Origin of the sequence: Marinobacter antarcticus (assembly GCF_011049865.1) — a bacterium.
Classification (GTDB): Bacteria; Pseudomonadota; Gammaproteobacteria; order Pseudomonadales; family Oleiphilaceae; genus Marinobacter; species Marinobacter antarcticus_A.
In genome coordinates this window covers 1-57100 of the sequence record NZ_DRGY01000100.1, presented here as the reverse complement: position 1 = coordinate 57100, position 57100 = coordinate 1, and the positions used below count along the sequence as shown (strand labels likewise).

62 protein-coding genes and 1 pseudogene (1 of these 63 cut by a window edge) are annotated in these 57100 nt (G+C 53.4%); 30 read left to right on the top strand and 33 right to left on the bottom strand.

The features are described 5' to 3' along the window. From ENI00_RS12730 to ENI00_RS12720, 3 genes are all read left to right on the top strand, one after another. On the top strand, positions 1 to 870 hold the final stretch of the coding sequence (locus ENI00_RS12730) for an efflux RND transporter permease subunit (protein WP_304102912.1). Its footprint begins 2277 nt before the window's first position; 870 of the gene's 3147 nt are visible here — the last part of the coding sequence; its start codon lies off the left edge, out of view; it ends in the stop codon at positions 868 to 870. After that, positions 867 to 2126: a TolC family protein gene (locus ENI00_RS12725; protein WP_304102909.1), complete on the top strand. Its 1260-nt coding sequence runs from the start codon at positions 867 to 869 to the stop codon at positions 2124 to 2126. Before ENI00_RS12730 ends, ENI00_RS12725 begins: the two co-directional genes overlap by 4 nt. A gap of 102 nt (positions 2127 to 2228) precedes the next feature. Beyond that, positions 2229 to 2924 carry an MBL fold metallo-hydrolase gene (locus ENI00_RS12720; protein ID WP_304102906.1) on the top strand — a complete coding sequence of 232 codons (696 nt, stop codon included), beginning with the start codon at positions 2229 to 2231 and terminating at the stop codon, positions 2922 to 2924. 247 nt (positions 2925 to 3171) lie between these two features. On the opposite strand, the gene ENI00_RS12715 is transcribed toward ENI00_RS12720, so the two are convergent. From ENI00_RS12715 to ENI00_RS12690, 6 genes are all read right to left on the bottom strand, one after another. After that, complete coding sequence (locus ENI00_RS12715; protein ID WP_304102903.1) at positions 3172 to 3480, bottom strand: P-II family nitrogen regulator; 309 nt, start codon at positions 3478 to 3480, stop codon at positions 3172 to 3174. Then, a complete protein-coding gene (locus ENI00_RS12710) occupies positions 3477 to 6566 on the bottom strand; it encodes an efflux RND transporter permease subunit (protein ID WP_304102900.1) in 3090 nt (1029 codons plus the stop codon). The genes ENI00_RS12715 and ENI00_RS12710 overlap by 4 nt, the downstream gene beginning before the upstream one ends. A 3-nt stretch (positions 6567 to 6569) precedes the next feature. Further along, positions 6570 to 7679, bottom strand: coding sequence for an efflux RND transporter periplasmic adaptor subunit (locus ENI00_RS12705; RefSeq protein ID WP_304102897.1), 1110 nt, complete (start codon positions 7677 to 7679; stop codon positions 6570 to 6572). Between the two features lie 2 nt (positions 7680 to 7681). Next, the gene (locus ENI00_RS12700) at positions 7682 to 8968 is read right to left on the bottom strand and encodes a TolC family protein (protein ID WP_304102895.1); all 1287 of its coding nucleotides are present in this window, start codon (positions 8966 to 8968) and stop codon (positions 7682 to 7684) included. Positions 8969 to 9277: 309 nt separating this feature from the next. Then, positions 9278 to 10231, bottom strand: coding sequence for a M56 family metallopeptidase (locus ENI00_RS12695; RefSeq protein ID WP_292275068.1), 954 nt, complete (start codon positions 10229 to 10231; stop codon positions 9278 to 9280). Then, entirely contained in the window at positions 10228 to 10644 is a 417-nt protein-coding gene (locus ENI00_RS12690; RefSeq protein WP_304102890.1) for a BlaI/MecI/CopY family transcriptional regulator, read from the bottom strand. The genes ENI00_RS12695 and ENI00_RS12690 overlap by 4 nt, the downstream gene beginning before the upstream one ends. 88 nt (positions 10645 to 10732) lie before the next feature. Between ENI00_RS12690 and ENI00_RS18785 the strand changes: the two genes are divergently transcribed. The 4 genes from ENI00_RS18785 to ENI00_RS12680 all read left to right on the top strand — a co-directional run bounded on the left by ENI00_RS18785 (position 10733) and on the right by ENI00_RS12680 (position 13187). Continuing rightward, positions 10733 to 10912: a helix-turn-helix domain-containing protein gene (locus ENI00_RS18785; RefSeq protein WP_367273086.1), complete on the top strand. Its 180-nt coding sequence runs from the start codon at positions 10733 to 10735 to the stop codon at positions 10910 to 10912. Further along, positions 10909 to 11187, top strand: a complete 279-nt coding sequence (locus ENI00_RS18780) for an IS30 family transposase (RefSeq protein ID WP_414674256.1) — start codon at positions 10909 to 10911, stop codon at positions 11185 to 11187. The genes ENI00_RS18785 and ENI00_RS18780 overlap by 4 nt, the downstream gene beginning before the upstream one ends. A gap of 153 nt (positions 11188 to 11340) precedes the next feature. After that, the gene (locus ENI00_RS12685; RefSeq protein WP_304102887.1) at positions 11341 to 11778 is read left to right on the top strand and encodes a TIGR01244 family sulfur transferase; all 438 of its coding nucleotides are present in this window, start codon (positions 11341 to 11343) and stop codon (positions 11776 to 11778) included. A gap of 38 nt (positions 11779 to 11816) precedes the next feature. Then, positions 11817 to 13187 carry an MFS transporter gene (locus ENI00_RS12680; RefSeq protein WP_414674258.1) on the top strand — a complete coding sequence of 457 codons (1371 nt, stop codon included), beginning with the start codon at positions 11817 to 11819 and terminating at the stop codon, positions 13185 to 13187. A gap of 51 nt (positions 13188 to 13238) precedes the next feature. Here the strand turns inward: ENI00_RS12680 and ENI00_RS12675 are convergent, their stop codons facing one another. The 4 genes from ENI00_RS12675 to ENI00_RS12660 form a co-directional block, all read right to left on the bottom strand. After that, a complete protein-coding gene (locus tag ENI00_RS12675) occupies positions 13239 to 13586 on the bottom strand; it encodes a DUF6488 family protein (protein ID WP_071262976.1) in 348 nt (115 codons plus the stop codon). Between the two features lie 29 nt (positions 13587 to 13615). Next, positions 13616 to 14212: a hypothetical protein gene (locus ENI00_RS12670; protein ID WP_304102884.1), complete on the bottom strand. Its 597-nt coding sequence runs from the start codon at positions 14210 to 14212 to the stop codon at positions 13616 to 13618. Positions 14213 to 14223: 11 nt separating this feature from the next. Next, a complete protein-coding gene (locus ENI00_RS12665; RefSeq protein WP_071262978.1) occupies positions 14224 to 14949 on the bottom strand; it encodes a HupE/UreJ family protein in 726 nt (241 codons plus the stop codon). Positions 14950 to 15022: 73 nt separating this feature from the next. Further along, positions 15023 to 15349, bottom strand: coding sequence for a hypothetical protein (locus ENI00_RS12660; RefSeq protein WP_304102880.1), 327 nt, complete (start codon positions 15347 to 15349; stop codon positions 15023 to 15025). A 272-nt stretch (positions 15350 to 15621) separates the two neighbouring features. On the opposite strand from ENI00_RS12660, the gene ENI00_RS12655 reads away from it, so the two are divergent. The 5 genes from ENI00_RS12655 (at position 15622) to ENI00_RS12635 (ending at position 19944) form a co-directional block, all read left to right on the top strand. Further along, entirely contained in the window at positions 15622 to 15900 is a 279-nt protein-coding gene (locus ENI00_RS12655) for a metal/formaldehyde-sensitive transcriptional repressor (RefSeq protein ID WP_304102877.1), read from the top strand. 37 nt (positions 15901 to 15937) lie between these two features. Next, positions 15938 to 16885, top strand: coding sequence for a CDF family Co(II)/Ni(II) efflux transporter DmeF (gene dmeF / locus ENI00_RS12650; protein ID WP_304102874.1), 948 nt, complete (start codon positions 15938 to 15940; stop codon positions 16883 to 16885). Positions 16886 to 17044: 159 nt separating this feature from the next. After that, complete coding sequence (locus tag ENI00_RS12645) at positions 17045 to 18583, top strand: porin (protein WP_304102871.1); 1539 nt, start codon at positions 17045 to 17047, stop codon at positions 18581 to 18583. A gap of 69 nt (positions 18584 to 18652) precedes the next feature. Next, entirely contained in the window at positions 18653 to 19183 is a 531-nt protein-coding gene (locus tag ENI00_RS12640; protein WP_083394596.1) for an FMN-binding protein, read from the top strand. Between the two features lie 89 nt (positions 19184 to 19272). After that, positions 19273 to 19944 (top strand): hypothetical protein, encoded by a 672-nt coding sequence (locus ENI00_RS12635; protein ID WP_304102866.1) that lies wholly within the window; start codon positions 19273 to 19275, stop codon positions 19942 to 19944. Between the two features lie 30 nt (positions 19945 to 19974). Here ENI00_RS12635 and ENI00_RS12630 read toward each other — a convergent pair whose 3' ends face one another. Beyond that, positions 19975 to 21324 carry a sensor histidine kinase gene (locus tag ENI00_RS12630; RefSeq protein ID WP_071262991.1) on the bottom strand — a complete coding sequence of 450 codons (1350 nt, stop codon included), beginning with the start codon at positions 21322 to 21324 and terminating at the stop codon, positions 19975 to 19977. 118 nt (positions 21325 to 21442) lie between these two features. Between ENI00_RS12630 and ENI00_RS12625 the strand changes: the two genes are divergently transcribed. The 6 genes from ENI00_RS12625 to ENI00_RS12600 all read left to right on the top strand — a co-directional run bounded on the left by ENI00_RS12625 (position 21443) and on the right by ENI00_RS12600 (position 29478). After that, positions 21443 to 22123 (top strand): response regulator transcription factor, encoded by a 681-nt coding sequence (locus tag ENI00_RS12625; RefSeq protein ID WP_071262992.1) that lies wholly within the window; start codon positions 21443 to 21445, stop codon positions 22121 to 22123. A gap of 134 nt (positions 22124 to 22257) precedes the next feature. Further along, on the top strand, positions 22258 to 23565 hold the full coding sequence (locus tag ENI00_RS12620; RefSeq protein ID WP_071262994.1) for a TolC family protein: 1308 nt from the start codon (positions 22258 to 22260) through the stop codon (positions 23563 to 23565). Between the two features lie 72 nt (positions 23566 to 23637). Then, positions 23638 to 24861 carry an efflux RND transporter periplasmic adaptor subunit gene (locus ENI00_RS12615; protein WP_071262996.1) on the top strand — a complete coding sequence of 408 codons (1224 nt, stop codon included), beginning with the start codon at positions 23638 to 23640 and terminating at the stop codon, positions 24859 to 24861. An 11-nt stretch (positions 24862 to 24872) separates the two neighbouring features. Further along, positions 24873 to 27977: an efflux RND transporter permease subunit gene (locus ENI00_RS12610; protein ID WP_304102857.1), complete on the top strand. Its 3105-nt coding sequence runs from the start codon at positions 24873 to 24875 to the stop codon at positions 27975 to 27977. 14 nt (positions 27978 to 27991) lie between these two features. Next, positions 27992 to 28339 (top strand): P-II family nitrogen regulator, encoded by a 348-nt coding sequence (locus ENI00_RS12605; protein ID WP_304102854.1) that lies wholly within the window; start codon positions 27992 to 27994, stop codon positions 28337 to 28339. 230 nt (positions 28340 to 28569) lie between these two features. Continuing rightward, positions 28570 to 29478 carry a cation diffusion facilitator family transporter gene (locus ENI00_RS12600; protein WP_414674255.1) on the top strand — a complete coding sequence of 303 codons (909 nt, stop codon included), beginning with the start codon at positions 28570 to 28572 and terminating at the stop codon, positions 29476 to 29478. Positions 29479 to 29531: 53 nt separating this feature from the next. On the opposite strand, the gene ENI00_RS12595 is transcribed toward ENI00_RS12600, so the two are convergent. From ENI00_RS12595 to ENI00_RS12565, 7 genes are all read right to left on the bottom strand, one after another. Next, positions 29532 to 29849, bottom strand: coding sequence for a c-type cytochrome (locus tag ENI00_RS12595; RefSeq protein ID WP_304102851.1), 318 nt, complete (start codon positions 29847 to 29849; stop codon positions 29532 to 29534). 97 nt (positions 29850 to 29946) lie between these two features. Then, positions 29947 to 31176, bottom strand: a complete 1230-nt coding sequence (locus tag ENI00_RS12590; protein ID WP_304102848.1) for a sulfite oxidase — start codon at positions 31174 to 31176, stop codon at positions 29947 to 29949. 107 nt (positions 31177 to 31283) lie between these two features. Next, a complete protein-coding gene (locus ENI00_RS12585) occupies positions 31284 to 32099 on the bottom strand; it encodes an anti-sigma factor family protein (protein ID WP_304102846.1) in 816 nt (271 codons plus the stop codon). Beyond that, positions 32096 to 32674 (bottom strand): RNA polymerase sigma factor, encoded by a 579-nt coding sequence (locus ENI00_RS12580; RefSeq protein WP_304102844.1) that lies wholly within the window; start codon positions 32672 to 32674, stop codon positions 32096 to 32098. The genes ENI00_RS12585 and ENI00_RS12580 overlap by 4 nt, the downstream gene beginning before the upstream one ends. A 91-nt stretch (positions 32675 to 32765) precedes the next feature. Continuing rightward, positions 32766 to 34253 carry a c-type cytochrome gene (locus tag ENI00_RS12575; protein ID WP_304102841.1) on the bottom strand — a complete coding sequence of 496 codons (1488 nt, stop codon included), beginning with the start codon at positions 34251 to 34253 and terminating at the stop codon, positions 32766 to 32768. A gap of 254 nt (positions 34254 to 34507) precedes the next feature. Further along, complete coding sequence (locus ENI00_RS12570) at positions 34508 to 34930, bottom strand: DUF7282 domain-containing protein (RefSeq protein WP_304102838.1); 423 nt, start codon at positions 34928 to 34930, stop codon at positions 34508 to 34510. 197 nt (positions 34931 to 35127) lie between these two features. After that, positions 35128 to 36192: a YeiH family protein gene (locus ENI00_RS12565; RefSeq protein ID WP_304102835.1), complete on the bottom strand. Its 1065-nt coding sequence runs from the start codon at positions 36190 to 36192 to the stop codon at positions 35128 to 35130. Positions 36193 to 36295: 103 nt separating this feature from the next. Between ENI00_RS12565 and ENI00_RS12560 the strand changes: the two genes are divergently transcribed. The 10 genes from ENI00_RS12560 to ENI00_RS12515 all read left to right on the top strand — a co-directional run bounded on the left by ENI00_RS12560 (position 36296) and on the right by ENI00_RS12515 (position 46218). Then, positions 36296 to 37189: a LysR family transcriptional regulator gene (locus ENI00_RS12560; protein ID WP_304102834.1), complete on the top strand. Its 894-nt coding sequence runs from the start codon at positions 36296 to 36298 to the stop codon at positions 37187 to 37189. Positions 37190 to 37248: 59 nt separating this feature from the next. Further along, positions 37249 to 37371, top strand: coding sequence for a DUF2933 domain-containing protein (locus ENI00_RS12555; protein ID WP_304102831.1), 123 nt, complete (start codon positions 37249 to 37251; stop codon positions 37369 to 37371). A 198-nt stretch (positions 37372 to 37569) separates the two neighbouring features. Further along, on the top strand, positions 37570 to 37926 hold the full coding sequence (locus ENI00_RS12550; protein ID WP_304102828.1) for an NADH-quinone oxidoreductase subunit A: 357 nt from the start codon (positions 37570 to 37572) through the stop codon (positions 37924 to 37926). Positions 37927 to 38340: 414 nt separating this feature from the next. Next, positions 38341 to 39831: a heavy metal-binding domain-containing protein gene (locus ENI00_RS18650; RefSeq protein WP_414674257.1), complete on the top strand. Its 1491-nt coding sequence runs from the start codon at positions 38341 to 38343 to the stop codon at positions 39829 to 39831. Further along, positions 39828 to 40724, top strand: a complete 897-nt coding sequence (locus tag ENI00_RS12540) for a complex I subunit 1/NuoH family protein (protein ID WP_304102822.1) — start codon at positions 39828 to 39830, stop codon at positions 40722 to 40724. Before ENI00_RS18650 ends, ENI00_RS12540 begins: the two co-directional genes overlap by 4 nt. Further along, positions 40715 to 41239, top strand: coding sequence for an NADH-quinone oxidoreductase subunit J (locus ENI00_RS12535; protein WP_304102819.1), 525 nt, complete (start codon positions 40715 to 40717; stop codon positions 41237 to 41239). Before ENI00_RS12540 ends, ENI00_RS12535 begins: the two co-directional genes overlap by 10 nt. After that, positions 41239 to 41550, top strand: a complete 312-nt coding sequence (nuoK, locus tag ENI00_RS12530) for an NADH-quinone oxidoreductase subunit NuoK (protein WP_304102817.1) — start codon at positions 41239 to 41241, stop codon at positions 41548 to 41550. Before ENI00_RS12535 ends, nuoK begins: the two co-directional genes overlap by 1 nt. After that, positions 41547 to 43364 carry an NADH-quinone oxidoreductase subunit L gene (locus tag ENI00_RS12525; protein WP_304102813.1) on the top strand — a complete coding sequence of 606 codons (1818 nt, stop codon included), beginning with the start codon at positions 41547 to 41549 and terminating at the stop codon, positions 43362 to 43364. The genes nuoK and ENI00_RS12525 overlap by 4 nt, the downstream gene beginning before the upstream one ends. A gap of 14 nt (positions 43365 to 43378) precedes the next feature. Beyond that, a complete protein-coding gene (locus tag ENI00_RS12520) occupies positions 43379 to 44848 on the top strand; it encodes a complex I subunit 4 family protein (RefSeq protein ID WP_304102811.1) in 1470 nt (489 codons plus the stop codon). Further along, complete coding sequence (locus tag ENI00_RS12515) at positions 44848 to 46218, top strand: NADH-quinone oxidoreductase subunit N (protein WP_304102809.1); 1371 nt, start codon at positions 44848 to 44850, stop codon at positions 46216 to 46218. Before ENI00_RS12520 ends, ENI00_RS12515 begins: the two co-directional genes overlap by 1 nt. A gap of 198 nt (positions 46219 to 46416) precedes the next feature. Here the strand turns inward: ENI00_RS12515 and ENI00_RS12510 are convergent, their stop codons facing one another. The 11 genes and pseudogenes from ENI00_RS12510 to ENI00_RS12465 all read right to left on the bottom strand — a co-directional run bounded on the left by ENI00_RS12510 (position 46417) and on the right by ENI00_RS12465 (position 53791). Further along, positions 46417 to 47325 carry a DMT family transporter gene (locus tag ENI00_RS12510; RefSeq protein ID WP_304102806.1) on the bottom strand — a complete coding sequence of 303 codons (909 nt, stop codon included), beginning with the start codon at positions 47323 to 47325 and terminating at the stop codon, positions 46417 to 46419. A 415-nt stretch (positions 47326 to 47740) separates the two neighbouring features. Next, entirely contained in the window at positions 47741 to 48097 is a 357-nt protein-coding gene (locus ENI00_RS12505; protein ID WP_304102976.1) for a BCCT family transporter, read from the bottom strand. A 31-nt stretch (positions 48098 to 48128) separates the two neighbouring features. Continuing rightward, positions 48129 to 48647: a c-type cytochrome gene (locus tag ENI00_RS12500; RefSeq protein WP_304102804.1), complete on the bottom strand. Its 519-nt coding sequence runs from the start codon at positions 48645 to 48647 to the stop codon at positions 48129 to 48131. A 374-nt stretch (positions 48648 to 49021) separates the two neighbouring features. After that, positions 49022 to 49186: a lycopene cyclase domain-containing protein gene (locus ENI00_RS18775; protein WP_414674254.1), complete on the bottom strand. Its 165-nt coding sequence runs from the start codon at positions 49184 to 49186 to the stop codon at positions 49022 to 49024. A gap of 82 nt (positions 49187 to 49268) precedes the next feature. Further along, the gene (locus tag ENI00_RS12495; RefSeq protein ID WP_304102802.1) at positions 49269 to 49394 is read right to left on the bottom strand and encodes a hypothetical protein; all 126 of its coding nucleotides are present in this window, start codon (positions 49392 to 49394) and stop codon (positions 49269 to 49271) included. After that, a complete protein-coding gene (locus ENI00_RS12490; RefSeq protein ID WP_304102799.1) occupies positions 49391 to 49561 on the bottom strand; it encodes a hypothetical protein in 171 nt (56 codons plus the stop codon). The genes ENI00_RS12495 and ENI00_RS12490 overlap by 4 nt, the downstream gene beginning before the upstream one ends. Before the next feature lie 8 nt (positions 49562 to 49569). Beyond that, positions 49570 to 51681 (bottom strand): annotated as a pseudogene (locus ENI00_RS12485) (copper-transporting P-type ATPase); the annotation flags it as partial. 167 nt (positions 51682 to 51848) lie between these two features. Continuing rightward, on the bottom strand, positions 51849 to 52307 hold the full coding sequence (locus tag ENI00_RS12480) for an ATPase (protein ID WP_304102797.1): 459 nt from the start codon (positions 52305 to 52307) through the stop codon (positions 51849 to 51851). A 330-nt stretch (positions 52308 to 52637) separates the two neighbouring features. Continuing rightward, a complete protein-coding gene (locus tag ENI00_RS12475; protein ID WP_304102794.1) occupies positions 52638 to 53306 on the bottom strand; it encodes a methyltransferase family protein in 669 nt (222 codons plus the stop codon). Between the two features lie 42 nt (positions 53307 to 53348). Continuing rightward, complete coding sequence (locus ENI00_RS12470) at positions 53349 to 53543, bottom strand: YHS domain-containing protein (RefSeq protein ID WP_304102974.1); 195 nt, start codon at positions 53541 to 53543, stop codon at positions 53349 to 53351. 95 nt (positions 53544 to 53638) lie between these two features. Beyond that, a complete protein-coding gene (locus ENI00_RS12465) occupies positions 53639 to 53791 on the bottom strand; it encodes a hypothetical protein (RefSeq protein ID WP_304102791.1) in 153 nt (50 codons plus the stop codon). Between ENI00_RS12465 and ENI00_RS12460 the strand changes: the two genes are divergently transcribed. Further along, complete coding sequence (locus tag ENI00_RS12460) at positions 53772 to 54026, top strand: hypothetical protein (protein ID WP_304102788.1); 255 nt, start codon at positions 53772 to 53774, stop codon at positions 54024 to 54026. The genes ENI00_RS12465 and ENI00_RS12460 overlap by 20 nt on opposite strands. Positions 54027 to 54059: 33 nt before the next feature. Here the strand turns inward: ENI00_RS12460 and ENI00_RS12455 are convergent, their stop codons facing one another. Further along, positions 54060 to 54320 carry a DUF5676 family membrane protein gene (locus tag ENI00_RS12455; protein ID WP_304102785.1) on the bottom strand — a complete coding sequence of 87 codons (261 nt, stop codon included), beginning with the start codon at positions 54318 to 54320 and terminating at the stop codon, positions 54060 to 54062. A 114-nt stretch (positions 54321 to 54434) separates the two neighbouring features. Then, complete coding sequence (locus ENI00_RS12450; protein ID WP_304102782.1) at positions 54435 to 54611, bottom strand: DUF2933 domain-containing protein; 177 nt, start codon at positions 54609 to 54611, stop codon at positions 54435 to 54437. Between the two features lie 277 nt (positions 54612 to 54888). Here ENI00_RS12450 and ENI00_RS12445 point away from each other — a divergent pair, with 277 nt between their 5' ends. Beyond that, positions 54889 to 56124, top strand: a complete 1236-nt coding sequence (locus ENI00_RS12445) for an SAM-dependent methyltransferase (RefSeq protein WP_304102779.1) — start codon at positions 54889 to 54891, stop codon at positions 56122 to 56124. A gap of 88 nt (positions 56125 to 56212) precedes the next feature. Here the strand turns inward: ENI00_RS12445 and ENI00_RS12440 are convergent, their stop codons facing one another. Both ENI00_RS12440 and ENI00_RS12435 read right to left on the bottom strand, forming a co-directional pair. Beyond that, positions 56213 to 56791, bottom strand: coding sequence for an RNA polymerase sigma factor (locus ENI00_RS12440; protein WP_304102775.1), 579 nt, complete (start codon positions 56789 to 56791; stop codon positions 56213 to 56215). Positions 56792 to 56855: 64 nt separating this feature from the next. Beyond that, positions 56856 to 57100 (bottom strand): hypothetical protein (locus ENI00_RS12435; protein ID WP_304102773.1); only part of this gene is annotated, 245 nt, incomplete at its 5' end.

The window sequence follows — 57100 nt, the reverse complement described above, 5'->3', positions numbered from 1 at the left end:
CCCATCAATATGCGCTACCCCCAGCAATATCGGGACTCAGTAGCGCAAATGCGGCTACTGCCGATAGTGACCCCCGACGGGCAGCGCATTGCCCTCGCCGATGTCGCCGATGTCCGTATAGATAACGGGCCACCGATGATCAAATCCGAAAATGGTCGCATCAACGGCTGGACCCTCGTGGATATTGCAGACCGGGATCTGGGAACCTGGATTGAAGACGCGCAGGCACGGGTTCGGGAAGAGCTTGATTTACCTGCAGGTTATTCCGTCACCTGGTCCGGTCAGTATGAATACATGCAGCGGGCCAAAGAACGGCTGACGGTGGTCGTTCCGTTGACGCTCGCCATTATCCTGATACTGCTATACCTGAACTTCCGTAATCTCATTGAGGTGGGCATCATCTTTGGCACCCTGCCCTTCGCCATGATCGGCGGTATCTGGTTGATGTATCTGCTGGGCTACAACTTGTCAGTAGCGGTGGCGGTCGGGTTTATTGCCCTCGCCGGTGTTGCCGTTGAAATCGGCGTGTTGATGCTGGTTTACCTGAACCAGGCCTTGCGCGAGGCGGTGGAATCCGTCGACCACCAGATGTCCAGGCTCACCCCGGAGTTGCTCGGCGAGGCCGTTTCCCGTGGCGCTGCCCAGCGAGTGCGTCCCATCATGATGACATTTTCTGCCATCGTCGCGGGTCTCGTGCCCATCATGTTTGGCAGTGGTACCGGTTCCGAAGTGATGCAGCGCATTGCCGGCCCCATGATCGGCGGCATGGTCACTACGCTTATTCTTACCCTGCTACTGATTCCTGTGATTTTCTATTTATGGCAGCTTCATCGCCTGAAGCGCTTTGTACGTGAAGGAGCTCAATCATGACATTCGCTCTAACTCGATTCCTGATCCGTCCTATTCTCGTCGGTTCCATCCTGACGATTGCAGTTTCCGTCAGCTATGTCCGGGCTGAGGTACAACCCGGACGGCCGGCGGATATTAATGACTGGATTGAAAAGGCACTCGACACCAATGCGTCGCTGGCTGGCACGCGAGAAACGATCTCCGCGGCCCGCGCCGCCGGCGAAGCCAGCGGCACCTGGGATGACCCGGTGGCGAAATACGCGTTAGCGCCACAAACCCTGGAAGGCGGAAGCACGGTAGGCCACCGCTTTGAAATCTCCCAGAAACTGCCCTGGCCTGATCAGTTGGAGGCCTCTGAAAACGCGGCGGCTGCCCAGATAAGAGGTGCCCGTGCCGACGCCCAGTGGGCGGAGCGACAATTAACAGCGCAGGTAAAAGCGGCTTACGCGAATTGGTGGTATATCGATCAAGCCATTCAACTGCACCATCAAACCCGCAACCATGTCTCGCAGCTTATTGAGATCACCGAGCAGCGGCTGGCCTATGGCAAGGCTCCGCAAAGCCAGTTGCTGCGGCTCACAACGGAACTTGATGCGCTGGATGCCCAGTTTATTGGCCTGGGAGAGGAACAGGACAAGCTGCGTGCCAGCCTGTTACCGCTGTTGGGTGCTGAGCCCGATTCGCAGCCTGTTTCATTGCGGGTTCCTCCGCTCTCAGCTTTACCACGGACAACCGACATGACTGACGCGCACCCGTTGCTGTTGTCTGTCAAAGCCCGAAAAGAAGCCGCCGCCGCCAGGCTAAAAGAAAAAGAGGCCGGTCAGCGCCCTTCTTTTACGGCAAATGCGGGCTACAACAGTCTCTGGGCCGACGAAGACAAGCGCTGGACCATCGGCGTTGGTGTTCAGATACCCTTCACCGGACGCCGCCAGAGCAGCGCCGTACAACAGGCAAAATCCCAACTGGCACAACAGGAGTGGAATCTGCTCCAGACTCGCCGGGAATGGAAGGCCGCGACCGCCCAGGCGATTGCGGCGATCCGCGCCAGCTATTCGCGACTGGATATTCTTAAGGACCGGCAGGTGCCGAACCAGACCGCACACTGGCAGGCGATGCTGGACGAAATCGGCAGCGGGCGTGGCGATATCGAAGCCGCCATCGACAGTGCCCGGAAACTGACGGCTCTCAAACTGGAGAAAGCAAGACTTCAAAGGCAACTGTTCGCCGCGTTGGGTCAACTTGAAAGCTGGTTGCCAGAGGCCGCTGCTGTTCGATAAGAGGCATGGAGGTCACTTCTTTGTGATTGACAGGTGCCTCCCTTGTTATTACGTTAAGTTACAAGCTTAGATTATTTTACATTTCTCGCGAGGATGAACTTTATGCTGTTCCGTCAGCTTTTCGACAAAACGTCCAGCACCTATACCTACCTCATCGCCTCAGGCCGCGGGCGGGAAGCGGTGATTATCGACCCCGTAAAAGAATCTACGGAGGCCTATCTTGGATTGATTGATCAACTTGGCCTCAAACTTGTCAGGGCGATCGACACCCACACGCACGCTGATCACGTCACCGCCCTGGGCGCTCTGCGTGACGCCACTCAGTGCGTCACCATCATGGGTGAATTTACCAAGGCGGAATGCGTGTCAGAGCATGTGTCGGAAGGCGACCGGATCGACATCGACGGCATCCGCCTGGAGGCCATATACACCCCTGGCCACACGGATGAGTCCTTCAGTTTTTACTGGAATCAGGGCAGCCAGCAGGCCGTCTTCACGGGCGATGTACTGTTGATTCGCGGCAGTGGCCGGACGGATTTCCAGGGCGGCGATCCGCGCAAAAGCTACGATTCCATCGTCAACAAGCTGTTCTGCTTGCCAGACGATACGTTGGTGTATCCCGCCCATGACTACAAAGGAATGCTGAGCTCTTCCATCTACGAGGAAAAACATTACAACCCACGTTTGGCGGGCAAATCGGAAGCCGAGTACGCCCAGATTATGAATAATCTGGATTTGCCCAACCCCAAGCTGATGGATATTGCCGTACCGGCTAATCTGGCCTGTGGCAAGCAATAGTGGCACTTGTGAGCATGAATTTTCGCCCAGGAACACATTATTCGAATCGATGAGAATCTCTATGGACAGCTCTGGATGACGAAACACACGAGAGTTAGGATTGAACCCACATGGGAAGAATTCAATGAACTGGACTGCAAATATTCAAGGCCTGATTGGAGGCATCGGCACTGGCGTCGGCAGCGGCTGTCTTTTGTGCGGCCCCCTCTGCCGCCAGTGAAACCTTAATTCGCCCATTTTGTTAGCCCTATAGCCGCCCACTGTTTTGCACATTGGTTACCCAAAAGACACCCAGTTCGTTACCACCGCTGGACATTGCGCGCACTGAGTCAAGCACGGTATCAACGTGGCTATCATCAAGTAGAATATCCACACGGATTCGGGGAACGTAACCCACCACCATATCGCGAGCCGAGAGGAAAGGATCGTGTACCTCCTTTGCCCCATGTCCCTCAACATGACTGAAAGTAAAACCCTCTATTTGCGTTAAACTACGCAATAAGTCAGATAAATTCTGCTGACTATTGCTGTGCACAATCATAATAAGAACTTTCATACCATCACCTCTTTGTCAGTGTGCAACCTGGCTTCGGCCCGGCCTTCAAGCCACGCGTAGAGTGTTGGCAGCAATACTAAAGTAAGTACCGTTGAGGAGAACAAACCACCGATAACCACAACAGCTAATGGTCGTTGTAACTCAGACCCGGGGCCAGTGGCGAACAACAGTGGCATGAGCCCGAAACTTGCGATCAAGGCAGTCATAAGTACTGGCATCAAACGACGTTCGGCACCTTCCTGTACGGCTTGAATAATACTACGCCCAGACTCACGTAACTGGTTAAAATAAGTAACCATCACCACACCGTTAAGAACAGCGACACCAAACAAGGTTATAAAACCAACCGAGGCAGGGACGGAAAGATACAGACCAGACACAAAGAGACTGACAACGCCACCGATCATTGCGAAGGGGATATTTAAGATTATCAAGCTTGCCTGCCCCAACGAACGGAACGTAATAAATAGCATCAAAAATATTAACGCGATTGCAATAGGGACTACGAGGACCAAGCGAGCAGAAGCGCGTTGTTGGTTTTCAAACTGTCCGCCGAAGGTAACGTAGTAACCTGGTGGTAGTGTTATATTGCGCTCAATAGATTCACGAACCTCATCGACAAAACTGACCACATCGCGTCCATCAACATTGGACTGTATGACCACCTGTCGTTTAGCCGACTCGCGTGTAATAGCCACAGGTCCATCTACTTCTTGAATATCCGCCAGGCTACTCAATGGTATTTTGTTACCGTTGGGCGATTCCACAAACAAGCTTCCGATAGCCACCGGAGAAAACCGCGCTTCTTCAGGGTAGCGAAGTAATACACCGATGCGCTGATTGCCTTCGATTACCTCGGTGACAACACGGCCCCCGACAGCCACTTCTATCAGCTGATTAATATCTTCGTTATTGATGCCAAAACGGGCGATAGCCTGAGGGCGAATGTTAATTTCCAAATAACTCTGCCCTGACAGCTGTCCACGAAACACGTCCACGGCGCCGGGAACGTTATTGACCAAGGCTTTGATTTGTTTAGATTTTTCTTCCAGAACAGAAAGATCGTCGCCGTAGAGTTTAATCGCCATAGCGGCACGCACGCCCGTCAACATCTCAGATACGCGCATGTCAATGGGTTGGGTAAACGCATAGTCAATGCCAATAAATTGATCCAATTTTTTACGCAGATTTTCCTGGTGTTCTTCGAGGCTCACCGTCCACTCACTTCGCGGCTTGGTGATCAGAATGTTATCCGTTTGGTAAAGCCCCATCGGATCCAGGCGTAATTCATCGGCACCCGTTCGTGACACAACACCAGTGACCTCCGGTAGTTCCATCATGGCCTTTTGGAAAGGGGCATCCAACTCTAGTGAGCGTTCCAGTGAAACACTGGGTAGCTTTTCAATGATGACCACGGTGGTACCTTCATCCATTACCGGCATAAATTCTTTTCCGATAAAGGGGTACATAATCATAGCCACAACCAAAGCCCCAAGGGCAACGGCAATGGCGAGCTTTCGTTGGCTAAGTGCCCAATTCATTACGGGTAAGTAGGCATGCTTCAAGGCGCCTGATACGCGCCCTTCTTTTTCTGCGCCTCCTTTCATCAATAAGCTCGCTAGTACCGGTATCACGGTTAACGATAGAAGAAGGGAGGCCACGAGCGCAAAGGAAATGGTCACGGCAAGCGGCGTGAACATCTTCCCCTCAAGTCCCGAGAGACTGAAGAGCGGAAGAAAAACGACAATAATGATCAAGATGCCTGAAATAACGGGAGTTGCCACTTCCAAGGTCGCACGATAAACCAAATGTAGACGACTCACGCCTTTAGGTGCGCGGTTAAGTTGAGAGTGAATGTTTTCCACCACAACGACCGCGGCATCTACCAGAATCCCAATGGCAATAGCCAACCCTCCTAGCGACATAAGATTGGCAGGTACACCGAAAAGACGCATCATAATAAATGTAAATAAAACAGATAACGGCAGGATCAATGCGACCGTCAATGCCGCACGCAAATTTCCAAGCATTACAATCAATACCAATAACACCAGAATCACAGCTTCGCCTAAGGCCTTTTCAACGGTCCACACCGCTGCTGAAACCAAATCGGTTCGATCATAGAACGGGACTAATTCCACACCTTGAGGCAACGCTGACTGCATTGCGTCTATTTCTTTTTTAACGCCGTCTATTGTGCTGCGACTGTTAGCGCCTTTACGCAACAGCACTAAACCAGTGACAACCTCACCTTGCGCGTCAGCGGTCACCGCTCCATAGCGTGTCAACGAGTTGATACGCACGTCGGCAATATCATCCACATGCACGGGTGTGCCGTTGCGGCTGGTCACGGTAATACTGCGAATATCCTTCAGGCCAGAAAGCTGACCTTCAGTGCGTACCAACAGCACCTCGTTATTGCGATTAATACGACCACCACCGGCATTGCGGTTATTGTTTTCCAGTGTGGCTTGTAAATCGTTGATGCTGAGCCCATAGGCCATTAAGGCGTCCTGATTGGCAACCACTTCGAATACTTTTACATCGCCACCCAGTGAATTGACTTCTGCCACACCGGCAACTGAACGCAAGCGCGGACGAATGACCCAGTCTTGAATGCGGCGCAATTCTTGATTACTATAGCCAACGCCCTGAACGCGATACATATAGCCTTCGCCCAAGGGGGTTGTAACCGGCCCCAGGCCTCCTTCAACGCCATCGGGCAGTTCACTCCAGACTTGATTCAAACGCTCCGTTACCTGCTGACGCGCCCAATAAATATCGACACCATCCTCGAAGTCGATAGTGACAATGCTGAGCGCGTTCTTCGTCATCGAACGTAACACGACCTGGCGCGGCAACCCTTGCATTCCCATTTCAATCGGGAAAGTAATTCGGCTTTCTACTTCCGTAGGTGCCAAGCCCGGGGCCTTAATAATAATTGACACTTGCGGCGATGCGATATCGGGAAAGGCATCGATAGGAAGAGTGCGAAAAGCCCACAGGCCTGCAACGCTAAGGGCACCTGCTAACAGCAGGATCATTAACCGTTGTATCAAGGCAAAACGAATCAGGGAAGCAATCATAAGCTACTCGCCTCCCTGATATTGCCAATGAGATTTCAACTCTGCCACACCCTGGGTTACAACTGTGGCTCCTGTTTCCAGGCCGCTTTGGATCGGTATCAACCCATCTGCTCCAGACCCAATATCCACTTGTGTGGGCTCAAATCGGCCCCCGCCCAAGGCCTGGAATACGTACGCCTGATCGCCCACCCTGAACACCGCACTCGCAGGCACCGTCAAGCTTTGATTGACGACACCTGATATGCTCACTTCAGCGTACATACCCGGGTAGAGTAAGCCTTCCGAATTTGCCACCACGATTCGGCCCTCTAGTGTTTGGCTTTGGCGGTTAACTTCTGTGCCGAGCGATTGCAGCTTGCCGTGAAAGGGACGGTCAGGAGTGGATTGGACTTGAATCAAAGCCTCAGCGCCTACTTTGACAAGCGGTAAACTCGCGACTGGAATCTGAACTTCAAGCCAAAGACTCGAGAGATCATCGACGTGAAAAGCTGCCTCACCGGCCGGTAACAATTGACCGGATTCGATCGTTGAGACTGACACAATTCCGTCAATGGGGCTGGTCAATTCAAATTCGGCCAGTAGGTCGGGTTTATCTTCTAATGCCTGGATTTGCTGATCGGAAAGTCCAGTCAAAGACAAAAGCCGTCGCCGTTGTTTCAGGTTGGCACGGGCCGTTTTATAGTCACTGTTCACCTTGAGCAAGCGACTCTCCGAGACGATCCCTTCTCGCCTTAAGCCAGCAATCCTGGTTTTTTCGGTCTGTGTGAGCTGGAATAGAAAGAGGGCTTCCAGGTAATCGGCTTGGGCCTGGCCCAAGGTGTTACTGCGCAACTTGGCCAGTACCTGCCCCTCGCGTACACGATCGTGCGCAACGACCTTTAGCTCAGTCACGATGCCTTCCACGACTGACGCGATGCGATTGCTCTTACGCTGATCAGACGTCAAAATCCCCGTCAACTTTACGCGTGAAGCATACTCACGAGAAGCGACAGTAATCGTAGTCAAACCGGCTGTCTTGAGTTGCTCAGTACTCAACTCAAGCTCGGCGCCGTGCACCAGAACCGAAAAGAGTGGGAGTGCAATGATCAGTAGACTTTTAATGAAGATATTCATGGTTATTTTTCCTGTTCTGCATTCAAGGAGGATCGCCCAGCGGTCAGTTGAAGCTCAGCCCTCTCGGTCCATGCCAATTGAAGTAATCCCAGGTAGCGGGTATGTGCATTAAAATACGTGCTGTTAGCATCAATTAAAGACAAAATCTCCACTTCACCCGACAAGTAGGCTTTGTTGGTGAGATCCAGGACTTCTCGTGCAGGTTCAAATACACGAGCGCGATAATGCGTGGCCTGTTGCACCAGGTGCTTAAGATGAATATAACTTTGTCTTACCCGACTGGTGATATCCCGTCGTAAAGAATTCAGATCTGACTGGGCTTCCCTTACCTCGGCAAGGGACTGACTTCGTTGCCCGCTTTTTCTGTCCCAAAGCGGTACCGTAATACTGAGGCCAATGCCGATAGATTTTTGACGGCGCCCACCTAAAAAATCTTCCGCTTGAAACACACTGAGAACCGGATCAGGCCAGCGACTCGCCTGAGACAGCTTTACGTTAGACTGTGAAGCGCCTATGCGATGCTGCGCAACCACGAACAATGGTTGGTCGGCCAAATTCATTTCAAAGGTGGCTAATGGTGGCACTGACTCCAGGGGCCTCAACGGTGTTAGAGTTAAGTTGACGGTTGAGGGTAACCCTAAATAAGCGCGATATTGACTCAACGCCTCGTGGTATTCACCTTCAGCCTTGTCCAGAATCTGCTGCGCCTCTTCACGGACAAGACCCAGACGAAGGCGTTCGAGTTTGGATAATTCTCCGGCTTGTTCGCGCCGTAAAGTAGCCGCTTTCAGTTCGTCAGCCAGTTTTAAGCGTTGCTCCGCGAGTTCTAAATTGGCCGTCGTCAATTGTAACTGCCGAAATCGCATTGCCGTCTGTTGCTCAAGCACTAATCGCTGATAGCGACGGTTAGCCTTCGCACCCTGTAGTGCTTCGCTCGCTATCGCTTTTTGGTGAGAGAGGCGACCACTTAGTGGCAAGGGTAGGCTGAATGCATACTGGGTTATATCGTTGCCCCCCGAGCCATCTTCAATACCCAGCTTGTCATCACTTTGAACCGAAATCGTTGGATTGGGCCACGCCCCCGCCTGCTGCAATGCGCCTTGCCGGGCATTGACTTTTGCCTCGGCCGTTTTTATTTCCGGAGCAATGTCGAGTACACGCTGTATGCTATTTTCAAGTGTCCATAGGTCAGGCAGGGTGGTCTCTTCTTGTTGCGCTAGTGTGGTTATGGGCAACAATAATATTGCCACGAGCACGAACCTGGGTTGCGGTTGAGCCAAACTAAACATGAACTGCTCCTGTAACGGTGTGAGCCATTGGACTCGAAAAGTAAATTGGCGATTCATAACAGTGCGTCAGGGATAGAGTCATCAGCCCAACCTAAAATGTAAGTCACAAGGATGCTAAAACAGCGAAAAATATTATATTTTGTAACCGCCTTATGTTTTTAATGTCACAACAATCGGCAATACGTTTTTATTCTTCCAATACCAGCCGTTCGATTAACTAAAGAGTTGACGCATAAAAACCGACTGGCAATCGGTATTTTGTGCGTCGTTTTATATTTAAAATAAACTCCATTGATCATTTTTATTCGGTTAAGCTCTTAATATGGCTTCTAGAGCGTTGTGTATCGGTGCGGCGCCGCTAGTAATGATGACAATAGCGGTTATTAAACAAAGAGCCGCTGAACATTTAGGAAGATCACGACTTGGCGACTGAGCTAATAAATACTGCACACGTCGCTCCAAAGCCGAGCCCACAAATTGACACACTGGCTCGCTAGTTTTGAGCGGCTTTATGAGTCGCTGCATGACAACGATTGTCTCGGCGACAGCAATAGGATCTTCGGTGTGTTGTGCCACGTGCTGATCCGCCCGAAGCTCCAAGGTAACGGCATGTTCTGATAAAATGGCTCGTTTAACCCGTGGCCAATGAAAGGCACATAACAAACGTAACGCCCATTTATAGCCATTATCATAATGACGCAAATGTACTTGTTCATGATTACAGATAATGTCCAACTGTTGAGGTGTTAATAATCGTATAAGTTCGGTGGACAGGGCTGCGACCGGCTTAAAGAGACCCACTGAGAACGCCAGGGGCTGCGTTGCCTCCACTACATGGATATCCGGTGCCAGCGTTGCATAGGTGTTGGTTTCGATCGAATCAGCTAGTGCGTAAGCGCGACGCCACTGTAATAACGCGTTGATAGTAGCCCAGAAGAGAAGCCCCAATAGCCCAATGAAAAGCGTGAATTCCCCGATAGAGAGCATATGTGATGCGGGTTGCATTACGCAGCCACCGGGATTGTGACAATGATCGAATGGCAATTTAGAGTCATGATAGATTGACGGGAGTGAAACCATGACTCCAATTACCAAGCCACCTAATAGCGGCCAAGCAGCAAATAGGCGCAGTAAAAATAATCGTGAGCGAGGATTAAACTGATTAGACCATCGCAAAAATGCATGGGCTATGAGCGCACTGGCAACACTGAAGCTTAAGACCGCGACTGAAATAAGAAATAAACTATGCATCACCAAGTTCATACTGGCTTTCTTTGTTTTTGGTTTTTCTTGCGCTCCGCCTTTTTGCTGGCGATTAAATGCTCTAGGCGCTGTAAACTTTCTTCATCAATATTGACAGAAATATCCACGAAGGCTTCCAGCACCGCGTCGGCATCATTTTTGGCCAGCTCTTCTGTAATGGTTTGAATGAGAGAGCCCAACAGCGCTTTGCGTTCGACAGAAGGTGAGTAATTAAACGCATGGCCGCTTTTTACACGCGTCAACAGGCCCTTTTTATATAGACGATCCAACGTGGATTGAATGGTATTTAAGGTGCCACCACGGCGTGGCTCAAAGTGGCTATGTACCTGTTTCGCATCCGCTATGTGCTCGCGCCACAGATAATTAAGCACTAATTTTTCAAGCTCACCCAGTTGCATGGATTTTGTTACCATCGGTCAATACCGTTGCGTTGAACTATCAATTTGCACCCAAATAAACATAGAGGCATAAAAACCGATAGTCAATAGGTTTTATGTCTCTATGTTTTCGTTTGCTCTAGGACTAGCGTCTCTACTGTGCCCAAACCCGCAGCCCCTTTTGACCCGAGGGTCACGATATCAGGTTTTAGCGTGGATGAATGCGGGACGAAGCTTGCGCCAAATAGCCCAAACACTGGGTTGTCACAGCTCAACGGTTAGCTGTGAGTTGAAGCGCAGTTGAGCAGCGACTGTAGATCGGAGACTGGGAGGGCGGGCCCGACGGCGGATGCCATGATCCGGATGCTGCGGCCTCTCAGAGGCGCTGTGAAGACACTGACACTGGATAATGGCTCAGAGTTTGCGGAGCACCGGTGCGTTGGGATGACGGTCACAGCCAGCACGTATTTCTGTGATCCGTGCCGTTCAAGTCAACGCGGCATTAATGAGAATACCAACGGCCTGATCCTGCAATATTTCCCGAAGGGAACGGACTTCAGGAATGTCACAGAAGCCTAGCTAAAGCGGGTGGTGGATAAGCTTAACAATCGGCCCAGAAAGCGACTTGGACATCACACTCCGGCAGAGATATTCTGGGATGAGCATTCAGGCACTCTGAAAACAGGTGGTGCTGCACTTATTCTATGAATCCAAGATTAAAGGAGATCTTCGATGGATATCAAACAAGTTGATGAGCGATTCAGCGTAATGGCGCAACCTGGTATTGACGACATTGAACAACTGGCAAACGCGGGTTTCCGCACGATTATTGCCAGCCGACCCAGAAATGAAACGGACGACCAGCCTGATACCGAAACCCTGAAAAACAAGGCAGAGTCGCTCGGCATCACCTGGTACGAAATTCCGGTCGAACCGGGAAAGTACGCCCCAGAGGACATCGAGGCTTTTGCCAGCGCGTTGCAATCATCCACGGACCCGGTTCTGGGCTATTGTCGCACCGGTAAGCGCGCCATCCACTTGTGGGCCTATGCCAATGCGGCTCACCATCCGGTCACGGACCTGCTTGGCAAAGCCAGTGCAGTCGGCTATGACCTGGAGCCGCTGCGAGCCGATCTTGAGACGTATCGGAATCGGACGGTGAAAAACTGATCGGAAGATATGAGGTTAATAAGGTGTACCGACTGGGTATCTTCTCCCCACTTAGAATTCGTACCTACAAGCGCCTTTTCAGTGCTCAGGTAATCGCGCTGGCGGGGACCGGCCTGACGACGGTTGCGCTGGCGCTCCTGGCCTATGATCTGGCGGGCGGCAATGCGGGCCAGGTGCTCGGCATTGCGCTGGCGCTTAAAATGATCGCCTATGTGGTCATCGCGCCGCTGTTTGGCGCTGTTGCCCAGAAACTTCCGCGCCGCTCTCTGCTGGTAACGCTGGATATCCTGCGAGCCTGCGTGGTGGCGGTTCTGCCTTTCGTCACTGAGGTTTGGCAGATCTATACGCTGGTGTTTGTTCTCAACGTTTTTTCGGCCGGCTTCACGCCGGTTTTCCAGGCAACCATCCCTGATATCGTGACGGATCAAGCTGAGTACACCAAGGCGCTGTCGCTGTCCCGTCTGGCTTACGATCTGGAGAACCTGCTGAGTCCGATGCTAGCGGCGGCTCTGATTACCATCATGACGTTTGATGTACTGTTTCTGATGAATGGTTTTGCCTTTGTCCTTTCCGCCGCTTTCGTCCTATCCGTCACCTTGCCCGCTCGCACTGACGACTCTCTCGGTGAGCCCTTCTGGACGAGAGTCACCAAAGGCGCACGTATCTATCTGAAAACACCAAGACTCCGAGGGTTGCTTGCCCTGAGCATGGCGGTCTCTTCTGCGGGGGCCATGCAAATCGTCAACACCGTCGTTTATGTACGGAGCCATCTTGGGCTTGCCGAGGAATGGGTAGCGCTCGCGTTTGCAGCCGCAGGTGGTGGTTCTATGGCAGTGGCGCTCACCCTGCCGGGTATTCTGAGCAGGGTTCAGCCGAGGTCCTGCATGTTGTTTGGAGGATTCGTTCTTTCCCTGAGTGTTCTGGCTGGGGCCACAATGCCGGGGATTCCATTGCTGATTTTGCTGTGGTTTCTGATGGGAGCCGGGATGTCGATGATCCTCACACCTGCGGGACGATTGTTGACGCAATCAAGTCGCGAGAAAGATCGTCCGGCGCTGTTCGCCGCCCAGTTTTCGCTGTCCCATGCGTGCTGGCTGGTCACCTACCCCCTTGCCGGATGGCTCGGTGTTCAGGTGGGATTAATGGGGGCTTTTATGGTTCTGGGTTCGATAGCTCTCTTGTCCGTGGTTACTGCCGCACTGCTCTGGCCGCGCCAGGACCCGGATTATCTGGAGCATACCCATCACGCGGTAACTCACGGTCATTACCACTACCACGATGAGCATCATCAACACGAACATGAAGGATGGGAGGGCCCAGAACCCCACCACCACACCCACAGACATTCACACAAAATCCATGAACACGACTTCGTGATCGACGATCATCATATCTACTGGCCCAAATAAAAAGGGCGTGCTACCCATTGAGTAGCACGCCCTCATTATGCCGCCTGGATGTTACAGATCGCCGGTGTGGTTCGCCCCAACCGGGTTGCCGAATTCATCGACGAACACGAACAGCCTGGACTTGTTCTCATCCGTAGCCTTGGGGTTGGCGTACTCCACTACCCAAAGGCTACCGGCCGAGCTCGAACGTTGCTGGGCACTACTGCCTTCGATATCGCTCCATGCGGAAGAGACCTGGTTCGAACTGATCAGTTGCTGCTTTACGGTCGCTGCCTTCTGGGTTGCCTGTGCTTTGGAAATAGGCTCCGATACGCCGTGGCTATGCCCGGCACCCGCAAACGCCTGTCCAGCGAATGAAAAAACGAGAGCGACTGTGAACGAAAGAATGATGTTTTTCATGGAATAACTCCTTAACGATGATTAATTGATTACTTCTTGGTGATGCCGTCGTAAAAACCGCTGGTTCGGAGCACGATGGTAACCGTCTCGTCGCCGCGATTTCGCCAATACCAGCCATGGGTGCCGTCAAATGGCGCCTCGAAAGCACCGTTTGCAGCGGGTTCATTTCTTCCCTGCCAGTAGCTGGTGAAATTGTCGCCGTCGTTATAACGTTCACCGTGCATGTCGAAATTAACGGGGCCACCTTCTGAGGCCCAGCTGAAAACCATGCGGTCGCCTGCTTTCATGGTGGCCTTTACCTCAAGGCCCTCGCCCGGTTTCAGAGTGACTCTTGTTGTGTCTGAACTCAGCTTGCCCGACGTCTTCCACACGGGGCCTGCGGAAAGCGCGAGCAGGTTGTCGGACGATGAGCCAACCTCCGAAGATGCCGGCTCCGCAGCATTTGCCTGGCTGAGCATGGTCAGTCCCATAGCCCCTCCCAGCCCGGTCGGATCAATACCGTATTCTGCAGGCAGAATAGCTATGATCAGAGTCAGCAGGCCAATGACAGCGGCAACGCCGGTGGCCTTGATCAGCCTCTTTGTCGATGGCAGCCCTTCGCGATCCATATTTGAAATGTCTTGCATGATCTATGTCCTCAGGAAACGGTGTACAGACCGGTCAGTTGATAACCCATCAACATAAAGCCGGCACTCATAAGAAGAACGTTGGCGGCCAACGCCTGACGCGGGAAAAAGTCGGTTCTGCGCCAGAAATTCATAGCAATCAGAATAACGCTCAACGCCATCAGCTGACCGATCTCGACGCCCACATTGAACGCGAGGATGTTTGCCACCAGGCCATCTTCAGACAGCGTAAAGTCCTGAAGCTTGGTCGCCAGACCAAAGCCGTGGAAGAACCCGAAGATGAGAACGGCCGCTTTGGTGTTGGGTTGAAACCCGAACCAGCGCCGAAAAGCACCGAGGTTATCCATCGCCTTATAGACCACAGAAAATCCGATAATGGCATCGACCATGTAGGCGTTGACGTTGGTCTCGCTGAGCACGCCATACAAAAGCGTGACGCTGTGGCCAACGGCAAACAGGGTCACGTAGATGCCCACATCTTTCATTCGATACAGGAAGAAAATGACCCCCGCCAGGAACAGTAGGTGGTCATAACCGGTCACCATGTGCTTGGCACCGAGATAGATAAAGGGCAACAGCTGTGCCCCGCTGGCTTGCTCAATGAACAGGGCATCGCCTTCTTCAACGCCATGGGCAAAGAGCAGAGTGGAAAAGAACAGGCTGACGAAGGCAGTCGCAAAAAGCAAAAGCCCACGCCTGTCTACGCCGGAAAAGCGCAGTAACGGCAAAAATGACATCCGGTTATCTCCGAATTGTGAAATCAGAACGTGTGAACGGCGCTATCTATGGCGCCAAAATCCGATGTGGACTTCAGGCTTTCGGAGGGCGATACAGCGAGGACGCCTGCTCAGGCAGAGGCGACGGAGGTCTTTGCAATTCGGGCGCATCCCGCCCGGAAGGAAGTGGCATCGCTGCAATAGTCAAAGGCATATGGTTTTCAAACGCACCCATCACATGGAGCATCAAGTGGTCGCCGTCGGTCATCTCGACGGAATCGATATGAAGGTGATCAAGAGAAGAGTCGTGAAAATGCCCATGATTTTGAGCGAACTCGATCAAAGACAGGCTTTGGGAAGCCTGGTGAACGTTCTGATCCGAGGCCCACGCACCACGAAAAAGGATAAGCAATGACAGCACTGTGACTACCAAAATTGCTTTGCCAGTGACAGATTGGGTTTGGTTCAGAAACACAGACTCACTTATCAGTTGCTCAAATCAGGTTTGAAGACTATCCAAATACTGTATTCATTGCAAAAGTATGTTTTTGCTAAAGGAAGGCCGGGAAACGAGGTTAAAGCCAGGCTGGAGGCAATAGAGATGGTTGGTTATTTCTGGCTATTAATATACCCTAGCCCCCTATTGTATAATTCAGATTACTATCTATGAGTCACCCATGCTATGAGTCACCCATGAGCCATATCACTCAAAACAAACCCAAGTTGCTGGGACGCGTACGACGTATGCGTGGTCAAGTCGAAGCACTGGAACGTGCGATCGAGGCGGACAAAGGCTGCGCCGAGGTGCTACACCAGATCGCGGCTGTGCGCGGTGCCATGAATGGCCTCATGGCGGAAGTCATGGAAGATCATATTCAGATGCACGTCGCTCATCCCGACATCGAAAGCGACGCCGAGCGCAGCGAGGGGGCCGATGAACTGATCGACGTCATTCGCACTTACCTCAAGTAGGGTCGGCTAAAACTTATTCGGTCAGGAGCACTGACGCATGCACGAAGAACAAATGGCGCGATGGCATCACGGTCACACCTTTGGGCAAGACCAGAAACAGTCTGGCGAAAAGCGCACATTAATTGTGGTCGGGCTGACACTCGTAATGATGGTCTGGGAAATTGCGGCAGGCCTGATTTATGGGTCCATGGCACTGCTTGCAGACGGACTACACATGGGATCGCATGCGACGGCGCTGGGCATTGCTGCTTTTGCCTACGCGTATGCCAGGAAAAACGCCGCGAGCTCGCGCTTCAGCTTTGGTACCGGCAAAGTGAATGCGCTGGGAGGATTTACGGGCGCCGTACTCTTGGCCGGATTCGCACTCTTCATGGTGGTTGAAAGCATTGATCGCTTTATCCATCCGGTAACGATTTCGTTTGACGGCGCTATTTTCGTAGCGATCATCGGACTGATCGTCAACGGCGTGTCGGCATGGATTCTTGGAGACCACCATGACCACAGCCATGCCGACCATGAAAACGATTCACACCACTCTCATGACCACCACGACCACAACCGCCGTGCGGCCTATCTCCACGTGTTGGCTGATGCGCTCACCTCTGTTCTGGCCATCGTCGCCTTGCTTGCCGGCAAATACGCCGGTTGGAACTGGATGGACCCCGCCATGGGCATTGTTGGTGCTATTCTCATCACTCGCTGGTCCTGGGGATTGTTGCAGGCAACTTCGAGCGTATTGCTTGATCAGCAACAGACTGCTATCGAGCAGGACATAAAGCGTGTGGTGGAGTGCGGTGATACGCGGCTAAGTGACCTTCATGTGTGGTCGATTGGGCCGAATCTATACGCTGCTATTGCCGCGGTCGTTACCCATAACCCGCAGTCGCCCGGACATTATCGCGACCGCATCCGAACAAATAATTCGTCGCTCGTGCATGTGACCGTGGAAGTCGAGACCTGTCCATTGGATTCCGAGCTTTTTTAGTGCCTGATATCAATCACCTTAACAGTTATACATTGCCTGGGGTTTTATACTGAATATAAATTGTTATCGTTTACATTTATCAGCCAGGTCCGTAAACTCATGTCGTCTATCAGAGCCTCGGTATGGGCACCCACTTCAATGGATGACGGAGATATCATTGTGATTAAAAGAACGGCTTTTGTTTTCGGGCTGGCGGGAAGTTTGGCGACACCTATCGTTATTGCCGAAGAGGCTAGTAATAGCGATGAACAGTTGTGGCAGGTAATCGAAGAGCAGCAGAAGCGGATCGAGACCCTGGAAGATTCGATGAATTCGTCTGGCGAGTCCAAGGTTAGCGACAATGGCTCTGTGCAGTCTGGCGCAAGGGACTTTCATATAGGTGGATACGGTTCGATCCGCGCCGAATCAAACAACTTGGACGCCGACCAGGACACCTTTACTTTTCGACGTTTTGTTTTGACGGGCGACGGTAAAATTAACGACCGCCTTGAAGCTTACTTCGAGTTGGAATTTGAGCGGTTTGGCGCAATTGAGCTGGAAAAAGGAGCTTCGGCAGGGTCTGATGGTTTCTCTGCAGGACAGGCAATCGAAGGAACCAATGGCTCAGAAATATCGATGGAACAGGCCTGGGCAAGATATCGTATCAATGACAGCGTCAATCTGGACATGGGTGCCCTGCTTGTTCCTTTAGGCCGCTTTAATATCAATCATGATGACAATCAATGGAATTTGACTCGTCGTACTCTGGTAGACAGGGGTGCGCCCGTCTTGCCAAACAAGGCCGCATGGCCAGAACTGGGGCTGGGTTTTTCAGGACTGGTAGAAACCCGGGCGGGCCTGGTTGACTACCGACTTTACGCAGTAAACGGCGTCAACCTCGACTTCGAATTCGAGGGCGAAGTAGCAGCCGAACCTGCTGGCAACTCAACGATAGGTGTCACCAAATTTGAAGCTGGATTTGCCCCTTCCCGCGGCGGATTTTCCAACGATCTTAACGGCAATAAAGCCATTACTGGGCGGCTGGGCCTGTTGCCTGAACCGGGACAGGAATTCGCCGTTTCTGGATATTACGGACGCTATACGCCGGATTTCATGGACTCTGAGTCGGTGTGGTCAGTTGCCGTTGATGGGCTTCATACTTTTGGTGGGTTTGAATTTGAATACGAGGTTGTTCACACCGATTGGGGCAATATTGATGACGTTGCTGCCAGTTTCGCCCGTGCCGCTGTAGATAAAGAAGTGGAGGCAAAGATCAGTGCCGAAGGCGGTGAAACCACAGAAGTCGTTAGCGAAATCACGCTCGGCGGGCTCGCTGAAAGCCGCACAGGTTATTGGATAGAAGCTCGTTACCCATTCTGGCCGAAAGCATTGGACAATACCTTTCTAGGGCGTGGTTTCGGCAACCCCTCTCTTGAACCGACCGTTCGCATGGAGCAGGTTGTTGTTCGCAATAGGATAACCGGTATTGAGTTCTCCAATCGCCAGATCACCAACCTCGAAAAAGAGAAAAGCTCTATTGTTAATCGCGTCACCCTTGGCCTGGCCTATCGTCCGGTTCCAGACTGGGTGATTTCATTTGCCACGGAATACACTTGGACTGACGAACAGACACTGGCCGGTTTAACCAACTTTATTCCGGCTGGAGAAGATGAAGACAGTGTTCTAGCGTTCTCGACGGGCGTAGCATACACCTTTTAAAATGCCGTGTTGTCTGAGGCAGGCGCGTGTGCCGCGCCTGCCTCAGAATTCAATAATAAGGTTGTTCTCATGAGTTACCCGCTTGGGCGCGCCCACCTTTTGCTTGTACTCATTTTGCTGTCTGTTCCGATGCCCCTTCTGGCTGATGAGGTTTATAAAGAACCTCAGGTATTTTTGAGAGAATCGTTTGCCGGTGATATCCCGGAACCCGCCGCACTATGGATTGTGGGCGAAAAAAAGGCGGTTGCCGCAGATGTATTGGGGCATCCACCCGCCGCGTTGCGTGAACGATACTGGAAGCAAGGTTCACGGGTTGCCTGGATACTGGAGGAAGTTGGCAAAGCACGTCCGATTACTGTCGGTATATTGGTGGATAACAATGTCATTCGTAAACTGGACGTACTCGTGTACCGGGAGACGAGAGGATGGGAAGTTCGATACCCCGTTTTTACGAATCAGTTCAAAGGCGCGGAACTTGAGGGCGGCAAAACGCTCAACCAACCCGTAGACGGCATTACCGGTGCCACCTTGTCAGTCTACGCGCTCAAAAAATTGGCACGTTTAGCGCTCTATTACAGCCAGTTGGTTAATGACTCGTGATTTCGTTCACACGCTCCCGGCAAACCCGGCGCAAATTTTTACGCCTGTCGCATCGCTATATCGGTGTAGTTTCAGCTGTTTTCCTGATATTGATTGCAGCAACCGGCACTGCAATCAACCACTTGAAAGATGTTGGTATGGAAGACAGTGTTCTGACCTGGCCCCCACTTCTGAGATGGTACGGACTGAGTAACGGACCACAGGAAATTGTCAGCTTTAACACCGATAGTGGTGTGCTTGTGAGCTGGATGAACAGTCAGCTATTTCTTGGCAAGGAACCTCTACAGCTCGAACAAATCGTCGACAGTCCGCTTTTGGGTATTGTTGAAGGCCCGGGTTTTTTAGCAGCCGCGACGTCGGATTCGATAACCCTCTTGACTCGAACTGGCGTGCTGATTGATCGCCTTGGGCAAGAAAATTTGCCCGGCCGTATCCGGAAATTCGGTTCGAAAGCCGACTCTTTTTTTATTGACACGCCAAACGGACAATTCAGGACGACCTCGTCGTTTCTGAGCTGGACCCAGGCCCCATCTGTAAACGAGCAGGTTGCCTGGTCAAGTCAACGCCCAACACCTGCGGCGGTCAGAAAGCAGCTTCTTGATACCTATCAGGGCGGCGGCATTTCTTTGCAGCAGTTCCTGCTGGATCTCCATTCAGGGCGTATTTTGGGCATTGGGCCGTGGATATCTGACTTGTCAGCATTGGCCATTCTACTGCTAGCAATCTCAGGAATAATTAACTGGAGACGCCTCCCACGCTGATCCAGTCGCATGAGAACACCACCCCGGTGCTTATGGGAAGCGTCGCGCGTTTTCGCATTCCTCTACAGCTTGGCCGGGGAAAAGTACGTTTACCTGCAAGCCACCCAGCGAAGATTCAGAAAATTCCAGACGCCCCTCGTAACGATCCACAATTTCTTTAACGATACTCAACCCCAGCCCATACCCGCTGCCTTGTTCATCGAGCCGGACCCAACGCTCCAACAAGCGTTCCCGATCTTCTTCTTGTATTCCAGGACCGTCATCGCTGATCGATAAATTCAGGCCCTCAGTGGATGTACTAAGCGCAAGATCAACAGCAGATAACGACCATTTACCCGCATTTTCCAGTAGATTTCCCGCGACTTCACTGAAGTCTTGCTCATCGACCTGCCATTTTAACGGCACACCGGGCTTCGGGGAGAATCTGAACTGCTTTTGCGGGAACATTCGGCCAACCAGGTCCACCAGGTCCTCAGTCAGAACAACGACCTGTGTGCTACGACTTATCTGTGGGCCTGACACGTCCCCTCTCCTCATTTGAGAGTCAAGTGTTTTATGTAATGACCTCAACTGTTTTATCATATAGATACGATCATCGGGGCTGATGTGCGACGAATCCGCCTCGAGGACAGCAAGCACCGAGGCCAGCGGCGTTTTAACGCTGTGGGAGAGGTTGGCGATCGTTCTGCGGGAACGCTCAAGGCGGTCGTCCAGAGTTTCAAGCAAACGATTAAATCCGTTTACCAGGTCGGAAAATTCCTGAGGTACCGTATTGTGCAATCGAGCGCGCCTGCCGGAATGCAGATCAGCTAGATCATTGCGAACCCGGGATACCGGCGAAAGCGCAAGATGGACCGCCAGAAAAATCACACACCACAGAACAATCAAAAGCAAAACAGACAGAATGGCAATTGATACATGAACTCGTTCCCATCCGGCTAAGTGCGGTGTTTGTGTCTCAGCAACCACCAGCACAACAGGCAGGCGGTTTGTACGGAACGTACGCCGATAGCCTATCAGCGACCGCTGACCCGACTTGATGTAGACAACTCCGGGGGTCTTTTCAGAGAGCAACGGGCTCATTATCTCTTTATCAACGCCAGCAGAAAAATACAGCGTCTGCCCTATTCTGAACGCAAATGCATGCTGAAAAACAAACTCGAGGCTCTCAATGCTCTTTATGGCCCTTACTGTGTCAGGGTAAGAGTTTGTTAACAGATTCTGAAGCTGGTCGGACTCCTGCGCCAACATGTCTTGCCTCACATCGCGTGAAAACTGCTCCAGCAAGGCTTCATGACCAAACCAGACCGCCAGCATGACAAGAAAACTCAACGGCATAAGCGAGGCCAGCAATCCCAGACGAATGGAACGTCGAAACAATCAATATCTCCCGGTAATACTCTGATGTCGAAAACGACTTTCATGTAGCATCAACTGAATACGTTCCTATTATTGCAGCAAATAACTTTGATGCCTATTTTCCCTTTTGGAGGCTGTAATGAGATTACTGCTGGTAGAAGACGAGGTGGTTTTCGCTGAAAAACTGATGGGGCAGCTCGAGCAGGCGGGGTACGCTGTTGATCATGCAGCCACGGCTCACGCTGCGGAAGTACTGTTTCAGTCGGAAGCCTACCGCGTGGCAATTCTTGATATCGGCCTCCCTGTGACCGATGGCCTCACCCTGCTACGCAGGTGGCGTCTTGAGAACCGCCAAGAACCAGTACTGCTACTAACAGCCCGATCAAAATGGATGGAACGGGTCGAAGGTCTTCGCGCTGGTGCCGATGATTATCTTCCCAAGCCCTTTCATTTTGAAGAGCTTGTGGCAAGGCTTGAGGTTATTGTGCGACGTTCCGAGGGGCGAGTATCGTCACAGATATCGGCCTATGGTTTTACACTCAACGATGAAACCCGGTCTTTGGAGTGTCCTGAAGGCACCAGTTACACCTTGACAGCAACCGAGTATCGGTTACTGCGCTGCTTTATGGCCCGTCCTGGGCGCGTGTTCTCGATAGAGGAACTTATCGACGAACTGTATAACATTGATCGCAGTCCGACATTGAACGTGATTCAGGTCTACATAACTCGTTTAAGAAAAATGGTCGGTAAGGAGTATATCCGCTCGCTGAGGGGCCAAGGCTATTATTTTTCCGGGCCGGATAACGCCGTACGGAAATAGGCTGGTCGCATTCAAGTCTTTCCGGTTACCTGCCTGAATGTTCAAGTTTAATTAAGTTTCGTCGGTTAAAGTTTCGCTTCTGCTAACCCTCGGTATCTGGGTGAAATTTTTAATCTGTGACGGAATATAAGTCTATGAGGCGAACCTCAAAACGATTTTTCCCCATGCTCGCTATTGCGTTAGCAGGCCTGGTGTCTTTTCCAGTGGCAGCGCAGAACAGCGTTTCCCTGAAAGCGTACAAAGCCAGCCAGCCGTCGTTAACATTAACTCTCAATGAAGCGATTGCAAAAGCTTACAACAACAATCCGGCACTCGCCGGGCAAAAAGCGCGCATTGGCATGTTCACGGGGGATGTTCAGCACGCCCGCCGCATTGTTCCCAGCAACCCCGAGTTAGAACTCAGCGGCGGTCGCCGGTCAAATAGATCACAAACCTCAACTGATTATGGAATTCGCCTGTCCCAGGAATTCTGGACCGCGGGCAAAGCTGATTTGAGCGAGAAAGTCGCCAGCGGACAGTTGTCCTCGGCCGAACTCGAGTATGACTTCCTGAGACGGGCAATCGGTGCCCGGGTGCGGGCGGCCTTTTTCGATATTCTTCTGGCGAGAGAGTCCCTTGAGACAGCAAAGCGAACCATCGACCTTATGTCCAGAACTCGTGAACTGATGCGTATTTCGGTAAATCAGGGTAAGCGAACACGGCTTGAGTTGAATACCGCGGTTATTGGGTTTGCCCGCGCCAAAAATCAGGAGGCCGCCGCACAGAGACAGCTTGAAGAATCACGATTAGCCTTAAGTGAAGTGCTTGGCGTTGACCCTCAGGAACCCATACGGGTGGACGGCAATATCTCACTGGACTTCGAAAGCTTGCCCCCGGAAAACCAGTTAGTAGAGCTTGCGTTAAGTCGCAGAACCGACTTGCAGGCCGCCATGGCACTTGTCAGCTCGGCAGAATCAGGTCTTGATCTGGCGCAGAATCAGACAATACCTAATTTGCGAGTGTTTGGTTTTTTTGACCGCGAAGAGGGCAGCAACATCATTGGCGGTGGTATTTCAGTGCCCCTGCCAACCGTTCACCGATTCGGTGGCGAGGTGAAGCGCGCGAGTGCAGAACTTAAAGCCGCCGAAGTCAGATCCGAGCAATTGCGTCTCAGTATTAAAATCGGCGTCTTGAGAGCGCAGGCAAAATACCGTGCAGCCACAGCCCAACTTGAACAGATGAGCGCCTCTATCCTCAAACGGTCAGAGGAAACGCTTGAACTGATGCAGACAGCATTTCGTGCCGGCAAGGTCGGTACAACCGATGTCCTTGCCGCCCAGAATAGTTTGATCTCCGTACGCAATGAGTACATCGAGGCCCAAAGTGATTACATCGCGTCGGTAAAGGCGCTCGAAATCAGCACCGGCGGTGGCATTGTCATGGCCTCCGGCAGCGGCCAGTGACGTTTGCAGATATCAGGAGCCACCAGCCAAACCCCCTTTCCGACCGTATCCATTTCAACTGAGAGTTAAAGTATGTTGCAGATAACCCGGGCTTTTCCGTTAACTCTGTTTGCCGCTACCCTTCTTTTTTCTGGCGTGCCTGCGGCCCAGGAGGTAGACAATGAGGGCAGCGCAGAAGCGTCCCATCAAGGTGAAAGCAAGCACGGCAATGAGAAAGTAAACCAACAAGAACAACGTGAAGAAGAGGGGGCGGTACATCTGACGGAAGCTCAGCAAAACCTTCTGGATATTAACGTTTCGCCCGCCTCGTCAGGTCGTGCGAACGAGACGGTCAGAGCCCCCGTGGAAATTATGTTTGTGCCGGATCTCGTCGCGAAGGTTGGCCCGCTTCTTGAGGCAAAAGTGTCAGAAATCCTGGTAGATCTTGGTGACAAAGTCTCCAAAGGCGACACCATCGCAACGCTCAATAGTGTGGCTCTGGCAAAAGTACGGGCGCGCATGCAGTCATTGACCGCAAGAAAAGCGGCGGCCGAGGCCGAGTACAAACGTGAACGATCACTGCAGAACCAGGGCATATCCAGTGAAGAAGAGTTTCTCTCAGCCAAAGCCCGTTTTCTGACTATGTCCGCCGAGCTGAATGCCGCCAGGGAGGAGTTGAAGGCTTACGGCGTATCGTCAGCAGAATCCGACACAGCGAGTCTGGCCAGCTATGCCCTTAAATCGCCAATCAACGGTGTGCTTGAAAAAAAGGATGTGATGATCGGGCAAACTTTATCATCTTCCGACACGCCTTTTATGGTTGTTAACAATCGGAAAGTCTGGGCCATGATCAGGGTGTCAGAGTCTGCTATCGGTCAGTTGGCGCTCGGGGACACGGTTAGAATCCAGTTACAGCCCGGCGCATCCCGCGCCTATAACGGCCAGATTTCCTGGATATCCACACAGTTGGACGAAACCAGTCGCACCGTTCTGGCGCGAGCGGAAATTGACACACCTGAAGGCTATTTGCGGCCCGGTATGTTTGGCACGGCGGTTATGTCGGCTCAAACCAATGGGGCGTTACCGCTGGTTCCACGAGACGCTGTTCAGACCGTTGAAGGGCGCGATGTTGTGTTTGTGCCCGGCGAAGAGCAAGGCGAGTACAAGGCGACCCCCGTCAGGATCGGGACCGAAGCAAACGGATGGATTGAAATTCGTAGCGGTCTTCGTAGCGGCCAGCCTGTCGTCGCGAAAGGCGCTTTTGATCTCATGTCCGCGCTCACTGCCAAGAATCGTAGCGCCAGCCACGGCCACTAAGGTTTCGATATATGATAAACGCTCTTGTTAATTACGCCCTGGCTAATCGGCTATTGGTGATCGTCTTTGTGATTGGCGTTGCGCTGGCCGGGTATTTTTCGTTCAACAAACTACCGGTTGATGCCTTTCCCGATGCAACGCCGACGATGGTTCAGATTTTCACCACAAGTCCCGGTCTTTCACCTGTTGATGTTGAGACGCTTATTTCCTATCCCGTGGAAGTAAGCATGTATGGGATTCCTGGACTTGAGAGAGTTCAAAGCACTTCCATTTTCGGGCTTTCACGGGTTTCCGTTTACTTTGAAGATGGCACGGACATCTATTTTGCGCGGCGCCTGGTCATGGAACGGCTTGATGAGGCCGTCCGACAGATACCGGCGGGAATGGGCGAACCCGAACTTGGCCCTATCAGCACCGGCCTCGGTCGCATCATGATGTATTCGCTGGTTCAAGAAGAGGGAGCCGATTTTTCGCTGGAAGAGATGCGGACGATTCAGGACTGGATCATAAAGCCCCAGCTCAAAACTGTTCCGGGCGTCACCGGTGTGCTGTCTATCGGTGGCGAAGTAAAACAGTACCAGGTCAACCTTGACGCCCGCGCGTTGCAGGCCCGTGGTCTCACCGTGACAGACGCTCGGGAGGCCATTGTCGCGAGCAACAGGAATGTCGGTGCCTCCTTTATTACCCGCGGCGGTGAAGAATACATTGTGCGCGGCTATGGCTGGGTCAGCCCCGGTGAAAAAGGGCTTGAGGATTTGCGGCAAACACTGGTCGCAGAACGGGAAGGCACACCGGTTTATCTCAATGACGTGGCTGACATTGAGCTGGGGCCGGCAATACGTCGCGGTGCTGAAATATCGTTAGGCGAGGAATCCGTCGGTGGTTACATCATGAAGCTGATCGATACCAATACCAGCCAGGTTCTTCGGGACACCGACACCAAAATAGCGGCGCTCAATCAATCCCTGCCGAAAGGACTGTCAATAAAACCGTACTATTCCCAGGCAACGCTGGTGGAAAAAGCCATCGGTACCGTAGAAAAGGCATTGCTTGAGGGCATAGCGCTTGTTGTCATCTTTCTGTATCTGTTTCTTGGAAATCTGCGCTCGACTCTTATTGTCGTGGCTACCCTACCCCTTTCAGTTCTGGTGGCATTCATTGGCATGAGGTTCGCGGGTTTGTCCGCCAACCTGATGAGCCTGGGTGGGCTGGCGATTGGCATTGGCATGATGGTGGACGGTGCCGTGGTGATGATCGAGAATATTTTCCGTCATCTTGAGGAGCGTTCGGAAGAAAACGTCAGCATGATACGTCTGGTGGGTGAAGCGGCCCGGGAGGTCGCCCGGCCGATTGTATTCGGCATCGGCATCATCATTATTGTTTTTCTGCCGCTGTTCACGCTGGAAGGCGTTGAAGGCAAGCTGTTCTCACCGATGGCTTATGCAATCTGCTTCGCCCTTCTGGGTTCGCTCATACTGGCACTGACGGTGGTGCCGGTACTGAGTTCGCTGGCGTTCAAGATGGGCATCAAGCACAAAGAGCCCCGCCTGGTTGGATGGTTGAGCGCGGCTTATCGGCCCATCCTGCGAAACGTTGTTAAAACACCCAAACTGGTCATGGGGATAGCGCTTGTCCTGTTTTTGGGAAGTTTGACCCTGTTCCCCTTCTTGGGCAGCGAGTTCGTACCCACCTTGCGGGAGGGCAACTTCCAGATTCGTTCAACATTACCACCCGGCGCGAGCCTGGACTCGGCAATAAGCTACAGCAAAAAAATCCAGGAAGTGCTGGGTGATTTCCCCGAAATTACCGGTAGTTATGCTCGCGTCGGTCGCGCAGAAGTGGGCGGCGATCCGGAACCGGTCAACGTGGTTGCTACCATGGTGGTTCTGAAACCCCTTGATGAGTGGCGGTCAGACATCAGCTACGAGGAATTGCAAAGCCAGATTGCAGAAGCGGTAAATGATCAGATACCCGGCCTTGCCAACAATATTTCCCAACCTATCCAGTTGCGTACCGACGAGCTCTTGTCTGGCGTTCAGGCGCAGCTGGTTGCGAGCGTTTTCGGTGACGATCTGAAAAAGCTTGGTGATATTGGCAAAGAAATTGCCGCCCTCGCCCGCCAGGTTCCCGGCGCAACGGATGTTCGCACTCAGCAACTAGCCGGCAAAAAGCAGATTGTCATTCGCCCGGACCGTGATGCATTGGCGCAATACGGTATCAGTGTGAACGACGTGATGAATACGGTTGAAACCGGCATCGGTGGTCAGGCAGCGGGCCTTGTGTTCGATGGTGTGCGCCGCTTCGAGATTTTTGCCCGCTTGCAGGAAGAATCCCGTGGTTCCATTGATGCGATCCGGAACATGCCGATGCGCGGTGCAAAAGGAGAAATGATTCCGTTGTCACGTATTGCCAGCGTGGAGACCTACTCCGGGCCGAAAAAGATCTCACGTTCCAATGCCAGTCGTCGGCTGTATGTGCAAATGAACGTGCGCGGTCGCGACATGGGCAGCGTGGTGGCAGACCTTAAGCAGCGAATCGCTGAGGAGATGGAAATGCCACCGGGTTATTTTGTGGAATTCGGTGGTCAGTTCGAAAATCAGCAGCGAGCCATGGCCCGTTTGCAAATCGTCGTGCCCATCACCCTTGGCCTCATTTTCCTGCTGTTGTTCTCCGCATTCAGCAGCCTGCGTTACGCCAGCCTGATATTCCTCAACGTTCCGTTTGCGATCACTGGCGGGGTTGTCGCGCTGTTTGTCAGCGGTCTTTACCTGTCCGTGCCGGCAGCGGTTGGTTTTATCGCAGTATTTGGCGTCGCAGTGCTCAATGGCGTGGTGATGGTGAGTTATATCAACCAGCTTCGGGATGAGGGCTATGAGGTTATTGAAGCGGTCAAACTCGGTGCCGAGCGACGTTTGCGACCGGTTCTGATGACCGCAACCGTTGCCATTCTCGGGCTGATACCTCTGTTGCTGGCGGACGGCATTGGCTCCAATGTGCAACGCCCACTTGCCACTGTGGTTGTCGGGGGGCTGATCACGTCAACCCTGCTGACACTGTTGGTGTTGCCGAGTATCTACCGGTGGTTCGCTGCCGAACGTAACGATGTTGAAGTCTGACGAGGAGATGAGCCATGTATGAGATCAAAGCCTACGTACGTGAAACAATGGCTGAGCACGTCATCGATGGATTGGCGGAGGTGCCAGGGGTTACCAGTATTGCTGTGGTCCCATTGAGCGAATTCGGGCATTCAACGGCGGGCGGCGGAAACCACCTTGCAAAAGTACGCATGGTCAAGCTTGAAGTGGATGTGGCTGACGAAGCATCGGCATGGGAAGTTTCAGGCGTAATCGTTGAGAAGGCCCGCACTCAGGACGGGCACCCCGGTGATGGCAAGGTACTTGTTTCCCGGTTGGTGAGGGCTATTCGCATTGAAGACGGGGTTGTTGACGAGGAGGCACTGTCCCGTCCAGGTAGTTAGCCGGCAATAACCGGGCTAGTGGACCATTCCAGGTGGCCGGGCTGACAGCGGTCGGCCCTGCAGTGTTGATGGCGACAAGGCCTCGGAAGTGGTCAACAAAACGCTTCAGTCCAAGCCCAAAATGCGACCCATTGGTCTACAACCTTGATGGCCAATGACAAGCTATGCCCGCCGCCCCAGCAGTTCTGGGGAGCTCCTTCTTCTACCAAGCACCAAACGAGGTTGATCCCGTGAGTCACGAACATGTTCATATGCCCCCCGAGACCAAGGACAAACGCGTTGCTATAGCCATCTGGGCGAACGGCATACTGACTCTGGCCCAGGTTGGAGGGGGTATCTTTGCTGGCAGCCTGGCCCTGATCGCCGACGCCTTGCATAACTTTTCAGACATGGCAGCGCTCGTTATAGCCTTTGCGGCTCGAAAAATTGCGCGCCGCCCGGCTGACTCAAAGATGACCTTTGGCTACGGACGAATTGAGGTCGTTGCGGCCCTCATAAATTACACCACTTTGATAATTATCGGGCTCTACCTGGTCTATGAAGGTGGCATGCGGATAATCGACCCTCCGCAAATCAAGGGCTGGTGGGTAGTCTGGCTTGGCGGTATCGCCCTGGCAGTGGATGCATTGACAGCTTTGCTTACGTACTCGATGCAGAAGGGCAGCGTCAACATCCGCGCGCTGTTTCTTCACAATCTTTCCGACGCACTCGCTTCGGTCGCCGTGATCATTGGCGGGATACTTATTCTGCTCTACGACCTGCGGTGGGTTGATCCTGCAATCACCATAGGTATCGCAGGCTACATTCTCTACCTGGGTCTTACAGAAATCGGTGGGACCATCAGAACACTCATGCTGGGTAGCCCTGTGGATATCGATACAGATGCTGTAATACTGGCCCTGTCAAATATCGAAGGTGTGATTGACCTTCATCATGTGCATTTTTGGCAGATGGGAGAACACGATGCGTCGCTGGACGCTCATGTAGTTATCGAGAAAAGCGCATGGGATCAGCTTGAGAGCACCAAGTACAGGATAAAACAGGCTCTGGAGCAGGAATTCAACATAAGTCATTCGACACTGGAGTTCGAACATCCCGACCATATTCACAAGGATGCCCATACTTATGGGCACGGTTAAATTTCTGATACCGGCTCTGCCCTAATCCCATATCCAGCGTTGTGCGCTGCGCACTACTTCGACGTCGCCTTCTCAACGTAATACGCCACGGCTTTGATCTGCTCTTCAGACAGTGAACCGTCAAATGCAGGCATGATGCCCACACCGCCACTCACGGCGTTGACCACTTGATCGGCGCTGGGTTTGAGTTCATCCAGGTTGGGGCCAATTGCACCAGCAGATCCTGCGTCGTTCAGTGTGTGGCAGATGGTGCAAGACGGTTGCGCCTGTTCCAGAAAGACTTTCTTACCGGCATCAAACTGCTCATCCGCCAGAGCGGAACCGATGGTTAGCAGGCAGGCAGCAAGCGCAAGGGGAGCTCGTAACGTCATAATACTATCCTCGATAGAATGGTACTTGGTATTTTCGCGGTAATCCAAGAGCTGTCGCAGCGGCCCGTCGTTGTAGCGACCGCTGAGTGGTTTTCGGTTAGCCGACTGTGACACTCACGCCATGATCCTTCCAACTGGCGTTGCCGTAACCGCGCTCATTTTCAGTTCGGTTGGGTGGCTGGGTGTTGCCTTCGCTATCGGTGGCCCGGCTAACAATGCGGTACTCGCCCGGAGACAGATCGGTTGCAAGCACAAAAGGCCGCCAGGCGTAGCGCCCCATATCCGGACCCAGGAAGCGGGCCTGTTTCCAGGTTTTGCCACCATCGATGGACACATCGACTTTTGCGACCGCGTTAATGCCGCCAAAGGCTACGCCGTGAATCATGTTGCGGCCCTTGTTTGTATTCGACAGCGGGGCTGTCACCCAGGATTTAACGGGCATCTCCCACATGGACGGCTGCCCTGGCGCACCCTTATCACCAATGGGGCGAATGCGATAACCGGAGGTCTGAATTTTGGCTTCGGATTGATCTTCGGTAAACGCAACCTGCTCTACGTACTTGACGTTGTTAACACCATAATAGCCAGGCATCACCATCCGAAGCGGGCCGCCGTGGGCCAGAGGCATGGGGTCATCGTTCATTTCCCACGCCAGCAGGGCCTGATCAAGGGCCCGGGTCGGCACCGAGCGCTCAACCTGGATGGTCTTGGGATCGAGGCCCGCAGGCAGTGATTCACCACCGGTACTGGTTATGTAATTCATACCCGCCTTTACACCACCAAGCTTCTCAACAACATCCCGCAACCGCACACCGGTCCACACAATACAGCCAGCAGCTCCCGTGCCCCATTGGGTACCACCGGGGCCATGCTCGAAAAAAGCGCGACCGTTACCAGAGCATTGCAGCACCGTCGTTACCGTTTCAATACCCATGTCTTTCAGGTCTGCGATCGTCAGAGTTTTTGGGTTGTTGACGCCCTTGATACTGACTTTCCAGGCATCGCGGTCAGCCACGATCTGCTCGTTCGGTGCAGGCAGATTGTTGCGCACATACAACTTGTCGCTGGGCGTAACCACGCCGCTACCAATAGCACCTCGTTCGGTTTCAATGGTATTGGCGCTGTGGACAATCACTTCGTTGGCGTTTTTCCATTTGACGTAATCAGGCAATGTTTTGGGTTCTTCCGCCCTGGTAAGCGGCGAAAACCCCAATAAACTCACTGACGCCATGGCGCCGGCACTACCGAGCAGCAGGCGTCGGCGGCTGAGCTGGATCGGCTCTGCCTGAACGTCGGTATTACTTGGGTACTGATCTGATAAGGACATGACTCTTCTCCTTGTTGTTGGCCTTTCCGGGCCCCTCGCCTTAGGCACCACACGATACATCCATGCGTCAGTTTAGATGCTGGATGTAAAATAATCACGTTTACTGTCTAGATAGATTCTAACTCCAAATCACTGGTTGCTGGCATGGCATTCGCTGGCCCGACAACCAGTAAACCGGATTCCTTCATCGGGATGGCCAGCACCTCCAGCTGGTTTTCGCGAGTACGGTAGTCGCCCATGGTGGCCATCGCCTTCCGCACGTCTGGATTCCTGAACAGAACCTGTTCCGAAATCCGGTACTGAATCACCAGGCTGTTGCCCCGTCGCATGGCAAAGGCCTCAGCGGGTTCGCCGCCCACGGTGGTGTGCCAGGAGGCTAGTAAGCGACCGCCTGCCAGCTTGGCTGGAACTGATGAGTCAGTGGTATTTCCCAGCGCAGGAAGGTCCGTGAGGGCCACCTTTTGATAGTCTGCCAAGGCATCACTCACCATCGGGATGTGGCCTTGACTCATAACACCCACGTCGGGCAGCCACAGTACTCCGGCAAGCACCAGTGCCACGGCCCATCCTCCGGCACCAACCGCCGCAGGGCGGTATAAGCCGGTCAGCCATTGTCTGAGATTAAATCTGGATGTCGTACTGCGCGCTTGTTCAGAATGATCCGGCGCGTTTGCAAGCGCGTTATCAAGTTGCTTATGCAGCTCGATCGGCATGCGGGTTGTCGGCATATCATGAAATCGTCTGCTCGTGGCCTTCTGACGGGCAACGTCCGCACGACAGGCTTCACAGCCTACCAGGTGCGCCTCCACTATGGCCGTGTGATGCTCATTCAGTTCGCCATCCACGTAACCTGCCAGCCAGTCCTGCAGCTCGAGGTGGAGTTCAGAGAAGCGCCCGGCCTCTGTTTTGTCGAGGTCATTCATGTGGATTTACCGCCGTGTATAGAGGTTGCTGCTAATCCATCCCCGGATTCCGTCCTGATGAGGAGGTTGGCCAAAAGCCGCCGACCTCTTGATAACCGACTCATGACCGTACCCTGTGCAATGTTCAGAACCTGCCCAATCTCCTGATAATTCAGCCCTTCGATATCCCGCAACAAAACAACTTGACGGAAATTGTCCGGTAGCGCCTGCATCGCTTTCATAAGTTGTTCATTGCTTTGGGTTTGCACGGTTTGTTCGAAAGGTCCGGCGGACGTGCAGGCCTGCTCCTGCAAAAATGCGTCACCGGTGGTAAGCATAGGTGCCAATTGATCTCGCCGTGCGCTACGCCGAACGTCATCAGCCACTACCCGATTCAGGATTTTCAGTAGCCACGCATAGATCGCACCTTGTTCCGCAAGCTGGCCAAAATCTCGCCACGCCCGGAGCAGCGTCTCCTGTGTCCAGTCTTCAGCCGCCTCCCGCGACCGGGCCTGGCGCTGCGCAACACCGAACAGCCGATCCCGCCAGGGGCGAGTCAGGGCGTCGAACTGCTGTTTGCTCCGGGCGTTGCGCATCCACAGTGCCTTATCAGGAGTGCTTTATTGGGCTAGCCATTAACCAAAGACGTCACCAGCTTTCACTTTATTCCCAACCGGCAGTCTTTTTTTAAGGGTTGCCGGGTACTGCAAGCCAGAATGGAAACTTCCCGTCAACGGGCTCCTGGCGAACGACCTTCAGCGACTCCATGTCAATAATGGTGATCATATTGTCTGCTGTCACAGACGTATACAGGTAACGGCCATCGGCGCTGGCCCGCACACCATGGGGTCCGGTTCCTACATCGAGATTGGCAACAATTGCGAGGCTGTCAGCATCAATCACCGTCACCTGAGACGCGGAGATGGCGCCCGTGGCCACATAACGGCTGTTGGGAATCACATCGATGCCACCGTGACCCGCGCCAACCTTGAACACCTTGAGAACCTTCTCGCTGTCCAGATCAAGAACGCCCACATGGCCGATGAAGTCACGAATCCATAAACGATGCCCGTCACCGGAAATATCAATATTATGGGGGGTTTCCAGCCCCGGTGTCGGTATCTCTCGCTGTTTGGTGAGCGTTTCCATATCCACCACGGCTAACGCACCCCCGCCCTGCAAGGTGACATAAGCGAGGCTGCCGTTCGTATTGAAAATGAGGTTGTGAGGCGTGTCACCCACACTGATTTTTTTGACCAGTGCCAGCGTTTCCATATCAATGACCGCAACGATCCCCTGGTTGGGCGCTACCGCAAGGCCGTAACGCCCATCTGGTGATATCTTGACACCCTGCGCCACCTCGCCAATCGAAATACTGCCTTCGATTTCGCCGTTATTCGTGTCCATAACGTACACATTGCCGGTCTTGAACCCCGACACTATGAGCTGTTTCCCGTCCGGACTCAGGGCATCGTAGTGAGCACCCTCAACCCCGGGCCAGGATGATTTTGAAGGAAAGCGCTCAACAACTCCGGTTTTCTGGACTGCGGCATAGATCGGTTTCGGTATAGCCTGTTCAAGTGATACTTCCGACGCCATGTGGGTGGCGTCTGATGCTGCCACACTTTGAGAGGTGGGCGATGACAACGCCGAACCCTGCCCTTGGTTCCCCAGGACCACCTGGCGCAACTGATAGACATCTTTACCGGAGAGGTCCTTACCTGAGATCGCTTTCACCTCATCGGCAGAGTAAGGGCGAAATTCGCCGGAAAGACGTGCTTTATTGCCAAACCCTGTCACCACATAATTCAGGACATCCGCGATTTGCTGGTCGCTGAGCGATCCACCCCAAGCAGGCATATTGCCGTTATACGATGTCCCCTCTACATCAATCGCGCCAGTCAGGCCGTATTGCAGCACATGGACCAGATAGTCTCGCCCGCCCACACCGCCACTGGCATTGAAGACGTTTGCAGTGTGATCCTTCTGAGGCGGAAACGATCCGGGAATTCCCTGCCCTTCAGCCTGATGACAGGCGGCACATTGCTGGTTATAGACCTGTTTTCCCCGGGCAATACTGTCTTCTCCCGGTGCCGCTATGGCGCCATTAGCGCCGTAGAAAAGACCTATTGAAAGCACAAGTTTTGATATCTGCAAGATACGTTGGTTTATCATTGTTAGAGTCCTGATTCACATGTGGAACCATGAAGCATTTAGTCCATGACGGCCGGTGCTCTCCATTCGTAGCCTATATGCCGCGCAAGCTTCACGGGGTCTGTAAAAATATTTACGGTCTCTTATCAAGACGTCACCACTGCCCGATTTATTCCCCCAATTGAAATTTATGTGAGATTGTCTGGTTCATACCACAACAAGCGCCCTGTTGACTTCGTTGAAATATCGCGAGAGCGCGTTGATTGTGCTTTCGGTTATTTCATGCCGTTGATGGTGAACGCCTTGACGACAACATGACCTTCATCTACCACTGGTTTATCAACATTTACGGAGCCCGGCCCAAACTCATAAATACCTTTTTTTCCAGTGTCCTCATGCAGCATAACAAATAGCTTTTCGCCAACCTTTACTGTGTGGTCAAGCGTCACCTTAACGTCACTGTTGTGACCGGCGTTGATCATTGTATGTCCGATAGAAGACGGTACAACCGGCTTTCCTTCGGTGTTGCTGTCATGGATAACAACAAACCCGGATGCGTTAGCCTTTACGCTTGAAATAGTCACTTCGTTACCAGCCTTCTGGGCTGAGACATCCAGCCCGGGGCCTTCCGAAGCGTAAACTGAACTTCCGGCAGTAAGTGCGACAATCAGTAGTGTGTGTTTCAGATTCTGTTTCATAATGTATCTCCTGATCCTATGCATTGAGGTGCGCATTTAGGCTGGACCGACACCGAAATGGCAGATTCACGTGATGTACGGCTCCTCCCGTATTCCAGTGTTCACTTGAGAACGCAGAACCGGCATACAAAAGAAGGCGTAACGAGTGTCCGTTTTATTCCTTTGCAGTCTTCAAATTTTTATCAACCAGAAGCCCTTCAAGCGAAAAGCAATATCAGGCCTCTGTTAACGAAGTAGCCACCAACAGTCAGGAAAACAAAGAGCAAAGCGGCCAATATCAACGGCTTGGCGCCAGCCTGCTTGATCGCCCCAATGTGTGTTCGCAAGCCCAGAGCGGCCATAGCCATGGTCAGTAATACGGTATCAAGCCCAACCAGAATATCGACCACAGTTGTCGGAATAACGTGGAATGAATTAAGGCCACTGATCGCGAGAAAAATAACGGCGAACCAGGGCACGGTAATGCCACCCTGCCGTTCAGTTTCTTTGCCGTCTGTTCGCTGATTGGTAAAGCCAACCAAGGAGAGCGCCAGCAAAAAGGGAGCCAGCATCATCACTCGCAGCATTTTTTCAATCACCGCGGTGTTGCCAGCGACATCGTTGACAGCCTGCCCGGCGCCCACCACCTGGGCAACCTCGTGCACCGTGGATCCCACAAATAAACCGTATTGATGAGCCGTCATTTCAAGATACGGGTACACCATCGGATAAAGAAACATTGCCAGGGTTCCGAAAACCACCACGGTAGCCACAGCAACAGACACTTTATGAGCCTGGGCCCGAATGACCGGTTCAGTCGCCAGAATGGCCGCTGCACCGCATATAGAGCTGCCTGCGCCTATTAGAATCACGGTTTGTCGGTCCAGCTTTAATAACCGGATACCGATGAGTAACGCCAGACCAAAGGTCAGTGTGAGCATGACCACATCGGTCAGAACACCCTGCCAGCCAACGCCTGCAACTTGCTGAAAGGTAATTCGAAAACCGTACAACATGATCCCCCACCGCAGCAGATTACTTTTTGAAAAATCAACGCCCTCAGCAGTGTGATGGGCAATCCGGGGAAAAAACGTGTTACCTGCGATAATCCCGGTAATGATTGCAAGCGTCAGGGCGCCTAGCCCGATTTGATTGGCCAAAGGCGTTTTGGCGGCGGCCAGCGCAGTTCCTGCGATGACGGCGACCAGCGCAATACCTTTCCACCATGCAGATGTGTTGGCAGTTGTTATTGCTTTTGGTGGTGTGAACGTGGTGGCTGTCATGTGAACCTCGTGCTGTCTGTCAACTGAGGTATACAGCGTAGGGTTTGCTTATGCATAATTCGAATATAGTTTTATCATATTGGAATAACATGAGGTTATACCGGTGAATCTGCACCTACTGCGTATTTTTCATACTGTAATTGTCGACGGTAGCTTCTCGCGAGCCGCTGAAACGCTGCATATCAGCCAGCCGGCGGTATCGAGGGCCGTAAAGGAACTAGAAAGCCAGCTTGATTTGCCGTTGATTGAGCGTTCGGGTGGCACAGGCAATAGCCGAAAAGGGGTGCAGCTAACCGCAAATGGCGACGTGATCTTTGATCACGCTCGCGGTATTTTTGCGCTGGAAAAGGCGGCTATCGACGACATTCATGCCCGGGTGGGGCTAAAGCGAGGCACTTTGGTGATCGGTGCGAGCACAACCATTGCGGGCTACTGGTTATCACCCTACCTGGTAACGTTTGCGAACCAGCATCCCGCTATTGATATCCAGGTTGTCGTCGGTAATACCCAGTCAATTAGCCGCCAGTTGGTGGATTGCGATATCGATATCGGGTTGGTCGAAGGTACCGTGAATGACCCCCGCATTATTTGCGAGCACTGGCGTGATGACAAGCTTGCGGTGGTCGAAGCGACTGTCGATGGCAGCGCCATTCATGACAAGGTGGAAGACCTTAATGATTCTGAGGCCTTATGGGTTGTTCGTGAAAATGGCTCCGGCACGCGAGAAGTTTCTGAACAGTTTTTTGAGCATGAACATATAACACCCGTCAAAAAAATCACCATGGGCAGTAATGAAGCCATTATCAATGCAGTGGTTCACGGATTGGGCCGTGCCCTGTTACCAAAAATCATGGTGGATAATCTGCTGACGCAAGGTTGCATTCGGGAAGTGAGCGTCTCGGGCTCTGCACCACTATCACGACCATTATTCAAACTCCATTACCAAAACCGGCCGCAAGGGCCTCTGGTGACGGCTTTTGCAAAATTACTTCAGTGATATAACCTTAGACATAAACATTTCAATACTGTGCCAAAACTCAGAAGGGTGAGTGTTATATGGAATGGCGAGCGGAAAACTGGTTCTGGACTCTGATTGGCATAATCTTTGTCGCCATGCACCTGTTCGGTCATGGAGGTCATAAGGATGGCCATGATAAAGATTCGTCATTAGCTTTATGATCTGTGTTATCTATGGTTTGATTACACCTGAGAGTCTGCATATGCACGAGTTTCTTGAGCAGGTTCTGCCGGCTTTACAACTGGCTCGGTCGTCCATTCGATAAAAATCAGGCTGTAGCGGGTTGAGAACCGGTAACGTCAATCTCGAAAAACTATGCCAGCCCTTGCCCTTTGCGGGTATTAGGAGAAACGATAAGCATGCTCGAACAATATGGACTTTTGCTGGGCTTGATTGTTGGTGCGACAGGCTTCGTACTGAGCCTGTACGCTATCGCACGTGCTACCGGAAAAACACAACAGGAACCCGGAAAAGACGTCCCCGCAACTGGTGGCCAGCTGTCACGTGACCCAGTTTGGGTGCGTTATCATGCGCGTTATTATGGATACGCCTTGTTGTTTCTGGCTTTCGATATGGAAATGGCGTTCATGTATCCGTGGGCGGTGGTTTACAAGCAGGTAGGGCTGGTTGCCTTGCTTGATATGGGTGTATTTCTTGCCATCCTGTTTCTCGGCCTGCTTTATGGCTGGAGTCAGGGTGTATTGCGGAGGCAATAAATGATCGTCGGCGCCCGCCAGGGCAAGCTTTCCGGACTTCGCCAATTAGTGGCCAAAGCAATGGCACGTGACCTCACCGGCTTTCTTGTTCCGGGGATCGACATCGCGCATGCACGGGGGCTGGATGTGGAAGCGGCTGGCGTGCGGCTTGTAGCCAGCCCTCGCCACGCCAGCGTGCTGCTCGTGGTTGGCGATATCTCGCCTGCGCTGCGGAACGCCGCCGCAGTGATCTATGCCCAGATGGCGCGGCCTCGCGCTTTACTGGTTCTGGGTACAGACGACCTATCGCCCCTACCTTCTGCAGATGTGACAGCCGAATTGTCACAGCCAGGCCTGATTGATGGCATTGCCCAACTTCGAATTGCTTTCGCCGAAGGCGCCTTTCGACCAGAAGTGACAGACTTTGACGCGCCGATGTTGCACGTTCGAGTCGAATACACTTGCCCCATGCACCCGGAAGTAGTGCAGGACGAGCCCGGCTCCTGCCCCAAATGCGGCATGACTCTGGAGCCGCGCGAGGCGTCCGCCAATGACGTCGACAGTCACCCGCACGAGACGCACGATCACGGATCACACAGTCATCAGCACGAAGCGAACGACCATCAGTCTATGGATCATGCGGCATCGGAGGAATACACCTGTCCCATGCACCCGGAAGTCGTGCAGAGCGAGCCGGGTTCTTGCCCCAAGTGTGGCATGACCCTGGAACCACGAAAGGCAAAGGCTTCAAAAGCCCATGATCATGCCAGCACTGATCAAAGTGATATGAATCATGGCGATATGGATCATGGCGATATGGATCATGGCGATATGGATCACAGCGGTATGGATCACAGCGGTATGGATCATGGGGATATGGATCATGGGGATATGGATCATGGGGATGATGCGTTTATGTCCATGATTGACGTTACCAAAGATCTGCCACGCAGCAGTGACGGCCTGCCAATGGACTGGATCGACGTGCCCTTTGGGCCGTTTTTCCCGGGTTTGCCTAGTGGCCTATTGCTGACATTGACGCTCGACGGTGACACGGTTGCCGGTTCCAACGCCGGAACACTGACGGACAACGTGACATTGCCTCATCGTTCGGCGCTCGAACCCCTTAGCTTTGTAGCGCGGCTGAGCAATATGGAACCACTGGCTCCGCTTGCTTATCACTTTCTTGCCAGCCAGGCGATGGAAAATGCTGCTGGCATCGACATTACGACTACTGCGGCCCATGGCCGCATTGGTGCATTGGAAAGAGAACGAATCACCAGTCATCTGGGCTGGCTGGCGCTGTTCGGTCAGCAGATGGGCTTCGACTGGCTGTTACGACGTGCTGCAACAATGCAACTGAAGTTCCGGTATGCGAACGATCAGCAAATCATGGCGCTCAAACCAGACTTAGCAAGCCTGATCAAACGCCTGCGCCGGACACCATTACTGAAATCACGCAACGCTGGCATCGGTCGGCTAGCTCAAGATAATGCCTTGCGAGGCCCCGTGGCACGCGCTGTGGGCATTGACAACGACGCACGAAGTACGAACCCGGTCTACACCGCGCTGGGATTCAAGGCAATCAGCCGCGACAGCGGTGATAGTATGGCCCGCCTGCAGGTACGTCTTGACGAGCTCAGCCAAAGTCTCGCGCTTATTGATGCCGCCGGTACCATCGAACTACCCGAGCCAACTGCCATCGGCTCGGCAACCGGCGCTGGCGAGGCATTCGTTGAAACACCCCGCGGCGCAGCTCATCTGTATCTGACCCTGGAAAAGGGTCTTGTGGTAACAGCGCAGTTGGAAACACCCTCCACACACCACCTCACCCTGATCGACACCCTGACCAAGCAACAGTCGCTGGGCGATGCCCTCCTCGCCGTGGGCTCTCTGGATCTGTCGCCCTGGGAGATTCGCCAATGACGACTGCGCTCATACTCCTATTATTGGCCGTCGGTGCTTACCTGGTCGCGGTAATCGAAGCCTGGACTATGAACGGGCGCTGGCAACTGGCCGCACCGATCACCGCCGGCATCGCCCTGCTGGGCCGGGAATCTATCGTACCGCGCAAACCCGACCGGGTTTTCTTTGAGGTGGCACCGGTCCTGTTGTTGATCTCGGCACTGCTTGCCGCCACGGTGCTTCCTCTGACACCTGGTTTGATCATCACTGACCTCGCCACCGGCGTACTGTTCATCAACGCGGCACTGGTTTATGTACTGGTGGCTTTGCTGATGGCCGGCTGGGGGCCGAACGGCGCCTATGCAATGATCGGTGGCTGGCGCTTTCTGGGCCAGCTCATTGCCTATGCCATGCTCATCGTTATGCCCGTCACCGCGGTGGCGATGCGCGCCGAGTCTTTGTTGACCACCCAAATCGTTACCTCCCAAGCGGATCTATGGAATATTCTTTACCAGCCACTGGGATTTGTACTGTTTTTCGTCGCCGCCATGGCGCTGGCGTTTCTGCCGCCGTTCGACCTGACCACGGCAACAAGTGAGCTGGCCGGCGGCGTGGAAGCGGAATACAGCGGCGTGCGGCTGGCAGTCTTTCGGCTTGGACGTTTGGTGCTGGTTATTACTCTGGCGGCAACCATCGTCGTTTTCTATCTGGGTGGCTGGCAAGGGCCCTGGCTGCCTCCCTGGGCCTGGAGCGCCATCAAGATATTGGCGGTCACCGCACTCATGTTGCTGGCCGGGCCGGCTTTGCCGCGTGTCCGCGAGGCCGATCTGCTGAGTTTATGCTGGAAACTCGGTATCCCTCTGGCGCTACTCAATATCTTTGTGGTTGGGCTGCAGGTGTTGGTATGGCCATGATCAGCGCACAGACGTTTTTTATCAGCTTCTTTGGGCTCGCCGCCGTGTGGTTCGGGATAGTCGTCTTCCGCACTCATTCGATGATGCGTTCCGCACTGGCCCTGCTGTTCTCACAAACAGCTATCGGTGCCATGTTCATCGGGATGCAGGCGGAATTCCTCGGTGTGTTGCAGATCATGATGATGGCCACGGAAATGAGCATCATGGCGATTTTTATGGTGATGTTCATGATGGATCCGGGCGGTCTGGGCAAGATGGATATGACCCATCAAAAGCGCCGTTCCGTGATAACGGGTCTGGTGGCATTTTTGGCCATCGTAGCCGTGGCCCTATTTACCAACTGGGGGACTCTCGCCGGCTCGGTACCGGATTCCGCACAACAGATCGAGGATCTGGGGCTTGAGCTGATGGGTAGATCAATGCTGATCTTCGAGACCGCTGGTCTCACACTCCTTACCGCCATGATTGCTGCCACGGCCGTGGCGGTTGAACCCTTAAAAAGGAACCGAAACTGATGACGCCTGAACTGTTCCCCGCGTTAATCACCGGCGCAGCGCTGTTCGGTATCGGCATATACGGCGCACTGTCGCAAACCAATCTAGTGATGCTCCTGATGGGTGTGGAGTTAATATTGGCCGGCGCCATGGTTAACCTGGTCGCATTCTGGCACTACCTGCATCCAGACACCCCCGCCGGACAGATGTTTGTGTTGATCGTGATGACCGTGATGGCAGTAGAAATGGCAGTAGGCTTTGGTGTGGCCATCGCCCGTTTCCGCGCCATAGGTTCGGTTGAAATGGAAGAAGCCGCCGAGTTGAAAGGATGAATCTTATTTTCGCCACGATCCTCGCACCGCTTGCTGCTGCAATGCTCATTCTGTTGCTGCGGCGAATCCCCGAGGTGTTCGCGCTATCAGGCGCCACAATCGGTCTGCTGGCCAGCCTCGCGCTGTTGGCGGACACAAGCGCCGGAGTGAGCCACGAGATACAGTTACCGGGTTTGCCGAATCTGCCCCTGAGCCTGGTCGCCACACCACTCACAGCATTGCTTTCAGGCCTGGTCGCCATTATTGGCGGTCTGGTGGTGGTGTACGCCATCGGCTACATGAAGCGGGACGATGAGAAGGTTCGTTTCTTTGCCACCATGCTGCTGTTTGTCGCCGCCATGCAAACCCTGGTGCTCGCCGGCGACTGGATATTACTGCTTGCCGCCTGGGAGCTCATCGGACTTGCCAGCTATTTGCTGATCGGTTTCTGGTTCCAGCGCCCGGGAGTAAGATCCGCTGCCACCCGCGCCTTCCTTTATACCCGCAGCGCCGACCTGGGACTCTATATTGGGGTATTCATCCTCATTGCTGACGCGGGCAGCAGCAATATCACCACCACGTTAAACACCGGTGGTGGTGCCGCGACAGCCGCAGGGCTGCTGCTATTGGTCGCAGCCATGGGGAAATCGGCGCAGACACCATTACATGACTGGTTACAGCGGGCCATGGCCGGCCCCACCCCAGTCTCGGCGCTATTGCACTCCGCCACTCTGGTGGCCGCGGGCGCGATTCTACTGATCCGCACGGCGCCGATGTTGCCGGATCAGGTACTGCTGGTAATTGGTATCGTTGGCGGTATCACCACCCTGGTCACCGGTTTGATTGCCCTGGGCGAGAGTGACCTGAAGCGCACGCTTGCGGCGTCGACTTCCAGTCAGTATGGCTTGATGCTGGTGGCGGTCGGGGCTGGGGTACCCCTGGCAGCATTGCTGCACCTGCTGGCCCACGCGTTCATCAAGAGCTCTCTGTTTCTCGGCGCGGGGGTGTTCCAGCACAGCCGTGATAGCACGGCGTTCAGCGAACTTCATGGCGCAGGGCGCGACCGACCGTGGATATTCTTCGGTTTTGCTGTGGCCGCGCTGGCTTTGACGGGTATTCCCCCGCTGAGTGGTTTCTTTTCCAAGGATGCCATTATTGCCGCCGCTCTGGCCTCCTCCTACGCTCCATTATTCACAACACTTGTGCTGGCCAGCACACTGCTCACCGGCGCCTATATGGCCCGGTCGCTTCGTATTCTCTGGCAAGGAAACACCGCACACCATAACATCACCGGTCTGGCATGGATGGGAGCGGCGCTGGCGTGCCTTGTTATTCTGGCCGCCATCCTTGGCGCTGCCTTTCCGGCTATCGAGGCAATGTTTTCCGACCCGCTCCCTGCAAATAATGTTGCCATGATGCTGGGTCTTGTTGCCGCAGTAGTGGGCCTGACCCTGGGTTGGTTTGTTCCGGCACAGCATTTGCTGGGCCCGTTGAGGCCATGGAGTCAGCGAAGCTTCGCCATCGCTGGCGGCTTCAATACCTGGATGGTGCGGCCCGCACTCGCTATCGCCCGCAGCTGCGAGCGACTGGAGCGCGCACTATACAACCGGGTGCTGGCTCTGGGGCAACTTGGACTCAGTCTTGGTCAGGCCGTGCGCCTTGGCGATGAACGGGGTATCGACGGGCTGATATTTTCTCTGGTTCGTGGCGTGACCTCTCTTGGCAGTCGCGCCCGTCGCCTGCAAAGTGGGCTCATCCATCGCGAACTGGTTATCACCGTCGTGGTTACCACGTTGATTTTCGCCACCCTACTGATTTCAATACTGACTTTTTAAAGGAGACAATCTGCGTGCTGCCCATCGTGTCCATAACCGTGTTTCTGCCGCTCCTCGGAGCGCTGCTCATCATGGTGTTGCGCAGGCCTCCGCCGGGGGTAGTGCACGCCATCGGCATAACAACCAGTGGCTTGACGCTTTTGGGTGGCGTGTTGATGTGGTTACGAGGTGTTAATGACAGCGGTTTTGCCCAGGTTGAACAGATCGACTGGATGCCTTCCATCGGTGCCGCCTACCGGGTGGGGGTTGACGGTATCAGTCTGCCGCTGGTGCTGTTGAGCGCCCTACTGTTTTTCATCACTTTTATCTATTCTGCCAAGCTGCGTGAACGCGCCCCAGCCTTTGTGGTGCTGATGCTACTGTTGGAAACGACCGCTATCGGTACCTTCACGGCGCTGGATGGTATCCTGTTCTACGTATTTTTCGAGATATCACTGGTATCCATGTATTTCATGATTGCCGGCTGGGGACACGAAGACCGACAGCGAGCAGCGCTGATGTTTTTTATTTACACCTTCCTGGGCAGCCTGCCACTGCTGTTGGCAATACTTGGGCTATATCTGGGCAGTGATCCGCACACTTTCGACATGCGCGCCTGGATCGACAACCCACCTCTGGCCGGCGCGGCAGCCATGTGGGCATTAGTTGCAATGCTGTTTACCTTTGCGGTCAAGACACCGGTATTCCCTTTACACACATGGCTACCTGCCGCACACGTGCAGGCACCTACGGCCGGTAGCGTCATACTTGCTGGGGTGATGCTGAAATTTGGCACCTATGGGCTGGTGCGATTTTCCTTGCAGATGACACCAGACGCCTTTCATGAAGCTGGTATCGTCATTCTGACTTTCGGTGTCATCGCCGCTCTTTATGGTGCATTTGCCGCTCTGGCGCAGAGCGACCTCAAGCGTTTGATCGCCTATACGTCCGTTAACCACATGGGTTATGTCATCGTCGGAGTCGCCATTGCCGGGCTGGCGCTCGACCCGACGGTACGCACAATTGCACTCGATGGTGCGGTTCTGCAAATGGTCAGCCATGGCCTTGTCACCAGCGCCCTGTTTTTGCTTGTCGGCATGCTACAAGATCGTGCCCACACCCGGGAGATGGACCAATTCGGTGGCCTGCTACAGCTGACACCGGTGCTTGGCTGGTCTTTCATGCTGGCCGCTTTCGCTTCTCTGGGCTTGCCCGGTCTGGCGCACTTTCCGGCCGAGTTTCAGATCTTTCTGGCGACCCTGCAGGTCGAACCAATGGCGGTCATCGCTATTCTTGGTATCGTTATTACCGCAGGCCTTTATCTGAAGGCGATCAGCCAGGTGTTTCTTGGTGAGGCAAACGACCGGTGGAGCGACATGAAGGATCTGAACCGACGTGAAATACTCGCACTGGCTCCGCTGTTGATATTGATTATTGTAGTGGGCATCGCACCGTCCTGGGTGTTAGACATCATTCACAAGACCACAGCGGCGCTGCAGTTCTGATGGCTTCTGACCTTATTCTGCTGATCCCCGAGATCATTCTACTTCTCAGCATTGTTGCCGCGCTGGTAGCCGAAATGCTGCACCTGCCCCGTACAGCGCTGGTGGTCATGCTGGCCGGCCTGCTGGTTGCGACCGTTCTGACTCTGCCGCTTTTAGGCCAGGACACCGGCATATTCAGTGGCACATATCGCATCGATACACTGAGTGTCTGGGCAAAGCTTATTTTGCTGCCAGCAACGGCACTGGCCCTTATACTGGCGCGGGCAGAGCTCGCAGACAGTGACCGCGAAGGCACTGTCTATGTGTTGCTATCGCTGGTCACCCTGGGTTCGTTAGTATTGGCCGGCGCGGGTGACACCATGCTGCTGGTGCTGGGCGTATTGATGTCCGGCCTGGGCTCCTTTGCCCTGGTCGCCTACCCCCGCAACAACATCGCCACTGAAGCCTCAATGAAGTTTTTTGTCTTTGCTTCGGTCACCGGCAGTGTGATGATCTTCGGTCTCAGTTACTGGTTTGGCGGCACCGGCTCGACCCTGCTCAGTGACTTGACCCGCTTGGAGGGCAAGCCCCTGATCGCTGCCGTCGGCCTGATCGCCGTGATTATCGGGCTGGGCTATAAAGCTTCTTTGGTTCCGTTTCATTTCTGGGCACCGGATGCCTATGAAGGCGCGCCTGTATCGGTTGCCGCGTATCTGTCGGTGGTTCCCAAGGTTGGCGCAATTTTCGCGCTGGCACAGGTAGTCCGTCACTTACCCGTCACGATGGATTGGCCACTGATCATCGCCGTAGTTTCCGTATTAAGTATGGCCTATGGTTATCTGGCGGCGCTGGTGCAGGACAATATTGTACGATTGCTCGCCTATTCATCCATTGCCCAGGCCGGTTATTTCCTCCTTGCCATGGTCGCCGTGGGTGTCAGTTCGCTGGCATTCGAATCCATGGTTGTTTTTGCGGCCGCCTACGTGGCGATGAACCTGGGCGCATTTGCCGTCGTCATGCGTGTCGGGCGAACGCTCGATGCCTTCTCTGGCATTGGGCGAACAAACCCTGTCCTGGGCGTGGCGATGGTGGTCTTTCTGTTGTCGCTGGCTGGCATCCCACCTCTGGCCGGTTTCGTTGGGAAATTCCTGCTATTTGCGGCATCAATAGATGCCGGTTTTACCTGGCTGGTTGTAGTTGCCATTCTCAACAGCGTGCTGTCTCTGGCAGTCTATTTGCGCATCGTCGTGCCAATGTATCGGCAGAGCGACACTGTCGGGGCAACGGGGCTTACGCCCATGCCGCTGGTTACACTGGTGGGGGCCATTGCGTTTGCATTTACATTGGGGATAGGCCTGGCGGCACAGGTGCTGCTCAATCAGCTTAACTGACTTAATGTCGCCAGATTTCAGAGAGACTGCGGTGGCAAACGGATAGCGCGACAAGGCACTGCAGCAGGTAATAAAAAGCGAAGGCACGGGATGCCAGGGCTATAATCTCAAAGGTCGAGCCTGACCAGGCCAGCGCCATGGCGGACACACCTACCCCTTTTAATCGACTTCATGATCTTATTATGGTTGCCGTGCGCCCTAAGCGATACGTTTTTTTCGCGATGGAACTACGACGATCACTATCAGTCCCACAATAGTGATCGCGATCCCTGCGAGTTCCACCACACTAAACGTTTCATCGAAGAATAAAGCCCCGATAAGTAAGCCGAAGGCCGGTGTCAAAAAGGTAAATGGGTTAAGCTTGATCAAAGGTGCTCTGGCCAGCAGCCAATACCATAAAGAAACCATCAAAGCGGTTGCAGGAACTGCAAGTATGAAGACGGCACTGGCAAAAGACCATGTCCAGTCAACCTCAAAGCCTTCATCCGCCAGCAAAGAGGCGAAAAACAGGAATATTGCACCCAGGATTAACTGAATTCCCATCGGCCAATACCCATCTCCCTCGTCGGCCTGAAGCTTCAACAGGACATTTCCTATAGCCGTTCCAACAGCTCCACCAAGTACATATAATGTACCTACAAATCGATCTGTTCCAAAGTCAAATTCAGGTAAAGCCAGAACAATCACTCCGACAAAGCCAATTAATAGGCCCAAGGCAACCCGGGCTGTGATTGCTTCCCTGAGCACAAAAATCGAGAGTACAGCAGCGAACAGAGGCTGTGCATTGGCCAACACAGTTGCGATTCCCGGCCCGACATTGCCTGCTCCGAGAAACATTCCACCCAGCCCCATCCCAGTGTAACTAAATCCAATCAAAGCAAGCATTCCCAGCCGTCGGAGTGAACAGTGAAACCTGCGCCCCATTTTCATTCCAATGACAACCAAGCATAAACCCGCCAATAATGCCCTTAGCGATGCAAACAGTAATGGAGGCGCATCCGGCAACCCAACACTGATGAAAGGAAAGCAGATGGCCCACAAAATGGCGACAATCACCATTCCGACGATGGTTTTTGGTGAGAGTGCCTGGCTCGATACAGTTGCCATAAGCCTACCTCCTACAATTTTTCAGCGCATGACCGGTAACCTGGAAAGAAAAAAGCTTGGGAATCTCTGATTTAAAGCCCTCAACGAGAGCCTCGAACATCAATTTGTAGGCGCTGGATACGAGCCATCGGCGAGTCCCGAACTCCATCACCTCTTTTCAAACACGCCGATTTTTATACCCCGGGCGGACATCGCGACGATGGCACACTAACCCCCGTGTGCATGCGTTCATTGCCGACAAACGAAACCTGATCCTGCTGTCCGATCCCCCGTCCCTGCGCGCCTGGGGACTCAGTGAGGCTGAAGCCGGATATCTGAAGAACGCCGTACCCAAGACCCGGCTTGTGTCGGCAAGTGATGAGGCGGCGTTGTGGAGCAACCGGCGCAAGCTGTTTTTCAAAAAGTGCATATCAGGTCATGCTCCTGAATCATCTGACCCCGTCCACGGCTCTGCGGCCCGACTGTGCTTACAGCCCTCTCTCGGTGCCGCCAATGGCTCGCTTCGTAACGCCTTCAACAGGCCGGCCACCATAACCACAATAACCAGCGAAAATGGCAAAGCCGCAAGTATGACCGCATCCTGAAGGACGGCAATGCCACCTGCTACCAGTAACACAGCCGTGAGCACACCATTGCCAACGGCCCAACCTGCTCGCGATATTTTTGGTGGCTCAAGTTGCCCTCCGGACAGGATGATATTTATCACCAATGCCCCGGAATCGGCTGACGTTACAAAGTACACGCTAATAAGGAGCGTCGCGACGAAGCCCATAACAAACTGCACCAACCCGGTGTCTTTGTCTTTATTTCCGTCCCGGCGGCCATTTGGAGTCCAGTGCGCGGTAGCCCTCAGTGCCCAAGTCCGGAAGTGCTTTCAAAAACGCCACGATATCCCATAACTCCTGGTCACTATACGCTGGACTCCAGGCAGGCATGCCAGTCATGCGGATGCCATTCTTGAGCACCCAGAACACCTCGGCATCGGACATGACATCTTCACCCTTCGAGAGATCCGGCGGTTCCGGATTGAGCCCTTTCGCCAGCGGTGATAATTTTCCTCCGGGTGGTGTGTGGCAGAGGGCGCACGCCTCCCGGTATCGGTGAAAGCCGTTATTGATGCGGTTCGTGACGTCGAGATCCGGCGCCTGCACGGTCTGCGCGCGACGTTCGATTGAACTCTCCCGGGTGGTGACCAACACCCAGCGTAGCAACGCTGGATCCTCCCACGCGGTGGCGATATTGAAGGCACCCGTGTACATCACAGCGAGTAGTGCGAGAACGGCAAGTGTGATAACGCCCAGCGTGGTCGTTACAATCTTCATTATTCACTTTCCTTTATCTTTACCAGGGCCGGAGTTTAGGACCTGTATGCCGCAAACAGGTCAACAGCGCGTTCAGCACGGGTGCACATGTCTGATCACACAGCGGATCTTTCTTCCGCAGTTCGTTTTTGACGTTCACGCCGCCATCTGTCCATAATTCGCCAATATTCGGTTTCTGCCTTATCCCGCTGGTGATGTTCTTACAGATGGTGGCGGATCAGGCGTCGCAATTTGGCCCGCTTCTCGCCCAGCTCCTTAAAGCTGCCCGACCATTCCTTAGCCGCATTCGAAGACATCTTGCAGCTGTCGATGGCGAACAGGCATCACTGGATGGCTGGTGTCTGTCAAGTTCTGCATAATGATTACTCCGTTTCTTAAATTTTTTCCTGCCAGTAGCGATGCTCATAGAAATTACTCCACAATGCACCCAGCGTTGACGCAAAGAGCAGCTCTTCAAGCGGAGCTCCCAAAACCCTCAAACCACTGATAGCTGCATTGTTCCAATAAAGATCAACATAATTTGGATGGGTCCAGTTCATGGCACTATTGAGAAGGTCCATACGACAAATAACGGTACTGAGGGCCCCAATCAAAAGAGCAAGAGATGCTGTATATATAGAATTACGGAACCTCTGACAAAGTCACGATATCGGACTGCTGCAAAAGGCCATCCATATCCATGTAAGATACGTTGAAAAGGGCGGCAAACACCGCATCCGGCTTGGGATCGTAGGCTATTACGTTCAAGCCAAAGCCTTGCGCAATCCTCGCGACCCGTTTTCCAATAGATCCGGTACCAACCACTCTCGCCGAAGCGGCTCCTCGGTGAAGATGATCTCGTGGTCACAGCACATTCGCTGCAGGATATCGCATTCCCATTGCTCCGTTTCAAAAACCACAATCTTCACGGTCACACCCCTTCCTAGATTTTCTCGCGTCGTAAGCGTAAGGCGTTCATAACCACAGAGAGGGAAGACGCACTCATTGCAAAAGCGGCGAAAATCGGGCCTATCAGAAAACCGGTAAAGGGATAGAGCACACCCGCAGCGATGGGAACCCCTGCCCCGTTGTACACCAATGCAAAAAACAGGTTTTGTTTGATATTGCGCATCGTTGCAACGGAGAGTTTCCTTGCCCGGACAATCCCGTCCAGGTTTCCCTTCACCAACGTAAATCCGGCACTTTCAATGGCAACGTCTGCACCTGTCCCCATGGCGATACCGACATCCGCCTGAGCCAACGCCGGGGCGTCGTTGACCCCGTCGCCGGCCATCGCCACCTTGTGGCCCCTGGCCTGCAGTTCCTTGATGATGCGGGCCTTGTCTTCTGGCAGGACATCCGCTCGGATTTCATCGATGCCTAACTTAGCGGCAACAGCCTTGGCAGTTCGCTCGTTATCGCCGGTTGCCATAATAATTCGGAAACCCAGTTCATGAAGCGCACGCAGCGCTGCCGGGGTTGTTTTTTTGACCGGGTCAGCTACGCTGACGAGGCCGGCTAATGCACCATCCAATACGACGAACATCACTGTTTCACCTTCGTCTCGTCGGGTGTTGGCAACCTCAACCAGATGGCCTCCATTCAGCCCTAGCTCTTCCAGCATTTTGGCATTCCCCAGTGCCACCGGCTTTCCGTCAACCACGCCTTTGACGCCCTTACCTGTTATGGCCTCAAAATCATCGGCTTTACCGAGTGTCACATTACGTGCTTCGGCGCCCGCGACAATCGCTTCAGCCAAGGGATGTTCAGACCCCTTTTCCAGCGTGGCCGCTAACCGCAGAATCTCTGTTTCATCGTGGCCGGACTCGGGCAAAACCGCGACGAGCTTTGGCTTTCCTTCGGTCAAGGTACCGGTTTTGTCGACAATTAAGGTATCAACTTTAGCAAAGCGTTCGAGGGCTTCTGCGTTCTTTATAAGCACACCCAATTGTGCGCCACGACCCGTCGCAGTCATGATCGACATGGGGGTTGCAAGTCCCAATGCGCACGGGCAGGCAATGATCAACACGGCAACCGCTGACACCAGCGCATAGGACAGCGCAGGCGCCGGACCCCAGATTGCCCAAGCGACAAATGACAGCGCAGCTATCCCAATAACGGCCGGTACAAATTTGCCGGCCACCATGTCTGCGAACTTTTGGATTGGAGCACGACTGCGCTGAGCATTGGCAACCATCTCGACAATCTGGCTCAACGTGGTGTCCGTCCCTACGCGGGTTGCTTCCATCACCAGGCTGCCGGTTCCATTAATTGTGGCCCCGGTGACCTTGTCACCGCCCACCTTTTCCACCGGTACGGGCTCGCCGGATATCATTGACTCATCAATGGACGACCGGCCTTCAACAACCACCCCGTCTACCGGTACTTTGTCACCTGGCCGCACCCGTAAGTGGTCGCCAACTTTTACATCTTCCAGGGGAACTTCTGCCTCTGTGCCATCTGCGTTGATCAGTCGCGCTGTTTTGGCGGCCATATCGAGCAGTGCACGGATAGCCTTACCAGTACCTTCGCGAGCACGAAGTTCCATCACCTGACCCAGCAGAACCAACGTGACGATGACGGCGGCCGCTTCGAAATAAACACCAACGTGACCACCTGCTCCGCGGAACCCCTCCGGAAATATACCCGGCGCCAGCACCGCAACAATGCTGAAAATATAGGCTGCTCCCACGCCCATACTAATCAGGCTGAACATGTTCAGATTCATGGTTCGAAAAGAATTATAGCCACGAATAAAGAACGGCCAACCTGACCAGAGAATCACGGGTGTCGCAAGGATCAGCTCAACCCACTACGACATGCGCTCACCAAAAAAGTCGCGAACCGCCGTAATACCGACGAAGGGAGACATGGTTAGAATCAACAATGGTATTGAAAAAACTAGTGCGACCCAAAAGCGACGAGTGAAATCCACAAGTTCCGGATTGGGTCCCTCATCACCCACTGCGACCGATTCAACCTCCAACCCCATTCCACAAAGCGGGCAGGCCCCGGGTTTGGCCTGACGGACTTGAGAATGCATGGGACAGGTGTATTTTGCGTCCGCCCCGACGGTCGCTGACTTTACGGAGTGGGCGGTGTGATCTTGCGAGGACATAGTTCGATGATCCTTTTGATTACTGTCTGAATTCAGGATTTGAAGAGGCACAACCTTCCGATAGACTTTCAATGGTTGGAAGCCGCCACGGTGTCACGCGGCCATCAAATATCGTCCATCCGGCCAATCTGTCGAGCGAGGCGCTTGGATTCGTTTTGCTCCATCGTCAAAAGTGATTCGAGCAGTTCCTTTGCTTCAGGAATTTCGGCTTTTCCAACCAGTGTTTTGTAGAGCTCAATAATCTGCTCATGGAAATCGAATACTTCCCGGCAAATGCTGTTGAAATCGAGTCGGGCGTAGTGTTCATCGCATGTTCGATGGGTCTTGATCGGCTGATGTGAAAGATAGTCATAGACTCTTGTTTCCAAAGCCTTGGGGTCTCCCTGCCGTTCAAATTCTTCGACTATGCGCTCGATTTCAGACTCATGTTTTGCGAGATAATCCAACAATGCCCGAGCCCGTTCTTCTTCATTCTTTGTCGCGCAATGAGACAGGCAACGCGCCAAGTGTGCGTGCAGATCTCGCGTCCAATTGATTAGTTCTCTGAATGTTTTGATATCCATCTTGAGCGCACTCCAAAATTAGCTTCTAACCTGTTGCTTTTCTGAATCAAGTCCAAAATTGGCGCTACGAGTAACGCTTTAATGATTAATCTTTGATCCTGAATTCAGATAAAAATCCAATCGGAAATAGTCAGGGGGCTAACGACCTCAGCCGTTTCATATCTGCTCAAATCCAGGGCTTTAGAGGTCACTGTCTTTGACGACGCGTCGATACAGCAGATAACTGATAAGCAATAGCAACGAAAAACTGTTGCACAACGGGCCAGGGCGTAAAAAAATCGGAGAGTCCATTTACCCGTCCAAGCATTGAGCGTACTGCGCAAGAGGTGCTCACTTAGCATTGTCATCGCTGCTGTCTCGTGAAGCAGTGGCGAGCTGACGCCATTGCCCCCAACGGGGAATGAACATCGGCACCCGCCGCTGATAGGCGCGGTAGGCCTCGCCAAACTGCTCCTGGACCTGCTGTTCCTCCCGTCGGGCCAGCCATGTGTATACGAGCACGATTACTGGAAAAAGGCCGATCGAGAACAGCGTTGGCCAGTGCACCACCCCTTCGCCGAACAAGGCGATGAACAACCCCGTGTATTGTGGATGCCGCACATACGCATACAGCCCGTCTGTCACCAGACGGTTTTCGCCTCGTGCCTTGTGGACCTGGCGCCAACCCTGAATGAAAAGCCCAATCCCGGTAAACGCGACCGCATAGCCGAGCAGCATTGAGATCAACATGCCGGTTTCACCCAGCCCTACCAAAGTCGACCATAAACTTGCGCTGACGTAGTCGCTGTCCAGGCCGAAAAACCGCACCAGCAGATAGATGGTGAGCGGAAAGCCGTACATTTCGGCATAAAGCGCGATAATAAAGGCCTGCACCACCCCGGCGCCGGCCCATTCCCGCCAGTTCCTCGGTGCGAAATAACGATAGAAGAACCAAGACACCAAAACGATAACGATCAGTGTGATACCCCAGGCTCCAGCGTGGTTGAACGATTCATTCATGGCTTGATTTACCTGTAATAGCGATACAACGCATTAGTAGTGTTATTCCGACCGAATTCCGTGTTGACGGTGAACCCGGATATATTTCGCAGGCTCAGCCTCGAATGCCTCCGAGCATGCGTTGGAACAAAAGTAATAGGCCTTGCCCTCGTGAATGAGTTGATCAACGGCGGCGATGGGGCTGATCTCCATACCACAGACCGGGTCTCTTTGGCTGCGCTTGCAGTGAGCCCGTATTAACGCAGCTCGACACTACTTGATTTGAGCCTATCCCATAGATCGTGCCCATCAATTGACATCTATCAATTGGGAACCAATACGGCCCAAAGACTTCACTTTAATAATTCTGCCAAGCTCCCAAGCGCGTCCAGACAGGCAATCACGAAAACGATGATGATCAGCGTCAGGGCGAAAAGCAGAGGCTGACCAATCCACCAGAACCAAACAGCGAAGGTCGCAAGGCCAATGACGGCAGCGATCAGCACCAGCCATTGCGACGCCTTGTCGGCAAGCAGTTGCGCGGGTTGCGCGGTATTTGAAACTTCCGCTCTTATTGATCGTCGCGCCGACGCTGAACAGATATCCCGTGCCCACAGACAGGACCACGAACACGGCCATATTGAGCACGCCGTTGCGAAGCGCTCGCCAGGCGGCAACGAAAAATGGCCAACTCGGGTAGAGTATGGCGGCACTCCCAACGAAGAACAGCCACAGATTTAGGCGGAGGCCGAACGGCGGCGCCGGTCAGATGTGTCATTTCGCATTAAAGCGGCGGTACAGGAAATTGTAAATGGGGCAGAACACAAGCCCTGCATAGGCACCGTAGAGAAAGCTTTCAACCAGGCCCAACAAGAAGCCCCACCACGTCAGCCACTTGAATGCCGGCAAAAGCTGTTCAAGAAGCCCACTCATATGAAGACTTTGCGGCGTTACCAGGCCGTAAATGACGCACACCACGAAGGTGATGCTGGCCCAGATTCCCAGCGTCCAGGTTACTAACTTTGTGTTCAGCATTACGTCCGTCCCTATTCATTTGCAGTTGTTTGCCCTGTCTCTGCGCTCGTGATCTGGCGAATTCTGTTTCGCATACGGGATATCTCTCCGCATCAGAACCGTGCCTGAGGCCCACTAATGTCGGTGCGAGCCAGATTCATCCTCCTTGCTCTCGTTCCGTGAACTCGGATTCGGTCTTTTTTTATCATCATGGCCTCCATGACCTCCATGGCCTCCATGACCGAAAAGATGCAAACCCACGAATGCGATCCCCACAAGAAGCCAAATCCAGTTCTCCGCAAGCCATTCCATTTCTTAACCCCTTATTCCGATCCGACAGATAATGATTTCTCAGCAATCTATATAACGATAAAGACGTGAGGAAAAAAAAATCGTTACAGTTTTGGTAGATCGAGCGTTCTGAGCGGGGCCTTAGGCGTGTAACGAACGGTCCAACTTGCCGTCTTTATAGTGAGTACCCGCAAAGCGAAATGCCGATACGCCCGCTTCGATGCGACAACCCAGGATCAAATAGCCCGAGGAAGTGATTCTTTTAACGGCTTAAAGATCGCAACGACGAGATAAAACGATGTGGACAAGATTGCTCTCGATTTTTTTGAAGCGCCTGATCAAGCAGGGGCGCCTGGTCGTCGCCTATCCTGACGGACAGTCAATAGCATACGGTGACGGGTCGACATCCGCCGTCACCATGCGTTTGCACGCGCGCTCCCTGCCACGCAAACTCCTGATCAATCCCAACCTCGCACTGGGTGAGGCCTATATGGACGGCACCCTCACTGTCGACCAGGATGATATCTACGGGTTGATTGAGCTGCTGGTCGTTAATCTGACGCTTCAGCCCGACCTATGGCACCATCGCTGGCTAGCACACCTTCGGCGGCTTTGCCGCAGGCTCGCGCAGTTTAACCCTGCCGGGCGAGCTCGACGCAACGTGGCGCATCACTACGACCTGTCCGGTGAGCTATACGATTTGTTCCTGGGCGCCGACCGTCAATACTCCTGCGCCTATTTTCGAGAAGCGGGTGACACTCTTGAAACAGCGCAAAGGAACAAGAAAGCGCTGATCGCCACCAAACTCCTCCTGGCGCCAGAACAACGGGTTCTCGATATTGGCTGCGGCTGGGGCGGGCTTGGGCTTCATCTTGCCCGCGACCATGGCGCGCGCGTCACCGGGGTGACCCTCTCGCATGAGCAACACAAAATCGCCGAAAAACGTGCTCAAACCGAGGGTCTTGGCGACCGTGCTCAATTCCTTCTGCAAGACTACCGCGATATCGACGGCACTTTTGACCGGATCGTGTCAGTGGGCATGTTTGAGCATGTCGGGGTACCACACTACAAGGAGTTCTTCGCAATCCTGCGAGACCATCTCACAGATGATGGCGTCGCCCTGCTGCACACGATCGGCCGAGCCGATGGGCCGGGAGCAACCAATCCCTGGATCGCCAATTATATTTTCCCCGGCGGCTATAGCCCAGCCCTGTCGGAGGTACTTGCCATCGCCGAACAGTCCGGCCTCTATGTCACCGATGTCGAGGTGTGGCGGCTGCACTATGCAGAGACGTTGAAGGAGTGGCGCAATCGATTCGAGGCCAATCTGGACCGAGCACGTTCAATCTATGACGAGCAATTCTGCCGCATGTGGCGGTTCTACCTTGTTGCCAGCGAAGTGGCATTTCGGCACAACGGCCATGTCGTCTTTCAAATCCAGCTTGCCAAAAAGCAGGACGCGGTACCGCTAACCCGAGACTATCTGACGATCCGCGAGAGGCTGGACGAGCCGGCGACTGTCATCAAACTGTAACGAAACTCTTCGCCAGTCGTTCTTGAAAGTCAGCGGGGCTTATGCCCCCGATCAACACTGGATCTGTCAATCAGGCCCAGAGTTGAGCTCAGGTTGAAGATGGAGAGCTCAGCGAGCCGTTCCACCGTAATTGGATTGGGCGGCCTTGGCAGGTCTCCTCCAGCCGCTTTCGCAGAGCCTCCCGCGCCCGGTGCAAACGCACCCGCAAATTGCTCTCCGAAATATTGAAGGCCGCCGCGATCGTTTTACGGGGCTCACCGATAAGCTCAGCACGCCATAAAATTTCGGTGTAGCTTGGCTTCAAGGTCGGCAGGAGTTTGTAGAGGAACGTGCAGTCAATAACATTGAGGTCGTCTTCAACGTTGTTATCGAGACTCGCCAATTCGAGATAGCAATACTTTTTCTCAGATTGGCGCTTTTTGCTCTGAGCCCGGTAATAGTCGATCAGGCTCGTCTCAAGCACGCGGCGCATCCAGGCACGAAGCTTTTCTTTCTCGCGAACGTCACCAATTCGTGTAAGCACCTTGACGTAAAAATCGTGCAGAACGTCGGCAGCCTCGTCTTTATCGCCAAGCCGACGTGTAAGAAAACGCCGAAAGTCCTCGTAGACATCTGCCATGACCTCGTGAGCATTGTTACTAGGCAATAGACGATCACTGTCTTCCATTATGGCAACCTCTATGTCAATCCATCTTGGATCTCTCAAAGAGGAGGCAAAGAAAGCAGTGCTTTCACCGCCCAATCAGAAGACCATATACCGAGCCATTGCGACTAGATTGAGACACTAGCATCTGTATATTAACACAGCCACCCGAACCGAAACTGAATATGTGCGTATTCCGGCGAACGTGACCGGTCATTCCGGGGATCGTGACCGATTTGCACACGGCCATCACGCTGGAGTGGGTTTTGTACTCTGAACGGTCACGATGGGTCAACCGATTCCGTTTTTTGTGCTTTCGCTTTTCGCAGTGAT

Bases quoted from the DNA above. Each gene is read 5' to 3' on its own strand.
- ENI00_RS12720 (WP_304102906.1), top strand. From the start codon at position 2,229: ATGCTGTTCCGTCAGCTTTTCGACAAAACGTCCAGCACCTATACCTAC.
- ENI00_RS12500 (WP_304102804.1), bottom strand. From the start codon at position 48,647: ATGAAGATTGTAACGACCACGCTGGGCGTTATCACACTTGCCGTTCTC.
- dmeF (WP_304102874.1), top strand. From the start codon at position 15,938: ATGCACGAAGAACAAATGGCGCGATGGCATCACGGTCACACCTTTGGG.
- ENI00_RS12550 (WP_304102828.1), top strand. From the start codon at position 37,570: ATGCTCGAACAATATGGACTTTTGCTGGGCTTGATTGTTGGTGCGACA.
- ENI00_RS12655 (WP_304102877.1), top strand. From the start codon at position 15,622: ATGAGCCATATCACTCAAAACAAACCCAAGTTGCTGGGACGCGTACGA.
- ENI00_RS12585 (WP_304102846.1), bottom strand. From the start codon at position 32,099: ATGAATGACCTCGACAAAACAGAGGCCGGGCGCTTCTCTGAACTCCAC.
- ENI00_RS12450 (WP_304102782.1), bottom strand. From the start codon at position 54,611: ATGGAATGGCTTGCGGAGAACTGGATTTGGCTTCTTGTGGGGATCGCA.
- ENI00_RS12475 (WP_304102794.1), bottom strand. From the start codon at position 53,306: ATGAATGAATCGTTCAACCACGCTGGAGCCTGGGGTATCACACTGATC.
- ENI00_RS18650 (WP_414674257.1), top strand. From the start codon at position 38,341: ATGTTGCACGTTCGAGTCGAATACACTTGCCCCATGCACCCGGAAGTA.
- ENI00_RS12525 (WP_304102813.1), top strand. From the start codon at position 41,547: ATGAATCTTATTTTCGCCACGATCCTCGCACCGCTTGCTGCTGCAATG.
- nuoK (WP_304102817.1), top strand. From the start codon at position 41,239: ATGACGCCTGAACTGTTCCCCGCGTTAATCACCGGCGCAGCGCTGTTC.
- ENI00_RS12580 (WP_304102844.1), bottom strand. From the start codon at position 32,674: ATGCGCAACGCCCGGAGCAAACAGCAGTTCGACGCCCTGACTCGCCCC.
- ENI00_RS12665 (WP_071262978.1), bottom strand. From the start codon at position 14,949: ATGTCATTTTTGCCGTTACTGCGCTTTTCCGGCGTAGACAGGCGTGGG.
- ENI00_RS18785 (WP_367273086.1), top strand. From the start codon at position 10,733: ATGTTTTCGTTTGCTCTAGGACTAGCGTCTCTACTGTGCCCAAACCCG.
- ENI00_RS12510 (WP_304102806.1), bottom strand. From the start codon at position 47,325: ATGGCAACTGTATCGAGCCAGGCACTCTCACCAAAAACCATCGTCGGA.
- ENI00_RS12640 (WP_083394596.1), top strand. From the start codon at position 18,653: ATGAGTTACCCGCTTGGGCGCGCCCACCTTTTGCTTGTACTCATTTTG.
- ENI00_RS12685 (WP_304102887.1), top strand. From the start codon at position 11,341: ATGGATATCAAACAAGTTGATGAGCGATTCAGCGTAATGGCGCAACCT.
- ENI00_RS12505 (WP_304102976.1), bottom strand. From the start codon at position 48,097: ATGGGCTTCGTCGCGACGCTCCTTATTAGCGTGTACTTTGTAACGTCA.
- ENI00_RS12710 (WP_304102900.1), bottom strand. From the start codon at position 6,566: ATGATTGCTTCCCTGATTCGTTTTGCCTTGATACAACGGTTAATGATC.
- ENI00_RS12590 (WP_304102848.1), bottom strand. From the start codon at position 31,176: ATGTCCTTATCAGATCAGTACCCAAGTAATACCGACGTTCAGGCAGAG.
- ENI00_RS12540 (WP_304102822.1), top strand. From the start codon at position 39,828: ATGACGACTGCGCTCATACTCCTATTATTGGCCGTCGGTGCTTACCTG.
- ENI00_RS12605 (WP_304102854.1), top strand. From the start codon at position 27,992: ATGTATGAGATCAAAGCCTACGTACGTGAAACAATGGCTGAGCACGTC.
- ENI00_RS12570 (WP_304102838.1), bottom strand. From the start codon at position 34,930: ATGAAACAGAATCTGAAACACACACTACTGATTGTCGCACTTACTGCC.
- ENI00_RS12610 (WP_304102857.1), top strand. From the start codon at position 24,873: ATGATAAACGCTCTTGTTAATTACGCCCTGGCTAATCGGCTATTGGTG.
- ENI00_RS18775 (WP_414674254.1), bottom strand. From the start codon at position 49,186: ATGAACTGGACCCATCCAAATTATGTTGATCTTTATTGGAACAATGCA.
- ENI00_RS12565 (WP_304102835.1), bottom strand. From the start codon at position 36,192: ATGACAGCCACCACGTTCACACCACCAAAAGCAATAACAACTGCCAAC.
- ENI00_RS12555 (WP_304102831.1), top strand. From the start codon at position 37,249: ATGGAATGGCGAGCGGAAAACTGGTTCTGGACTCTGATTGGCATAATC.
- ENI00_RS12620 (WP_071262994.1), top strand. From the start codon at position 22,258: ATGAGGCGAACCTCAAAACGATTTTTCCCCATGCTCGCTATTGCGTTA.
- ENI00_RS12440 (WP_304102775.1), bottom strand. From the start codon at position 56,791: ATGGAAGACAGTGATCGTCTATTGCCTAGTAACAATGCTCACGAGGTC.
- ENI00_RS12535 (WP_304102819.1), top strand. From the start codon at position 40,715: ATGGCCATGATCAGCGCACAGACGTTTTTTATCAGCTTCTTTGGGCTC.
- ENI00_RS12595 (WP_304102851.1), bottom strand. From the start codon at position 29,849: ATGACGTTACGAGCTCCCCTTGCGCTTGCTGCCTGCCTGCTAACCATC.
- ENI00_RS12695 (WP_292275068.1), bottom strand. From the start codon at position 10,231: ATGAACTTGGTGATGCATAGTTTATTTCTTATTTCAGTCGCGGTCTTA.
- ENI00_RS12455 (WP_304102785.1), bottom strand. From the start codon at position 54,320: ATGCTGAACACAAAGTTAGTAACCTGGACGCTGGGAATCTGGGCCAGC.
- ENI00_RS12715 (WP_304102903.1), bottom strand. From the start codon at position 3,480: ATGAAAGTTCTTATTATGATTGTGCACAGCAATAGTCAGCAGAATTTA.
- ENI00_RS12615 (WP_071262996.1), top strand. From the start codon at position 23,638: ATGTTGCAGATAACCCGGGCTTTTCCGTTAACTCTGTTTGCCGCTACC.
- ENI00_RS12705 (WP_304102897.1), bottom strand. From the start codon at position 7,679: ATGAATATCTTCATTAAAAGTCTACTGATCATTGCACTCCCACTCTTT.
- ENI00_RS12515 (WP_304102809.1), top strand. From the start codon at position 44,848: ATGGCTTCTGACCTTATTCTGCTGATCCCCGAGATCATTCTACTTCTC.
- ENI00_RS12575 (WP_304102841.1), bottom strand. From the start codon at position 34,253: ATGATAAACCAACGTATCTTGCAGATATCAAAACTTGTGCTTTCAATA.
- ENI00_RS12460 (WP_304102788.1), top strand. From the start codon at position 53,772: ATGACGGCAGCGATCAGCACCAGCCATTGCGACGCCTTGTCGGCAAGC.
- ENI00_RS12690 (WP_304102890.1), bottom strand. From the start codon at position 10,644: ATGGTAACAAAATCCATGCAACTGGGTGAGCTTGAAAAATTAGTGCTT.
- ENI00_RS12625 (WP_071262992.1), top strand. From the start codon at position 21,443: ATGAGATTACTGCTGGTAGAAGACGAGGTGGTTTTCGCTGAAAAACTG.
- ENI00_RS12725 (WP_304102909.1), top strand. From the start codon at position 867: ATGACATTCGCTCTAACTCGATTCCTGATCCGTCCTATTCTCGTCGGT.
- ENI00_RS12675 (WP_071262976.1), bottom strand. From the start codon at position 13,586: ATGAAAAACATCATTCTTTCGTTCACAGTCGCTCTCGTTTTTTCATTC.
- ENI00_RS12700 (WP_304102895.1), bottom strand. From the start codon at position 8,968: ATGTTTAGTTTGGCTCAACCGCAACCCAGGTTCGTGCTCGTGGCAATA.
- ENI00_RS12480 (WP_304102797.1), bottom strand. From the start codon at position 52,307: ATGGATATCAAAACATTCAGAGAACTAATCAATTGGACGCGAGATCTG.
- ENI00_RS12445 (WP_304102779.1), top strand. From the start codon at position 54,889: ATGTGGACAAGATTGCTCTCGATTTTTTTGAAGCGCCTGATCAAGCAG.
- ENI00_RS12670 (WP_304102884.1), bottom strand. From the start codon at position 14,212: ATGCAAGACATTTCAAATATGGATCGCGAAGGGCTGCCATCGACAAAG.